Genomic DNA, 51,656 nt, shown 5'->3' on the forward strand with positions numbered 1-51,656 from the left:
GTCCCGCGCGTCCGCCGCACCGAGCACCGCGTGCATCAGCGCCGACCCCACCCCACGGCGTTGCCACTGCGGCAGTACGCCGAGCGGCCCGAGCCCCAGCGCCACCGGCCGCCCGGCCACCCATCCGCGGGTGCACACCACGTGTCCCACCACCCGGCCGTCCGGGTCGGTCGCCACCAGCGACAGGGCGGGCAGCCAGGCGTCGTCGGCGCGCAGCGCGTCGACCAGGGTCGCCTCCACAGGTATGGTCTCCGGACCGTCCGGCTTGGCGAAGGCGGCGGCGTGCACCGCGCGGATGGCTTCGATGTCGGCGGCGGTCTCGCGTGTGATCAGCATCGATCGACGATAGGGACCGGGACGGTCGACCGCCGCCGAATTTCGCCCCGCCCCCGGGGTGACCTCCGTCGGCCGGCGACGGGAGCCCCCATCGCGGGTGCTAGCCCATCACCCGTGCAGCTCGTGCCGGCGCTCTCTGCGGTGTCAGCGCGACGCGGCCCGCCTCGGCCACGCCGTCGCTACGCGGTGATCGAGGCGGGAGTCACCCCTGCTTCGGCATGATGTCCACCATCCACTGGATGCCGAAGCGGTCGACGCACATGCCGAACTCGTCGCCCCACATCTGCTTCTCCAGCGGCATCGCCACCGCGCCGCCCTCGCTGAGGCGCTCCCAGTAGCCGCGCAGTTCGTCGGCGTCGTCTCCGCTGAGGCTGATGCTGATGTTGTTTCCCGGCTGGTGTTCCATGCCGGGCGGCATGTCCGACACCATCAGCGTGAAGCCACGGTCGGTGTCGAGCATGGCGTGCATGATCTGGTCCTCGGTGCCCGGCGCGGCGTTGCCGAACTCGCCGAAGGTGCTCATGCGCAGCGAACCGCCGAACACCTGTCGGTAGAACTCGATGGCCTCGCGGGCGTTGCCGGGGAAGTTGAGGTACGGGTTGAGCCGAGACGCCACAGCACCCTCCTTGGTCGTGACCCGCGTCATCGTCGCAGCTCACCGGGGCCGGGACAACGAGGCGCGCCCGCGTTTCGCGGCCGGCGGGGAACGGCCGGGTCGACCGTTCCCCGCCGGACGTCGACCGGACTCAGTGGTGCCTGAACGACTGCCGGACCACGCCGCCGACGATGGCGCACCACGTGCTCACGTCCACCTTGCCGTTGCGCGGCAGTCCGTGCACGCCCTGCAGGTCCTGCACCGCCTTGCGGGTCGGGTAGTCGTACTCGCCGGTGACGGTCACCTCGGCGTACCCCTTGATGTTCAAGATGAACTGCACGGCGCTGACCGGCAGACCGGAGGCGTCCTCGCCCAGCTCGGGGACCAGGGTCTCCCAGGTCTGCGGGGTGAGTGTGGCGTCGACGTCCACCGGGATGCCGTTGCGGTACTGCCAGTCCTGCACCGCGGCCACGGTGGCGGCGTCGAAGACGCTGTTGACCGGAACGGTGTAGCCGCGGTACGCGAGCAGGTACTGCGCCACCTGCACGGCCGGCGAGCTGACGAAGCGCCACAGGTCCGGCCAGCGGCGAGCCGGCACGTCGGCGAGGTCGGTGCCGAGTTCGGCGAACACCCGGCGTCGCAGCATGGGGAACTGACGGTAGAACGCCGCACCCGGGCACTGGGTGTTGCGGAAGTCCCAGTGGCCGAAGATGTCATGTGCCTGCAGACCGTACTGCCGGCAGATCGTGACGCAGAGCTTGACCAGCGAGTCGAGCAGCGCCTGCGGCGGCGTCTCGGTGACGTACGTGCCCTCGTTCTCGATCCCGATGGCCCGTCCGTTCTCACCCGGGCAGTGTGCCGAGATCATCTGCCGGTCGCCGGCCTGGAGGCGCTCCAGGCTTCCCGTCCGGCCTTCCAGTACGTAGCCGCCCCGGCTCACCGTGAAGTGCTGCCCGGTGTCGGACCACCCGTTGCCGTCCATGTGCAGGTCCTGGCAGTCCTTCGCCAGCTTGATGGCCTGCGCCTCGGAGTAGTCGGTGACGTTCGGGAAGGCCATGTGGTGCACGATGATCTTGTTGGTCGGGGTGGCGCTGACCGACAGCGGGTCGGCCGGCGGGCGCGCCCCCCACTCGTCACAGCTGATGATCCAGTCGAGGTCCGTGCCCGTTCCCGGGGTCGCCTGGGCCGCGGCGGGGAAGGCCAGCTCGCTCCCGACGACCGCGACCGTGGCGGCGCCGAGGCCGGCCCGCAGCAGCGTACGACGGTCCAGTTCGGAATGGTTGACGTGCATGACAGCTCCTCTGCGGCCGGACCGGGGGTTGTGAAAAGTAGCTCCATTGGCCGCGCGTGATGTGGAGGATATTGCCGTGACCGGCGCTGCGCTAGGGGTCGGGCCGGGTCGGCCGGCCAGGCGGGACCCTCACTCCTCGATCGCCCCACCGACGCGCCGCAGGTGACGTCGGAACGTGTACGTCGGATCCGCCGCCCGGCGCGCCAGGTAGTCGTCGAAGTCGGTCTGCCGGCGCAGCGTCTCACCGGCACGGATCCGTGCCGCCTGCTCCCGCTCGACCCGGCGGATCCGCGCCGCAGTGGCCAGCACCTCGTCGACGTGGTCGGCCGCCACGAAGAGCACACCGTCGTCGTCGCCGAACACCACGTCGCCCCGGCCCACCTCGTGCTCACCGACGCGCGCACTGGTCAGCGCCGCCTGCTCCCGCTCGTCCACCCGGACCGGACCCGACGGGAAGCCGCCGTAGCTGAACACCGGCAGCCCGATCTCGACCAGCTCCGCCGTGTCCCGGTGCAGCCCCCACACCACCAGCCCGGCCACCCCCGTCGCGATGGCCTCCAGCACCGTCAGGTCACCGACGCACGCCTCGTCCGTCCGTCCGCCGTTGTCGACCACCAGCACGTCGCCGGTCGAAGCGTGGCCGTACGCCTCCAGGAAGACGTCCACACTTCCGTAGTGCCGTGCCGGCAGCACCCGTCCGGCCAGCCGCCGGCCGGCGAGCACCGGGCGGACGCCGGGCGGCGCGGCCCGCGGCGGCACCCCCAGGCGTACGCACGCGTCCGCCAGCAGCGGAGTGGACAGGTCGACGAAACGCTCCAGCATGACGCCCTCCAGACGGCCGGCGGGACGCCATCGTAGGGCGAGCGGCGGGCACCGGAACGAGATCCAATCCCGAGTGTGCGGCTTGCTCCGGTCGGACCCGACCCCACGAACGGGCGGTCGGCGCCCCGGGTGGCACCAGTCGCGGTTCCTGCCGCCTCGTGACGAATGGCAGGACTGACGGCTGCGACAACGGGTACGCGCGGTTGCGCAACGTCGGCGTCGGTCGGAATTCGGAGGCGGTGCCATGGAAGCCGGTGTGATCGTCGCCGTGGTCGTCGTGGTGCTGGTGGTGCTCGTGCTGGCGCTCAGCCTCCGGATGGTCCAGCAGTACCAGCGGGGCATCGTCTTCCGCTTCGGCCGGGTGCTGGAGCGGGTCCGGCAGCCCGGCCTGCACCTGATCATCCCGATCGCCGACCGGATGGTGCGGGTCAGCATGCAGACCACCGTGATCGGCGTACCGCCGCAGGGCGCGATCACCAGGGATAACGTCACGCTCACCGTCGACGCCGTCGTCTACTACCGAGTGGTCGACCCGGTCAAGGCGCTGGTCAACATACGTGACTATCCCGCGGCCGTGCTCCAGGTCGCGCAGACGGCGATGCGTTCGGTGATCGGCAAGGCCGACCTGGACACGCTGCTCGGCGACCGGGACCGGATCAACGCCGAGCTGAAGTCGGTCATCGACGCGCCGACGGAGAAGCCGTGGGGGCTGCTCATCGAACGGGTCGAGGTCAAGGACGTCTCGTTGCCGGAAGGCATGAAGCGCTCGATGTCCCGGCAGGCGGAGGCGGAGCGGGAGCGGCGCGCCCGGGTGATCGCCGCGGACGGCGAGTTCCAGGCGTCGCGCCGGCTCGCCGACGCGTCCCGGGCGATGGCGGCCACGCCCGGCGCGTACCAGCTGCGGCTGTTGCAGACGGTGGTGGACGTCGCGGCCGAGAAGAACAGCACCCTCGTGATGCCGTTTCCCGTCGAGTTGCTGCGCTTCTTCGACAAGTTCACCGGATCGCCGGGCGGGCCGGCCTCCGCCGCGCCACCGCTCGGCCCCCCGCCCGAGCGAGCGGACCTCGGGCCGCTCACCGAGAACGTGGCCGGCGCGGCCGAGGAGGACGGCCACGGCCGGCGGTCCTGACCGTGGCAGCGGTGGACCAGGCGCGGTCTCGGGACGCGGAGCCTGAGTCCCCGCCGGTCCACTTCGGGTGCCTGCCCGCGGGATCACTCGTCGTCGGATCGAAGCTTCGTGTTTGGCGCCCGGCACCCGCCGGGTAGGTCGGGGCCCAACGTCTCGACCTACCCGCGTGGAGGACCTCGGATGAGAGACAACGTCGGCGACGCGGTGGGCGACGCGCTCCGCTCGGTGATGCTGTTCGTGCCCAAGGCGGTCGCCTTCGTGGCGATCCTGGTGGTCGGCTGGTTCGTCGCCAAGGCCGCCCTGAAGATAGTGAACCGGATCCTGGAGCGGGTCGGCTTCGACCGTGCCGTGGAGCGCGGTGGTCTCCGCCGCGCGCTGAACCGCGCCCGCTACGACGCGAGCGGCATCGTCGCGAAACTCGTCCAGTACGGCCTGCTGCTGGTAACCCTCCAGCTGGCCTTCGGCATCTGGGGGCCGAACCCCGTATCGGACCTGATCGCCGGGGTGATCGCCTGGCTGCCGCGTGCCTTCGTGGCCATCGTCATCGTGGTGGTCGCCGCCGCGATCGCCAGCGCCGTCAAGGACGTCGTCGGCGGTGCCCTCGGTGGTCTCTCGTACGGCCGGGCACTGGGCACGATCGCGTACGTCTTCGTCCTCGGCCTGGGCGTCGTCGCGGCGCTCAACCAGATCGGTGTGGCCACCACGGTCACCACCCCGGTGCTCATCACCGTGCTGGCCACCGTCGGCGGGATCCTGGTCGTGGGCGTCGGTGGCGGCCTGGTCCGGCCGATGCAGAGCCGCTGGGAGACGTGGCTGACCCGCGCGGAGCAGGAATCCCACTCGATCGCGACGCACGCGCGCGCCTACCGGGCCGACCGACGCGACGCCGCGGCACAGGAGCGGCGCCGCTCCGACGCCGCAGCCGCTCCGGCGAGCCCGGTCGCCGACCCGGACGCCACCCAGGCCACCCGCCCCGCCGATCCGGAGGAGACGCAGGTGGTCACCCGGCCGGCGGATTCGGACGCCACGCAGGTGGTGGCCCGGCCGGACGACCCGGACGCCACGCAGGCGACCCCGTCCGGCGTGCCACTTCCCGCCCAGCGGACCGCGGACGACAGCGAGGCCACCGTGGTCATTCCGCCGCTGGAACCACGGCCGGACCACCGCTGAACACTCGATCGGGTGGGGTGGGACCTTGTCCCGCCCCACCCGCATGCGCGAACCCGACGGTGGCGCGAGTTCGTCTTCCGCGCGCCGCCCGCCCCCACGCCGCCGGCCCGCGCGCCACGAACGCTGGTCTCCCCGCGGCCGGGCCGACTAGCATCGCGGACATGACCTGGCGACATTGATGCATTGCTGACGGCCGCAGCCGTGGGCCGCCGCGGACGCCGTACCTCAGGCGTCCGCTCCGCTCCCACGGGAAGGCCTCATGACCGTCACCGCCACGCGCGTGCCCGACCACGCGGTCCGCCGTCTGACGGCGACCCTCTACGGGTACGCGTTCCTCACCGACCTCGTCCTGCTCTACCCGCTGTACGCGCTGCTCTTCGCCGACAGCGGGCTGTCGGTCGGGCAGATCTCCTCGCTCTTCGTCATCTGGTCGACCAGCGCCATCCTGCTGGAGGTGCCCTCGGGCGCCTGGGCCGATGCCGTCTCCCGCCGGCTGCTGCTCTGCCTCGCCCCGCTGGTCACCGCCGGCGGCTACGCCCTCTGGGTGCTGCTGCCCTCGTACCCGGCGCTCGCGCTCGGTTTCCTGCTCTGGGGTGCCGGCGGGGCGCTCAGCTCCGGCGCGCTGGAGGCGCTGGTCTTCACCGAGCTGGACCGGTGTGGCGCGGCCGGCCGGTACGCCCGGATCACCGGCCGCGCCAAGACCGCCGGGGTGCTCGGCGCGCTCGCCTCGAGCCTGCTGGCCGGCCCGGTGCTGCTCGCCGGCGGATACCCGGCGGTCGGCGCGGCCAGCGTCCTCGCGTGCCTGCTCGCCGCGGCCGCCGCCACCCGATTCCCCGAGCACCGCGGCCGTGCCGACCCGGACGACGCGCAGCCGGTCCGGACCGGGAGGGACGACCGGATCCCGGCCGATCCGCACGAGGACCTCGGGTGGGTGGCGAGCCTGCGCGCCGGGCTGGCCGAGACACGCGCGGTCCCCCCGGTGCGGAGCGCGCTGCTACTGGTGGCCGCGGTGGCCGCGGTGTGGGGCGCGCTGGACGAGTACACCCCGCTGCTGGCCCGGGACACCGGCGTGGACGTCTCGGCGGTGCCGTTCCTGCTCCTGCTGATCTGGGTCGGGATGACCGTCGGCGGGCTGCTCGCGCCGGCCGGGGAACGGCTCACCAACCGCGGGTACGCCGCCCTGCTGGGCGTCGCCGCGCTGGCCCTGGCCGGTGGCGCGCTGATCAACCATCCGGCCGGGTTCGTCCTGGTCGCGGGCGCCTTCGGCGCATGCCAACTCGCCACCGTGCTGGCCGACGCCCGACTGCAGGCCCGGATCTCCGGCCCGAGCCGGGCCACCGTCACCTCGCTCGCCGGTATGGCCACCGACGTCACGGTCATCGCCGTCTACGCCGGGTACGGTCTCGTCGCCATGGCGGCCGGCAACGCGGTCGCGTTCGCGGCGGCCGCGTCGCCCTACCTGGCGCTGGCGGTGCTGTCGGTCACGGCGGGCCGCCCCGGGAGCCGGTCGGCCGGGCAGCCGCCGAACCAGCCGGCCTGACCGGACGGACTGTGCCGTGAGCCGGGCGGACGTCGAACCGGGACCGGACGCCAGGGCGGGGCGCCGGCCCGGACCGGGCCGCGCGGTCAGCCCGCCTGGTGCACGAACGACCACTGATGGCCGTCGAGGTCGCGGAAGCCGCGCATGTAGAGCCCGCCGACGTCCTGACCCGGGCCGACGGCGTTGCCGCCCGCCGCGACGGCCCGGTCGACCAGCTCGTCGACCCGCTCCCGGCTCCCGGCGGCGAGCCCGACGATCACCTCCCGGCTCGCCTCGGTGTCGGTGATCGCCACCTGGGTGTACTCGGCGAAGGCGGAGTCGATGTGCAGGATCAGCTGGGTCGTGTCGTTGAGGTTCAGCATGAGGCTGGTGCGGTCGGGGGAGGGCTGGGCACCGGCGAAGCCGATCGAACGGAAGAACTCGGCGGCGCTGGCCAGGTCGCGCACCGGCAGGTTGATGAAAGTCGTGATGGTCACGGTCGTCTCCGTCCGCTCCGCCGAGCCGGTGGCGCCGACAACCGCGATGACCGCGAGACGCGGGAGCGCCGCGCTCAGCCTACCGGGGCACGGGCCGTGCGTCGGGCGATCGGCTGGTCATTCCTGCTCGGCGTCGAGGTAGACCCAGCGGCCGTCCGCGCGTACGAAGCGGCTGCGCTCGGACTGCATCCCGGTGTGCCCGCCGGTGCGGTGGTACGCGCGGAACTCGACCGTGCCGGTGCTGTCGAGCAGGCCACCCCGCTCGGTGTCGACGATCTCCAGCCGTAGCCACCGCCGGCCGGGGTCGAGGTCGAGCCGGGACGGCCGGGTGCGCTCGTGCCAGCTGCGCAGGAGGTAGCCGGTGTCGCCGACGGCAAAGGCGCTGAACCGGGAGCGCATCAGCGCCTCGGCGGTCGGGGCGTCGGCCTCGCCCCGGTGCAGCGGGCCGCAGCACCGCGGGTACGACCGGCCGGACCCGCAGGGGCAGGACAGCTCTCGATCCTCCGCCGCGTGCCGGCGGGTCCCACGCTTCGCCATCCGACCATCCTGCCCTACCCGGTACCGGCACCGGTCGGTGCCGGTAACCGCGCGCACCGGTCTCGGCTCAGCGGGGGGTGCCGGGCGGCCGGAGCTCAGTCCAGGTCGACCGGCAGCGGCACCGGGCGCTTGGCCACCCGGCCCTCGCCCGACGAACTGCCGCGCAGGTGCCGGGCCAACCAGGGCAGCAGGTGCCGGCGCGTCCAGGCCAGCTCGGCGCGGATCACCTCCTGCCGCGGGCGCCGCCGGGCGGTGGCCAGCGGACGCGACCACGAGTCGTCGCTGCCCGGCAACCCGGCGGTGTGCGCCAGCGCCGCCGCGATCCGTTCGTGGCCGGCGCTGTTGGCGTGCAACCGGTCGTCGCTCCACAGCCGTGGGTCGGAGGCGACCGGATGGGCGCCGAGGTCCAGCATGGTGGCCCCGGTCGATGCCGTGACCTTCCTCAGCGCCTCGTTCAGGGCACTCACCCGGCCGCGCAGCGGCCGGGCGGCCGGCATCACCGGCGCCGGGTCGGGCAGGGTGAAGGTGAGCACCGTGGCGCCCTGCTCGACCAGCGCCTGCTGCATGGCGCCGACGTCGTCGGCGACCCGGTCGACGTCGAACGACGGGCGGAGAACGTCGTTCATCCCGGCCACCACGGTCGCCAGGTCCGGGGCGAGTTCGAGCGCCACCGGCAGCTGCTCGGCCCGGATCCGCGCCGTGGTCCGCCCCCGGATCGCCAGGTTGGCGTACTCCAACCCGCCCTGCGAACGGGCCACCGCGAGGGCGAACCGGTCGGCCCAGCCCCGATAGCCGCCCGAGCCGTCCGGGTCGTCCAGACCTTCGGTCGTGCTGTCGCCGATCGCGACGTACCGGTGCCACATCACACCGGCGAGGGTAGCGGCGGTGACGCACGGCGGCACGCCGCCGTCCTCGCGGGCCGCGTTGACGGCGTCTCCTAGGCTCGCGCGCATGGCCCAACCTCCCGCGGTTCCGCTGGCCCCCGGCCTGTGGCGCATTCCCACGGCCGGTCGTGCGCTGGTCAACTCGTACGCGCTGGTCGACGACGACGGCAGCGTGACGCTCGTCGACTGCGGGGTGAAGCGGGCGCCGGCCCGGATCGTGCGAGGCCTGGCGGCGATCGGCAAGTCACCGGCCGACGTCACCCGGATCGTGCTCACCCACGCGCACCCGGACCACGCCGGCGGCGCGGCCGAGGTGGCCCGCCGCACCGGTGCTCCGGTCGTGCTGCACGCCGCCGACGTCGAGTACGCGCAGGCGGGCCATGCGCCGCCGCGGGATCCCTCGGTCACCGGGGGCCGCCTCTTCTCCCGGCTCGGCGGGGGCAGGTTCCCGGCCGTGGACGTGGCCGAGCCCCTCGCCGACGGTGACGTGCTGCCGGTCGGCGGCGGCCTGCGCGTCGTACACACCCCGGGTCACTCCCCGGGTCACGTCTCGCTGCTGCACGAGCCCACCCGGGTGCTGATCACCGGCGACGCGCTGTTCAACGTGGTCGGCATCCGCTGGCCGATCAAGGTCCTCTGCACCGACTTCCGGATGACGCAGGAGACCGCGCACGTCCTCGCCGAACTGGAGTACGACGTGGCGGCCTTCACCCACGGCGCGGAGCTCACCGACAACGCGCGCGAGCGGATCCGCGCCTTCCTGCGGCGGCGGTGAGGCCCGCCGCTCACAGCCAGCCGGAGCGACGGAACAGGCGATCCAGGGCCAGCGCGGCGAGCGCCATGGCGTCGAGAACGGCCCAGTACCTGTAGCGCCATCCCGGTGGCTCGGCGTCAGCCGGTCCGGCTCGCGAACACGATGATGTTGTCGACGTACTCGCCGGCCCGCTCGTCGAACCGGCCGCCGCAGGTGAGCAGGCGTAGCCCGGCGGAGTCGGCCGGGCCGTAGACCAGGTCGCTGGGGAAGGCGTCCTTCGGGTACGTGTCGACCCGGTCGACGGTGAACGTGGCCACGCGCGTGTCGGCTCGGCTGACCCGGACGGTGTCGCCGGGGCGTAACCGACCGAGGTGGAAGAACACGGCGGGCCCGGTGGGGGAGTCGACGTGGCCGACGAGCACCGCGTTGCCGGTCTCGCCGGGGCTGACTCCGTGGCGGTACCAGCCGGCCAGGCCGGGCCGGTCCAGGGGCGGCACCTCCAGCACGCCGGCGGCGTCCGCACCGATCGGGACGATCTCGGCGCGTACACCGATCGCGGGGATCCGTATCAGCGTGGGCGCGGCGTGCGGCAGCGGTGGCAGGGCGCGCGCGGGACGGCTGGCCGCGGGCACGGCCGGCGCGGCCCCCGGCACGGCGACGCTCGGCGCCGGCGGCCGGGGCGGCGGGGCGGTCAGCCCGGCGGTGACCAGTCCGACGCCGGTGACGCCGAGCAGGGACACGACTGCCGCAGTGGACACGGTGGACAGGCCGGGCCGGCCGCGACGCTCACGCGGTCCGGTCGGCGTGGTGGATGCGACAGTCTTTCCGGGCGTGCCTCGACGCCGCACGGGATCACCTCCGTACCCGGAAAACCTGGGGACCCGCACCGGCTCGTCGCCGACACGGGCCCCGCAACAGGGATGGTTCGCCAGTTCAGGCCAGAGTGGATGCGGAGCGCCGGCGGCGCAGCAGCAGAACGGCGCCGGTCGCGGCCGCGCCGAGCAGCGTGCCACCGGCGGCGAGCGCCCCGGTGCCGTCGCCGCGTCCGCCGGAGCCGGCCGGCGCGCCGCCGATCGGGGTGACGGTGAACTGCGTGCTGCTCTGCACGGTGCCGTCGCCGCAGGTGGCGGTCACCGTGTAGGTGCCGAGGGTGAACCCGGCGGTGAACAGCTCGGCGCTGAGACCGCCGCCCGGCGCGACGGTGGTCGAGCGGACGTTCTCGTCGCGGTTGGGGCCGGTGACGCGGAAGAGCGCGTCACCCGAGTTCGGATCGCAGGTCGTCGCGGTGAGGACAACGGTGCCACCCACCGGTGTGGTGGCCGGCGAGACGACAGTCTCCGCGAGCGCGGCGCCCGGCACGAGCAGTACGCCGAGACCCACGCCGACGGCCGCCGACAGGATGACTCTCTTCGGTTTCATACGCGTCTTCCCTCACTCTTCGTCCGCTGAGCACGTGGCGGGACGCCGTTCGGGTGGCCAACTCCGCGACTAGCACCGGTGTGCCCAACACTAGGGCGGTTGGCCCCCCGATCCGGTGAAAATGAGAAATCTTCGTTGCCGTCACATGTCCACCCGAGAACGGAGGGAGCTGCGGAAACGTCGGGCGCGCCCGGCTGGGACCCGGTCGTTCCGCCTGGGCCGAAGGCGAGGTCCCGCCGCAGGCCACGGTGACGTCCGGGCGATGCTGCCTCGCGCCGCCGGTCGCCGCGCCCGCCGCCGACCCGATGTGGCAGCGTGGTCGGATGCACTCCGCACCGGTCGACGTGGACCTCGCCCTGCTCGGCGGCGGTGGCGCGGCCTCGCTAGTGCTCGCCGCGCTGGACCGGCACGGCGTGCGGGGCCTGCGGGTGACCGTCATCGACCCGGTGCACCGGCGCGGCCAGGACCGGACGTGGGCGTTCTGGGACCGGCCGGGCGGCGACCTGGACCCGCTGCTGAGCGCGAGCTGGCAGCGGGTCGAGGTGGTCACGCCCGCGGCGCGCCGGGTGCTCGACCTCGCCCCGCTGCGGTACGCGATGCTCCGCTCCGCCGCCGTCTACGAGCGGGCCGCCGCCGCGGAGCGCCGCCTCGGCGTGACCCGGATGCTCGCCGCGGTGGACAGCGTGCACGACGACGGCGAGCGGGTGCTGGTCCGCACCGCCGGCGACGCGCCGACCGTACGCGCCGGTTGGGTCCTCGACTCCCGCCCGCGCCCGCCCGCGCGCCCCGGCCGCACGACCTGGCTCCAGCACTTCCGGGGCTGGTGGTTGGCGGCGGAGCGTCCGCTCTTCGATCCCGGCCGGGCGGTGCTCATGGATTTCCGCACGCCGCAGCCCGCCCGGGGCGTCTCCTTCGGCTACCTGCTGCCGGTCAGCGACCGGTACGCCCTCGTCGAGTACACCGAGTTCTCGCCCACCCTGCTCACCGGCGCCGGGTACGACGCCGCGCTGGCCGGATACCGGGACCTGCTCGGCCTCGACTCGGCCCGGTTGACGGTGCGGGAGGTGGAGAACGGGGTGATCCCGATGACCGACGCTCCGTTCGACGCGCACCCGTCGCCCCGGGTCGTGCGCCTCGGCACCGCCGGGGGCGCCACCCGACCCTCCACCGGGTTCACCTTCTCCGCGATGCGCCGCCAGGCGGACCAGGTGGCCCGCGCCCTCGCCGAGGGCCGGCCGCCGGTGCCGCCGCCCGCGTACCCCCGCCGGCACCGCTGGATGGACGCGGTCGCGCTGCGCGCCCTGGACCGGGGGACGGTCGGCGGTCCGGAGTTCTTCGCCCGGCTCTTCGAGCGCAATGCGCCCGAGCGGGTGCTGCGGTTCCTCGACGGCACCACCGCCCCGGCCGAGGAACTGGCCGTGATGAGCTCCACCCGGCTCCGGCCGATGGTCACCGCCACCGTGGGGGACGTCGCCCACCGGCTACGCGACCGGCTCCGACCGCCCCGACCCGTTCCGGCCGTACCGCCCCCGGTACGCGAGAGCATGATCCGACCCGAGGTCTGAGCACCGCGGCGGGGACGCGGGCCGGCTCCGCCGTCGCTATTCTCGGCCGCATGCCCCTCGATGATCTTCCACGCGCCCAGTTCGCCTTCCCCGGTCCGCTGCGGGACCGGTTGGTGGCGGCGATCCTCGCCGGGGTCAAGACCTCGACCACCGCCCTTCTCCTCGGCTACGAGCGCGAGGGCGAGCCGCTGCCCCGCGCCGGTCAACGGTCAGCGGTGGTCGACTCGGCGGAGCGGCCGGTCGCGGTGATCGAGCTGACCGACGTCCGGGTGGTCCGGCTCGCGGACGTGGAACTGCGACACGCACTCGACGAAGGTGAGGGGGACGAGTCGGTGGCGCAGTGGCGAGCCGGCCATGAGGAGTTCTGGCACAGCCCGCAGGTACGCGCCGAACTCGGCGACCCGAACTTCACCGTCGACGACGACACCCTCGTGGTGACCCAACGCTTCCGGCTGGTGAGCCTCGTCGACCCCGCCTCCGGCGCCGAGACACCCGTCGACCTCTGACGCCCCTATGCCGGGCGCGAGCAGGGGCAGACGGTAGGTTGCCGGCATGGTGGAAACCGGCGGAGTGGTGCAGATCTGGACCGACGGCGCGTGCAGCGGTAACCCGGGACCGGGTGGCTGGGGCGCGGTGCTGCGCTACGGCGAGCACGAGCGGGAACTCTGTGGCGGCGAGGCGACCCCCACCACCAACAACCGGATGGAGTTGATGGCCGCCATCCAGGCGTTGGAGAGCCTGACCCGGCCGGTCGCGGTCGAACTGCACACCGACAGCACGTACGTGCGTAACGGGATCACCAGCTGGCTCGCCTCGTGGAAGCGCAACGGATGGAAGACCGCGGCGAAGCAGCCGGTCAAGAACGCCGACCTGTGGCAGCGGCTGGAGGCGGCCTGCGCCCGGCACCAGATCACCTGGCTGTGGGTGAAGGGGCACAACGGTCACCCGGAGAACGAGCGCGCCGACGCGCTGGCCAACCGGGGCATGACCGAGGCTCGCGCGGCAGTACCGGCCCGGTGAGCCGGCGCTCCTCACCGAGTTCAGGAGTGGGCTGACGCGTCGAACTGCGGCCGGTCAGCGAGTCGCGTCCGGGTGCCCGGGCATGCTCGATCCGCCGCCGCTGCTGCCGGAGGCACCACCGGCCACGCCCGATCCGTCGTCCTCGGTGACCAGGTCGGGTCGTACGTCGGTGTCGTCCGGGGCCGGGACCTCGGTGTCCGCCTCGACCTGGACCAGTCGGGCCTGACCGGCCTCGTCCTCGGCGTGCTCCGGATCGACCGGCTGCTCACCCTGCCGCGTTCTGAAGCCCACGGTCGCCTCCCATCGAAGCCATCTCCGATCAGCCGTGGCTACCCGGCAGAAAACGGGCGAAACGTCCGCCCGCCGGGCGAGGCAACCGTCGTCCGGCTGATCTCAGCGGCGGCCGCGCCGCGCGGCTCGCGCGGGTCGGGGCGTACGCGGCACCGGAGTGAGCGGCACGGCCGTCCAGTGCGCCGGTCGGGTCAACCCTGCCGGCAACCGGGTACGAACATCACCGCGGGCGGCGTTCAGCTGCGACTGGTGCAGGAAGATGCTGCCGGAGAGATCGGCCCCGCGCAGGTCCGTGCCCCGCAGGTCCGCCCCCGTCAGATCGGCCAACTGCAGGTCCACCCCGCGCAGGTCGGCGCCGATCAGCAGCGCGCCCCGCAGGTTGGCGCGCCGCAGGTCGACACCGCGCAGGTCGCCCCCGAACAGTTGGGCACCCCGCCGGTCGGCGCCGGGACGCCCACCCCGGGACCGGGCAGCGTCGCCGGCGCGGGACAACAACACGTTGACGCGGTCGCGGTGCGCTCCGACGTCCAGGGCCAGCAGCTCCTGCGGGCTGCCCTCGGCGAGCCGGACGGTCTGCACACGGGCCTGGTCGAGTTCCTCGCGCAGCCCCGCCGGCGGGCGCAGCGCCAGCGCCTCGGTCAGGTACCAGAGCAGCTCGTGCAACGGCCGCATCGCCGTGAACGTGTCGAACATGACCTGCGCGGTCTCCGGCTCGGCCCGCCAGTCCCGCCCGCCGAAGGTCACCTGGGCGACCTGTTGCCCGGCGCCGAAGCAGTCGAAGACCGTGCAGCCGGGAAAGCCGCGGCCCCGCAGGTCGGCGTGGATACCGCAGCGGTGGTCCGGGCGCAGATTGGGGCAGGGCTGCCCGGCCGGCTTGTCAATCGCGAAGTCGGCGGACGCGGCGAAGGCCGGGACGACGCAGCAGAGGCCGAAGCAGCGCGTGCAATCGGCACGCAGGGCGTCCCGCTCCGGCCCCGCCGGCCGGGAGTTCTCCGACACGTTGACCGCTCTCCTACCGTCTCGACGGGTCCGTCACCGGCGCTGGCCGCGCGGGCGCGTCGCCATTGTCCCGCCGGCCGCGGCTCGGTTGCCGCTGGGGGCCACCGCGCGTGCCGTCCGGCCACCCTCGTCCCGGGGCGCTGCTGCTGGCGGCGACATCTGTGGGGGTACAGCGGGCGGGGGAGCGGAAGGCCGGGCGGCTACCTGGGTGTGAGGCGCAGGATGGCGCGCTCACCGCGCGCCGGGCCGTACTTCTCGTCGAAGCGCCGGGCCACCGGGTCGCGTTCCTCGTCAGTCGGCTCGATCAGCGTGAACACCCGTGGCGTCGACCCGGGTGTACGAGGCAGCGGCGCCCGCGCGGTGAGTGACAGGTTCGGTCGTGACCGCTCGCAATCGATGTAGTGCTCGCCGTCGACCTCCACATACGCCATCTCCGCCCGGAGGTAGTCGGAGTTCTCGGTGCCCAGCGTCACCGCCAGCCGGTCGTACCGCTCCAGCGGCACGGTGGCCTGGTCGTGGTCCCACAACTCCTCGAACCGGGCGTGCACGAAACCGCCCAACGGGCTGCCCATGTCGACCTCGAGTTGGGGAACGTTGAATGACAGCTTGCCGACGGGGAAGAACGAGATGAGGGAACGCCCGTCCCATTGGTAGAGCTGGATCGACGGTGACGCGTCGTAGACGCGCACCTCGAACCGCTCGTTCTCACCGATCTTCTTCCGGAGGGCCATCAGGTGTCGCAGATTCGCCCGGATGTGGCCGGGAACGTCGACGCCCTGCCGCTCCAGCTCCTCGGAGCGCTGCTGGGCCGCCGTGCAGTCCGGGTCGAGCAGGAGCAGCTGCACCTCCGCGCCGTTGCGCAGTGCCGCCTCGATCGCGTCCAGGGTCGCCCGCCGGTGCTGGTCGTCCAGCAGGATCGTCCAGGTGTCGAGGACACGCACCCGCCGGCACCTGCCCAGCCGCGCAACGAACGCTTCCTGGTCGAAGCTCAGGTGTTCCTGCACTCGGGCCTTGCGGGACTCCTCGAACAGCGGATCGAAGATGACGTACGAGATCGCCGCGAGCACCACGCTGGCCCCGAGATTGAGCAGCAGGTCGCTGAGGAAACCGCCGCTACGCCAAGCGGCCAGCAGCATGACCACGGCAGTTGCCAGCAGCCCGCCGCCGACCACGAAAGCGCGCCGCTGCCGGGGCGTACGACCTGACCGCCAGCCGCCCGTCCGCCGCATCCGGCCTCCCTTCCGGGCCGGCCGCCGCCGTGGCGCCCGGCGATCATTCGGATGACGGCAGGATACGGGTCCGAGCGGTCGCTGTCCCCATCGGAACCACCGCATTCGCCGATGAGCACCGTCCCGGAACTCATATCGTGACGGTGCCCGTATCGATCACGGACGGTTGGGTGCCATGAACGACAGTGAACGCGAACAGGCCCTGCTCACCGCCCTCACCACCGAACACTTCGTGCTGCAGACCTCCCGCAGCGCGACGGTCACCGAGTCGGTTGGCCGGGCCACGATCTTCCTGTCGCTGCTCTCCGCCGCGCTGATCGGACTCGGTTTCGTCTCCGGCACCGGCGCGCTGGTCCGTCCCTACCTCGGGGCGGTGCTGCCCACCTTGGTGGTCACCGGTGTGCTCACGTTCCTGCGGCTCGTGCAGAACATGGTGGAGAACGAGGTGGATCTGGAACGGATGCAGCGCATCCGGGCCTACTACCACGAGCGGTTCGCCGCCGGGCAGGAGTTCTTCATCGACGCGGTGTCGGGTGCCGGCACCGCGCAGGCCACCTGGTCCGCCGTCGGTAGCCGGCCGGGTCGCGCCCAGTTGCTGCTCACCACGGCGTTGATGGTGGGGGCGGTGAACGCGCTGCTGTTCGGGCTCGGGGTGACGCTGCTGACCGCGCTCGCGGGCCTGCCCACCGGGCCTGCCATCGGTGTCGGCTCCGCAGTGGCGCTGCTGGCCTTCGCCGCGCAGTTCGCCTATGTCGCCCGGGCGTCGACGGCGTAGGTCTAGCGCGCCCGGCACGCTGCCCGCCCCAACGTCGCCCCGACCGCGCCCCGGCCCAGCTGCGAGCGCGTCGCCTGAGCTCAGGCGGGTTCCACCCGTCGCCAGTCGTTCGAGGTGAGCGCGGCGGCCTGCGGGCCCATCATCAGCATCCCGCCGTCCACCGGCCAGGAGGCGCCGGTGACGTACGCGGCCGCGGGGGAGGCGAGCAGCGCGACCACCGCGGCGACCTCCCGGGCGTCGCCCGGGCGGCCCACCGGCACGCCCGGCCGCTCCTGGGTGGCGGGGTCGACGTCCTCCTGCCCGGTCATCGGGGTGGAGATCTCGCCCGGCGCGACCGCGTTGACGGTGATCCCGTCGGCGGCCAACTCCTGCGCCATCACCTTGGTGAGTAGTCCCAACCCGCCCTTCGCCGCGCAGTACGCTGCCGAGCCGACCCGGGGCGCGTGCTCGTGCACGCTGGTGATGTTGATGATCCGGCCCCCGGCGCCCGCCGCGAGCATCCGTCGGGCGGCCCGCTGGCCGCAGAGGAACGGCCCGTCCAGGTCGACCGAGAGCACTTCCCGCCACCGTTCCCAGCCGGTGTCGACGAACGGTGCGCTCGCCCCGGTGCCGGCGTTGTTGACCAGCACCCCGAGGCCGCCGAGCCGGTCGGCCAGCTCGTCGACGACGCCGGCCGAGTCCGGCAGACGCGTCAGGTCCATCTCCGCGACCTCGCAGGCCCGCCCGGTGCCGCGTACCTCGGCGGCGGTCCGCCGGGCGCCGTCGGGGTCGCCGTACCAGGTGATGCCGATGTCGAACCCGGCCTGGGCGAGAGCCACCGCGCAGGCCTTGCCGATGCCGGAGTCCGCGCCGGTGACGCTGTGCGGGGGTAGTCCTCGAAACGTGCGGGCATTGCGCCTCACTACCCAGCCGCTGCGCGCGCAACCAGACTCGGGCCACCCGCTTGCCGGCGTCGGCTCGCGTGAGCGGGTGCCACGTGTAGCGCAGGCGACCGTGGGTAGCCGCGGAGGATGCAGTTGGTGGAGGAGTCGCCGTACCGGTTCCGGATCGACCAGCACGACCCGATGCGGGTGCCGGGCGTGGTCTTCGCGACCCGATCGCTGCTGCCCGACTCCGGAGCGGACAAGTCACTCGAACAGGTGGCGAACGTGGCGACCCTGCCCGGCATCGTCGACGCCTCGTACGCCATGCCGGACGTGCACTGGGGCTACGGGTTCCCGATCGGCGGTGTGGCCGCCACCGACGTCGAGCACGGCGGCGTGGTGTCGCCCGGCGGCGTCGGTTTCGACATCTCCTGCGGCGTACGGCTGCTCGCCGCCGACCTCGACCGCACGGAACTCGGACCGCGTCTGGAGGCACTCATGGACGGGCTGTCCGCGTCGACGCCGCGGGGCATGGGAAAGGGGGCGGTCTGGCACCTCACGGACCGGTCGGAGCTCGACGGTGTGCTGCGCGGCGGGTCCCGGTACGCGGTCGAGCGCGGCTTCGGCGTCGAACGCGATCTGACGCGCTGCGAGGAGTACGGCGCCGTCGACGACGCGAACCCGCACGAGGTCAGCGAGCGGGCGGTCGAGCGGGGCGCCCGGCAGGTCGGCAGCCTCGGCTCCGGCAACCACTTCCTCGAGGTGCAGGCGGTCGAGGAGGTGTACGACGACCGGGTGGCCACCGCCTTCGGCCTGCACCGCGGGCAGCTCTGCGTGATGATCCACTGCGGATCGCGGGGGCTGGGCCACCAGATCTGCACCGACTACGTCCGGGGCATGGAGAAGGTGATGTCCCGGTACGGCATCCAGGTGCCGGACCGGCAGTTGGCGTGCGCGCCGGTCTCGTCGCACGAGGGGCACGCCTACCTGGGGGCGATGGCGGCCGCGGCCAACTACGCCCGCGCCAACCGGCAGTTGCTGACGGATGCCGCCCGAAAGGTCTTCGCCCAGCAGACCGGCCGGAACCTGGACCTCGTCTACGACATCTCGCACAACCTGGCGAAGATCGAGAATCATGAGGTCGGCGGGGTGCGGCGCAGCCTCTGCGTACACCGCAAGGGCGCGACCCGGGCGCTGCCGCCCGGCCACGAGGATCTCCCCGCCGATCTGCGTGACGTCGGTCAGCCGGTGCTGATCCCCGGTTCGATGGGCACCGGCTCGTACGTGCTGACCGGCGTTCCCGGCTCGCCGGCGTTCGCCTCCACCTGCCACGGGGCGGGCCGCGTGCAGAGCCGCAAACAGGCGGTCAAGGCCGAGCGGGGATCGGACCCGCGCCGGCAGTTGGAGGCGCAGGACATCGCCGTACGCGGTGCCTCCCGTCGCGGACTGGCCGAGGAGATGCCGGCGGCGTACAAGGACATCACGGCCGTGATCGAGTCCGCCGAGGGTGCGGGGCTGTGCCGGAAGGTCGCCCGGCTGGTGCCGATCGGTGTGGTCAAGGGCTGAGCGCCCCGACGGTCACACGTCGAGGGTCACCGCGCAGGACCAGCCCGCCCCGTCGCGGCCGAACCGCAGCTCGTGCAGGGAGACCGCCTTCGGGACCGCGCCGATGAGCTCGACCGCCTCGGTGCCCGTCACCCGCCAGCGCACCCGCAGGCCGCCGCGACCGTCGTCGGTCACCTCGGTGGTCAGCGGCAACTCGTCCGCCGTGTCCATCCGGAAGATCACCTCGTCGAGGACGTTCACCAGGAGGTCCTCGTCGGTGCCGGGCGGCGTGGCGTGCTCCCGGGTGGGACCGGCCTGTGCCCCGGCGCTGTCGGTGAAGGTCTCGACCAGCGCGGTGACCGCCTCGGACACGCACTCCTCGCGGGTCGGCGCCCACGCCTCGATCCGGACGTCGGCGGTGTGCGGCACGCACCGGTGCCCTCGCTGCCCCATGCCCCGATCATCCGTCACCCGCCGACCGTCGGCCGGTCGACCGCGCGACAGGTCCACCCGCGCGACATGTCGCGGTGTCCCGTCGACCAGCTACCGTCACCGGATGCTGATCACCAAGTACACCCACTCCTGCGTGCGGCTGGAGCACGACGGCGGGGTGCTGGTCATCGATCCCGGTACCTGGAGCGAACCGCGCGCTCTGGCCGGCGCGCACGCCGTCCTCGTGACGCACGAGCACACCGACCACGTCGACGTGCTCCGCCTGGCCGGCCTCGGTGTGCCGGTGTACGCCCCGGAGGGCGCTCGCCTGCCCGAGCTGGTCCCGCTGCCCGTGATCCCGGTTCGGGCCGGGCAGCGGTTCACCGCCGCCGGGTTCCCGGTGACCGCGGTCGGTGGCCGGCACGCGCTGATCCACGACGGGCAGCCGGACTGCGTCAACCTCGGCTACCTGGTCGGCGACGACCTCTACCACCCGGGCGACTCGTTGCACGTGCCGGACGAGCCCGTGCGGACCCTGCTGATCCCAGGGCAGGCGTCGTGGATGCGGCTGGGCGAGGCGATCGAGTTCGCCCAGGCTGTCGGCGCGCGGCGTGCGCACACCATCCACGACGCGCAGCTCAACGAGCGCGGTCTGGGCAGCGTCACCGGCTGGTTCGGCGAGACTGTCCCCGGCTACCGTCACCTCGCGCCGGGCGAGACCGCCTGACCCGGGCCGGGTCGGCCGGCATCCGAATCCGGCCGGCTCGTCGGGCCCGCTGACGGCTCCTCGGGGACCTCGAACGCTGGCGCGGAGCCGGTCAGCACCGCGCGGGCGGTCGGCACCGCCCCGACCGCGGTCAGCTCTGCCCCCAGCGTGTCGACCAGCCGGGCCACGTCCTCGGCGGCCGTCGCGTGCAGTCCCTCAGCCACGATCAGCACGTGCGACGTCTCCGCACGTACCGCCGACCAGCCGCTCTGCCGGTTGGTCCAGCGGCGCGCGTGGGCACGTCCCGCCTCGTCGGCGTACGTCACCTCGCCTGGGTCCGGCCGCTCGACGCCGCCGCCGAACGTCACGTACTCCTCGTCGCCGTCGGCGTGCCGCACCGTCAGGTCTCCGCTGATCCGGTCGGTGTCCAGCACGGCCACCGGGAGGGCGTACGCGACTGAGATCGCGTTGCAGAGGTCGACCAGCGGATGCAGTCGCGGGAACTCGCCGTCGAGCCGCAGCCGCCGCAGCAGCGCCTCGGCGGCGCACCGGTACTGCGTCGGTCTCAGGCCCGTCGCCGCGAACGCCCGCCGCCACGCCCGGATCTCCGGGAAGCCCGCCTCCGGGCCCGTCGCCAGGCGGGCCCGTGCCTGGCCGGTGAACCGGTCGACGCGGGGGGCCACAGCGAGTTCCGTGGTGACGCCGGTGGCGACCAGGACGCCGGCCACGAGGTCGGGGAAGGCCGCGCGGAGCGCCGGGGAGTGCTGGAAACGCACGGGAAGTCTCCTATCGATCGGTGAGGAGGAGCGAGACGCCGAGCGCGACGAACGTGCCGGCGACGGTACGGCGCAGCCAGGTGGTGACCCGGGGACGGGCGAGCACCCGGTCCCGCACCGCGGCGGCGGCCACCCCGTAGCCGCTGAAGACCACCAGAGTGAGCAGCATGAAGACTCCACCGGCCACGAGCATCCCCCGGGTGGCGCCGGCTCCGGCCGGATCGACGAACTGCGGCAGGAACGCGACGAAGAACAGCGTCGGCTTGGGGTTGAGCAGGTTCACCAGCACCGCGGTGACGATCACCCCTACCGCCGAGCGGGGCGTCGGGTCCGCGTCCGGGGTGAACGCGCTGCGATCCCGCGACGTCGACCAGGCGACGTAGAGCAGGTACGCCACGCCCGCGTACTTCACCGCGTGGAACGCCGTGGCGCTCGCCGACAGCAGGGTGGCCAGTCCCGTCACCGCCGCGAGCAGGTGCGGCACCGTGCCCAGTGTGCAGCCGACCGCGGCGACCAGGCCCGCCCGGGCACCCCGGGAGAGTCCGGCCGACAACGTGTAGATCACTCCGGTGCCCGGGGTGACGACCACGACGAGCGTGGTGACCAGGAACGCGATGCTCACGACGGTCCTTTCGATGCGGTGACGGCGACACCTGCCGCCCCACCCACTCTGCTGACAGGATGGTCCGATGAGCAGGGTCAAAGTGCGCTCGCCCGGAAGGTCCATAACGGAGGTGGCGAGTCCGGCCCTCCGCACCGCCGGATCCGACTTCCTGCACCTGGACATCGCCGAGGCACCGCCCGGTGGTCGAGCCGCGTGGCTCGCCGAACGGCTGCGTGGCGCGATCGCCGACGGGCGCATCGCCGTGGGCGCTCGATTGCCGGCGACCCGGTTGCTCGCCGCGGACCTCGGCGTCTCCCGGGGAGTGGTCACCGAGGCGTACCAGCGGCTGGCGGAGGAGGGCCGGATCGCCGGGCGTGGCCGGGCCGGCACCGTGGTCGTCGCCGCGCTGCCGCGGCCGCCCGTATCGCCGGCCGTCCCGGCCACCTCACCGTCGGCGGCCGCGCTCTTCCCGTCCGTGCCGGGCAGCGACATCTTCGACGCCGTACGTACCGCGCCGGCGCGGATCGATCTGACCCCGGGCGTACCCGACCTGGCCGCCTTCCCGCGTGCGGACTGGCTGCGCGCCGAGCGGACCGTGCTGCGGCGGCTCGCCGCGGCCGACTTCGGCTACGGCGACCCGTGCGGCGCCCCGGCGCTGCGTGCCGCCGTCGCCGCCTGGCTGGCCCGTAACCGGGGCATCGCCGCACACCCGGGCGACGTGATCGTCACCGCGGGTGTCTCGCAGGCGCTCGGTCTGTTGGCCCAGGCGCTGCTCGGCGACGGGATCGACCGGATCGCGGTGGAGGAGCCGGGTTCGCTCGGCGTGCGGCAGCATCTGAACAACTGGGGCGTGGCCACCCTGCCGGTCACCGTGGACGCGGCCGGGCTGCGGGTCGACGAACTGGTCGCCACCGGCGCCCGCGCGGTGATGCTCACCCCGGCGCACCAGTTCCCGACCGGCGTGGTGCTCGACGGGCGCCGCCGGCGCCAGCTCGTCGACTGGGCCAGCGACGGCGGGTTGATCGTCGAGGACGACTACGACGCCGAACACCGTTACGACCGTCCACCCGTGCCGGCGCTGCGGGCCATGCTGCCGGAGCACGTCTGCTACGCGGGAAGCGTCTCCAAGCTGCTCGCCCCCGCGCTGCGGGTCGGCTGGTTGCTCGCCCCGCCGCGTTATCGGGACGCGGTGGTCGCCGCCAAGCGCAACGCCGACCTCGGCACCTCGATGTTGCCGCAACTGGTGCTCGCCGAGCTGATGACCACCGGCGCCCTGGAGCGGCAGCTGCGGCTGCTGCGCCGCCGGCACGTACGCCGCCGGGACGCGATGGTCACCGCGCTCGCGCGGCACCTGCCCGGCGCGACGGTGCACGGTGCGGCGGCCGGTCTGCACCTGATGGTCACGCTGGACGACACCGTGGCGGACACCGAACTGGCGGCAGCGACGCTGGAACGCGGCGTGAAGGTGCAGCCCCTGTCCTGGCACTGCCAGCGGGCGCATCCGCCGGGGCTGGTGCTCGGGTACGCCGCCAACACGGCGACCGACATCGAGCAGGGCGTGGCCACGATCGCCGCCGCATTGCGTCGAGCGCGTACCTCGTGAAGCTGCGGCGCCGGCCGGTCCCGGATGTCGGACCGGGGGTTTGCGCGGGGGAGGGGCACCGGTGCCGGGAGCTGGGCCGATGTGCGGATAGGACGGTCGGATGCCCCACCCACAACTCGTAATTTACGAATTAATATTGACACGCGCTCGTAACCGGATGCAGGATCCGTGGAAACACGGGCGTCACGGGCCGGCGGCCCATCGCGGGGGCGTACCCCGAGTCCGGCCGACGTGCGGGCGCGCCCCGACGCGGTCAGCCGAGAGGCGGAGGGAAGGGCTGTGCGGGCTCGTCGGCTCGTCGTGACGTCCGGCGTCCGTGTTCCGGCACCCCCGGCAGCAAAGGAATCCAATGTGAAACGACAAGGCCTAGCGGCAGTGCTGGCCCTCGCGACCGGCCTGCTGGTCGTACCCGCACCCGCCCACGCCGCCCCGGCGGCCGGCGTCGCCCCCGAGCCGGCGTCCGAGGTGTTGAGCCCGACGCCGTACGCGGGCTGGAACACCTACTTCGGCCTCGGTGGCAACTTCTCCGAGCAGTCCGTACGCGAGGTCGCCGACGCTCTCGTCTCCCGCGGCCTGGCCGAGGCCGGCTACGACATCGTCTGGCTCGACGGTGGGTGGCAGGACCCGGAGCCGCGTACCGCCGCCGGTGACCTCCAGGCCGACCGGACCCGCTTCCCGAACGGTCTGAAGCCCCTGGTCGACTACATCCACGCCAAGGGCCTGAAGGCGGGCATCTACACCGACGCCGGGCCGTACATCCCGGGCAAGTGCGGGCTCGGCAGCGGCGGCGGCAACTACCAGCGTGACGCCGACCAGTTCGCCGCCTGGGAGTTCGACGCGGTCAAGGTGGACTTCCTCTGCGGCATCGCCGCCGACCTGGACCCGAAGACCGCCTACACCGAGTTCGCGCGGGCGCTGCGCGACAACGCCAGCGGCCGGCAGATCATCTTCAACCTCTGCAACCCGGTCACCTCGCCCGACTGGGGCAACTACCCGGAGGAGCAGCAGTCCACCTACTCGTGGACGTACGCGCCGGAGATCGCGCAGTCCTGGCGTACGTACACCGACGTGGGCTTCGTCGGGGACATCAAGTTCAAGGACGTGCTGCGCAACTACGACGCGAACGCGCGGCATCCCGAGGCCGCCGGGCCGGGCCACTTCAACGACCCGGACTACCTCGCCCCCGAGCTCGGGATGAGCGACGAGGAGTTCCGCACCCAGGTGTCGCTCTGGTCGATGGCCGCCGCGCCGCTGATCGTCGGAAGTGACATCCGGAAGCTCAGCCAGACCAGCGTCGACATCCTCACCGACGCCGACGCGCTGGCCATCAACCAGGACCCGGCCGTCGTCCAGGCCGTCCGCGTCGGCCCCGCCGGCACCACCGAGACGTGGGTGAAGCGCCTCGCCAACGGCGACCGGGCCGTGCTGCTGCTCAACCGCGGTGAGACCCCGAAGACCCTCACCGCGAGCGCCTCCGCCGCCGGCCTGAGCGGAGACCGGTTCACGCTCCGGAACGCCTGGACCGACCAGGTCACCGAGAGCGCCGGCACCATCAGCGCGGCCGTCCCCGCGCACGGCGCGGCGCTGTTCCGCGTCGCGGCGGCGCGCGGCCTGCCGGGCGTCCCGCACGTGACCGCCGGGCTTCCGCAGGTGACGCAGGTCGGCGGCGACCCGCTGCCCGAGGGCACCGCCCCGGTCCTCGCCGGCGGCGACGAGGCGAAGGTCGAGATCGCCGTACGCAACGACGGCGCTCAGCCGGTCTTCACCCCGCAGGTCGCGCTGAGCACGCCGGACGGTTGGCAGGTCCGGCCGCTCGACCGCGCGCCGAAGCTGCTGGAGCCCGCGGCCGGTGCCACGCTCACCTTCGCCGTGACCCTGCCGGCCTCGGCGGCGCCCGGTGGCGCCACGCTGACCGCCACCACCTCGTACGACGTGCTCGGCCACGGCCGCCAGCAGCAGCGCACCGCTTCGACCCTGGTGGTCGCGCCGGTGCCGCCGGACGGCGAGGCGGTGCTGTCGCACCACACGTGGATCAGCGCCACCAGCGGCTGGATGAACCCGACAGTCGACCAGAGCGTCGGTGGCGGATCGCCGATCAAGATGCTCGGCCAGGTCTACCCGACCGGCATCGGGGTCGCTTCGCCGTCCACGGTCCGCTACTACGTCGGCGACCAGTGCAGCCGGCTGGCCGCCGTCGTCGGCATCGACGACGCGGTGAACAACGTAGGCCCGGACGGTGGCACGTCCACCTTCCAGGTCGTCGGTGACGGCCGGGTGCTGTACGACAGCGGTGTGGTGACGCGGGAAGCCGTGCACCAGGTCGACGTCGACCTGACCGGCGTCCGGGTGCTCGACCTGGTGGTCGGTGACGCCGGCGACGGTGGCTACAACGACCGCGCCGACTGGGCCGGCCTGACCGCCACCTGCTGACGCGGAACTGTCGCACCCGGGTGAGCCCGTCACCCGGGTGCGACAGTCGTCATCGGCCCGGTCGCGCAGACCGTTCGCGATCAGCGGCCGGCCGGACCGCCGGTGCCGACCCCGGTGATGATCCGGGCGAGCTCGGCCGGCTTGGCCAGGTGCGGGAAGTGACCGCCGCCCGGCAGGACGTCGATCGTCACGTCGGGCAGCATCGACTCCAACCACCGCCGGTACGGCGGCGGGGGCTCACTGCCCGCCGCGTAGTGGTACGGGATGCCCAGCAACCGGATCCGCTCCAGCTCCCGCACCCGCTGCTCGGTGAACGCCTCGTCGGCGGTCACCAGGATCTCGTTCCAGTACCCGAGGAGCAGGTCCTGCCGCGGGGTGGTGGCCGTACGGACCACCTCCTGCGCGGCCGCCGGCAGCTGGTCGATCCCCATTCCGGCCAGCAGCGAGTTCCAGAGCTGCAGGTAGTCGCTGCTGCGCAGCACCGGCTCGTTGCGGCGCAGCAGTTCACCGAACGGGCCCAGCAGCAGCGGCTGATCCACGTTCACCACGGCCCGGGTCGGGTGGCGGGACGCGTACACCGTCGCCAACGCGCCACCGAGCGAGTGACCGACCACCACCGGACGGTCGAACCCGGCGTCCGTCACCGCCTCGTGCAGGACGTCCGCGACGTCACCCGTGGCGTACGAGTCGCCCGCCGGTGACCCGCCGTGGCCGGGCAGGTCGAGTGCGAGCACCCGCCGGCCCGGTTCGAGGCTGTCCAGTGCGCGCAGGGTCGGTGCCCACTGACTCCGGTCGTACGTCAGGCCGTGCAGCAGGACCACCGGCGGGCGGTCGTCGTCCGTCCCCTGGCGGTCGGCGGCCAGGCCGCCGAAGTGCCGCTGCTGTGCGCCGCCCGTCTCATCTCCCTTACGCCGCCGGTGCCGCCCGGCCCCGCCACGCCGGCCTGGCAAACCTAGCCGGATCGGCGCCCGGACGGGTCGAGAGGGGTCAGACCTCGTGGACGGCGGTGTTCAGGCGGGCGTCCGCCGCCGACTGGCCGGGGCCGTCGCCGACCGCCTCGCAGATCGCCGCCGCGTCGACCCAGTGCCGGCGGGCCTCGTCGGGGTCGTCCAGGGCCGCCGCCGCGTCACCCAGGTAGAGCAGGGTACGGCCCAGCCCGGCGGTCGGCCGGCCGCCCTCACGCAGCCGGCGGCTCTCGGCCAGCCAGTCGTACGCCTGACGGGCCTGACCCGGACTGGCCGCGAGCAGGGCGGCGCCGGCGTTGAGCAGCACGGCGGCCCGGCCGTTCGGGTCGTTGACCGAGTCGTACTCCCGCAGGGCCGCCCGCCACGCCTGCGCCGCGTCCAGGTGCTCGCCGAGGCCGGTGTGCACCAGCACCAGGTTGGTCAGCGCGGCCGCGTAGCCGCGAGCGTCGCCGAGCGCGCTGAACGTGTTCGCCGCCCGGACCAGGTGGCGGTGGGCGCTGTCCAGCTCACCGCGGGCCAGCCGGGCCGCACCCAGCGCCAGGTCGGTCAGCGCGAGCCCGGCGCGGTCCGCGCCGGAGCGGTGCCGCCGGGACCAGGCCAGGTGATCCACGGCGTCGTCGACCTGTCCGAGGTCGAGCAGGGCGAGGCCGAGGTTCATCCGGGCCTGGGCGGTGGCCCGCCGGCCGCGTTCGATGACCGCCAGGTTCAGTACGGTGGCCGCCCGGTGCGGCTCGTGCCGGCGCCGGTAGAGCGCGCCCAGCTCGTTGTGCGCCCAACCGGCGACCTCGGGGCGGTCCTCGGCGGTGGGGGTGGCGAGCACGGTGCGGCACACCTGCTCCCACTCGTCCAGCCGCTCGGCGTGTGCCAGCCAGCCGCAGAGCGCCACGGCCAGCCGGAACCACCAGCGGCGTACCCGGCGGGGCAGCGTCTCGGCCGCGCCGGCCGGCACCCGCACCACCGCCAGCAGCAACTCCTGGTGCAGGTCGAACCAGCCGTACGGGTCGTCGTCCAGTGGCAGCGTCCACTCCCGGTCCGGCGGCGACCCGAGCGCGGCGAGGCCGGCGGCGTGCCGCTCGGCGTGCTTCGCCAGGTACCGGGTGAGCCGGGCCTGCGCGGCGACACGCCGGCGGACCGGGTCGACAGCACGCAGGTGCAGCCGGGCGTACCCGGCCAGTGGCGGGCGGATCTCGTAGCGGTCGCCGTCCCGGCCTCGCACGAACGCCGTGGCGGTCAGCTCGTCCAGGAGCGCGGACACCTGCTCGGGACGCCGGGCGGCCAGCGCCGCGATGGTCGCCCGATCCACCGGGGCGGGACTGAGCGACATCAGCCGGTACAGCCGGCGCGCCTCGGCGGACAACGCCCGGTACGCGGTGTCGGCCTCGGTGAGCAGCCGGGCCGCCGGGGCGAGACCGGTCCGCTGGTGCGGCGGCGTCCGCACCGCCCGTTGCAGCGCATCCAGCACGTCCGCGTGCCGCCAGCTGTGCTGCGCCGTGCGGTAGCCAAGCGCGCGTACCGCCCGTGGCTGTCGCCCGCAGATCTCCACGATGTCCCGCACGAGCGGGTCGACGCGCGGGTCGGCCCGGCGGGTGCGGGCGGCGGGCGCGGCCTTCCCCGCCGCCGCGAAGATCTCGACCGCGTCGTCGATGTCGGGCTCGTCGATCCAGCGCTCCGCGACGCCCCGCAGGCCGATCAGCGCGGGGCCGCCGGCGAGCAGCAGCCGGCAGGTGCGGGTGGTCGGCGGCAACAGTGGACGCACCTGCTCGGGGCGGTCCACATTGTCGAGCACCACCAGGATCCGCCGGCCGTCGAGGTGCCGGCGCAGCGCGTCAGCCGCTTCGGCGAGCGCCTGCGGGCGAGCGGAGACGGGCGGGGGCGTGCCCAGGATGCGGGCCAGTGCGGTCAGCACCTGCCGAGCCGACCGGGGCCGACCACCCGGGCGCAGGTCGAGGTAGTACTGCCCGTCGGGGAAGTCGTCGCGGCACCGGTTGGCGGCCTGGATCGCGCACGCCGACGTGCCGACCGCCCGCCGCCCCCGTACGGCGACCGCCTGCTCGCGCCCGAGCAGGTCCGCGACGTCGTTCACCGCCGCGTCCCAGCCGGGCATACGCCCCGGCGACGGCCAGCCGCTCATCCGGTCCGGCGGAAGGGTCGGCGCGCCGCTCGGCGTGGCCACGCCGTCCGCGAACCCGGAACCGTCGGGCCGACCGGCCCGTCGGCGGCGTACGTCGAACACCACCCAGCCGAGCGCGCCACTGATCACCAGCGCGAAGCTCGCCGGCCCGAGGATGCCGGCGGCCAGCTCGGAGAGCAGGTTGCTGGCCAGGTTGACGAGCACGCCGCCGATCACCGTGGTGACCGCCACGAGGAACGGCCAGCGGGGTGGCCGTCCGCCGCCCTCGCGGCCGCTCGGGGCGGTCACCGGACACCGCCGGAGACGAGACCCGCGACGAGATGCCGCCGGGCCAGCACGACCAGCAGCGCCGGCAACATCGAGGCGATCACCGAGCCGGCCGCCAGCGCCCCGCTGTTGGCCACGAAGCCGCGGGTCTGCCCGGCCAGGAACAACCCGAGCGGCGCCGAGTCCGGCCCGCTGAACAACAGCCCGACCACCAGGTCGTTCCACACCTGCACGAACTCGAGCACCGACACCGCGACGATCGCCGGACGGCAGTGCCGGGCCAGCCGGCGCAGTGTGCCCCACCAGTGCCGACCACCGAGCCGGGCGGCCCGCAGCCGATCGGTCGGCAGGTCGGCGAACGCGTTGCGCAGCACCAGCACCGCGAACGGCACACCCAGCGCCACGTGCACCAGGACCAGGCCACGAGCGGTGCCGGAGGAGAGCGCCACCCCGAGCACCTCGTTGACCGGCCCGGCGATCACCTGCACCGGCACGACGACAGCGATCATCAGCAGCAGCCCGGTCGCCTGGGCGGCCGGTCCGGTCAACCCGGCCAGCGGGTACGCGGCGAGCAGCGCGACGACCAGCACCGTGGCGGTGACGCCGGCGGCCAGCAGCAGCGTGAACCCCAGCGATCGCCACAGCTCGGAACCGGTGAGCACCTCGTGGTAGGAGGCTAGGCTGGGCCGCGTCGACCACCACCCCCGCGCCGCGGCGTCCACCGGCCCGTGCAGCGACGTCGCCACCAGGACCGCCAGCGGAACCAACCAGGCCATGGCGGCGACCGCGGCGAGCAGCCGGAACGGTCGCGGTGGTGGGGCCGCCACCGGATCCGGCTCGGCGGCCCGCGGCGGCGGCCACGCCTGCCGGACGAACAGCGCCGCCACCAGCATGCCGGCGGCGACCGCCACCAGCCAGATCACGCCGAGCGCCGCGCCCTCGCCGGTGGTGGTGCCGCCGGAGGTCTGCCAGACCCGCAGGGCCAGCACCGCCGCCTCGTCGCGCACCGACCCGGGCGCCATCACCAGGATCAGGTCGAAGGTGCGGCTGGTGCCGAGCGCCACCAGGGCGAACACCACCGCCACCGTACGCAGCAGCAGTGGGCGCCACTGCGCGTCCCAGAGCACGTGCCGGCGGGTGCCGCCGTACGCGCGCACCGCGTCGGCGAGGCTCGACGGCAGCCGGTCCAGGGCGGCCCGGAACACCAGCACCGCCAACCCCACCCACGCCCAGACGAACGCCGACATCAACGCCACGGTGACCAGGCCCGGACCGAGCATCTGCGGCACGTCCTCGCCGGTGCGCCCGGTCAACCGGGCGGCGACGAGGGTGGCCAGTCCCCGGGACGGGTCCGGGTCGTACATCAGGCGGAACGTCACGCCGGTGACGACCAGCGGCAGCGCGGTCGGCACCACGAGGATCAGCCGGACGAGCTTGCCCTCCTGCGAGCGGCGGGAGGCGACGGCGAGCAGGTAGCCGAGGCCGGTGACCACGGCGGGCACGAGCAGCGCCCACAGCACCGTACGGCCGACCACCGCGCCGGTGCCGGGGGCGGCCAGCGCGGCCCGGAAGTGCGTGACGCCGACCCAGTGGCCGCCGGTGGTCACGCTGGCGTGCACGGTCCGCAGCACCGGCCAGAGCACCAGGGCACCGAGGAGCAGCGCGGCGGGCAGCACCAGGGCGGCGGACGCGCCGACCGCCGGGTACGCCCGACCCCGCCGGGGCGGCCCCACGTCGTCGAGCACGACCGGCTCGCCGAGCACGGGCAGTCTGCTCATCGGCCACCACCGGCGTCGCGGGCCGCGGCGGCGAGCTGCTTCGTGGTGCGGCGGATCGCCTCGGCGGCCGGTACGCCGTCGGTCACGTCGGCGAAGAAGTCCTGCATGATCGGCCAGATGCCGACCCCGTCGGAGCCGGTGAACGGGCCGGGCAGGCGGTCGGAGAGGTCGAAGCGCACGGTGCCGGCGGTACGCATCTCCCTGGCCAGTCGCTGGCGGAGCGGGTCGGCGTAGCCGTCGGGCTCGACGGTTACGTCCGGCGACAGGTAGCCGCCCGCGCGCAGCCAGGGCCGGAACGCGGCGGCGTCGGTGAGCCAGCGGACCAGGTCGACGCCGGCGCGGGAGCCGGCGAAGGCGACGGCCGCGTCGCCGCCCACGATGAGCGGGCCGTCGCCGGGCCGGACGCCGGGAAACCGGAACGTCGCCGGCTCCTCCGGCCCCCGCCGGAAGCTACGGGCCACCCCGTCGGCGAAGTCGCCCTCGAAGACGGTCACCGCCCGGCGGGTGTGCACCACCTGGATGACCGACTCCTCGTACTGCGTGAGCAGGGCCCGGCGACCGCCGCCGGGGAAGGCGCCGTCGATGCTCCAGATCTCGGCGAGCCGGTCGAGGGCCTCGCGCACCGGCCGGCCCTGCCAGTCGGCGGCCGGCTCCGCGAGTGCGTCGTACCCGTCCGGTGCCACGTCGGCCAGCACGTTCTCGAACCAGTCGGTGAGCACCCAGCCGTCGGCGGCGCCGATCGCCAGTGGGGCCGGACCGTCGTCGCGGCGGGCCCGCGCGGCGAGGCGGCGGGTGAGCAGCACCAGTTCGTCCCAGGTGGCCGGCGGCTGCGGGAGCATCGACGGCAGGTGCCAGAACAGCGACTTGTGTGCCGCTTTCACCCAGACGCCGTAGCGTTGCCCGTCGTCGCCGCGGAGCAGCCCGGCGAGGCTGCCGGGAACACCGTGGCCGGGGGCCGGGTTCAGCGGGCTGAGCCAGCCCCGCCGGGCGTACTCGAGGACCAGGCCCGGGCGGGGCAGGATCGCCACGTCGGGGCTGGTCCCGGCGAGCTGCCGCGCCCGCAGGAACGCGTCGATGTCGTTGCCGGCGCTGACCACGTGCACCGGAGCGCCGTAGCCGGCCACCACGGCGCGGAACGGAACGAGCTCCCCACCGCTCCAGACCACCGCCACCTGCACGGCCCGCCCGCCGTCGGAGCAACCGGTCGCGATCGTCGCGGTGCCGGCCGCGGCGGCCGCCAGCAGCGTACGACGGCTCACCCGCCCCGGCGCCGTCACCGCCGCACCGCCTCGATGGAGAGCTCCACCCGGGCCGGGATCTGCGCCAACGTGGCCGGGTCGGCCGTGCAGACGAGTACGGCCACCCCCGGTGCGTCCGCCGGGGAGAGCCGGGGCGTCAGGTCGTCGAGCCGACCGCCGTCGGCCATCCCGCCCGGCAGGTCGACCACCAGCACCTCGGGCAGGCAGGCGGCGGCGCGGGCCAGGGCCACGCGGAACCGCTGGGCGTCGGTGAGCACGTGCGGCAGCAGGGCGAGCGTGGGCGCCAACTCCAGCCGCTCGACGACGGTGGCCGTCCAGTCCTCGGCCATCTCCCGCACCCGCTCCCGCTTGCGTTGGCCGTACTCGATGTTCCGGCGGACGGTCAGCTGCGGCAGCAGCGCCCCGCCGGCCGGCACGTAGCCGATCTGCCGGCGCGGCGGCGGCAGATCCGTGACGTCCCGCTCGCCGACCAGGATCCGCCCGTCCACCGGCGGGGCCAGCCCGACGAGGACCCGGGCGACCGCGGTGCCGACCCGGGACGGCGCGACCAGCGCGACCGTGCGGCCGGCCGGTACGTCGAGGGAGACCGGCCCGGTGCCGGGCACAGGGGTCAGCGCGCGCAGCCGTAGCGTGACTCTCACCTCCGGTGACGTCCTCGTCCCCGTACCAGGGTGGCACATCGTGCCGGCGATCGATGCCCCGCGCCACGCTCCACGGTGGATCGGCGGTCAGCGCTCGTGGTACAGCCGGGCCAGCTCCGCGGCCGTCGCGGCCAACCGGTCGCGTAGCTGCGCCGGCGCGAGCACCTCGACGTCGGCGCCGAGGCGCAGCAGCTCACCGTGCGCGTGGGTGAGTGACTCGATCGGCAGTACGGCGGTCGTCCAGCCGTTCGCGTCCGGTGGCCCCGCGCTGGCGTCCACCGCCGCGACCACGACGTCGTTGGCGATCTCCCGCAGTCGGTCCCGGCCGCCGGGGGAGAGCCGCACGGTCGCCTCGTCCTGGTGCAGGCGCGCCCGGAACTCCCGTACGTGCGCGCGCCACCAGGCCGGCAGGTCGAAGTCGGCGGGCCGGTCGAACCCCTCGTCGAGCGGGGTGAGCGCGAGGATCTGGTTGACCCGGTACGTGGCCGGTTCGACCCGCCCCGGCCGAGCGGCGACCACATACCAGCGGCCGCCCTTGAGCACCAGCCCGTACGGTTCGAGTACCCGGGTCACCTCGCCGGTCCAGCTGCGGTAGCGAACCTCGACGCGCCGCTGCCGCCAGACCGCGTCCGCAGTGGACGCCAGGTGCGGTGACGGGTCACCGTCGGCGTACCAGTTGGGAGTGTCGAGGTGGAAGCGCTGCTGGAGCAGGGTGGCGCGCTCACGCAGCGGGGGCGGCAACGCGGCGTGCAGCTTGAGTTGGAGCGCGGCCACCACCGCGCCGTCGCCCAGCTCGTCGGCCGGTCCGGGCAGCCCGGTCAGGAAGAGCCGGTCCGCTTCCTCGGCGGTCAGCCCGGTCAACCGGGTCCGCCAGCCGTCGATCAGCTGGTAGCCGCCGGCGTGCCCGGCCTCGCCGTAGAGCGGGATGCCGGCGGCGTGCAGCGACTCCACGTCCCGGTAGATGGTCCGGGTGGAGACCTCCAGCCGCTCGGCGAGCTGCGTGGCGGTCATCCGGCCGTGCGCCTGCAGGAGCAGCAGGACGGAGAGGAGTCGACTGGCCCGCATTCCACTGACAGTAGATGTCAGTGAAGCGTCCGTACCGTCCCGGCATGGCATTTCGCGACAAGGACCTGCGGGTGCCGGGACCGATCACGGTCGCCGGCCGGCAGTTCAAGCGCTACCACATCGACCAGCCCGAGCGACCCATCGAACCGGAGGTGGAGAAGGCCGCGTACGAGGTGCTGCCGAGCCTCGTCCCGGACCCCGACGGCACCCCACCCGCCGGCTGGGTCGTGCTGCACCGGGGCGCGGACACCGGAGCCTACCTGCTGGCGTACTGCTGGACGTGGGACAACGTGATCGAGGTACGTATCGCCGTGGCCGGGCAGCCGGTGCTGGGCTGCCCGGACGAGGACCCGAGCCACTTCGTGGCGCTGAACCGGCCCGGGGTGGGCTGCGTCTGGGAGCTGGGCGTGCTGGAACACGAGCGGGCCGCGTGGATCCGGCACGTGCTCGCGCCGGAGTCGCCGGACGTCAAGGCGTACCTGGCGGACACGCGCGCCGAGGGGCCGGTGGGCGTCTGATGGGCGACTTCGACTTCTTCATCGGTAGCTGGGACGTGGCGAACCGGCGGCTGACCAAGCGACACGTCGGCAGCGGCGACTGGGACGAGTTCCCTGGGTTCAGCGTCGCCGGGACGTTCTTCGGCGGCGCCGGCAGCTTCGACGAGATCACCTTTCCGACGAAGGGCTTCTCCGGGGCCACCGTGCGGATCTTCGACCCGGCGGCCGGCACCTGGGCGATCTACTGGATGAACAGCGGACGCGGAGTGCTGGAACTGCCGCCGGTGGTCGGCCGCTTCGTAGCCGGGGTGGGCACCTTCTACGCCGACGACCTCGACGAGGGGCGTCCGGTCCGCTGCCGGTTCATCTGGTCCGGGATCACCGCCACCTCGTGCCGCTGGGAGCAGGCGTTCTCCACCGACGGCGAGCGCACCTGGGAGACCAACTGGATCATGGATTTCACCCGAGCGTCGGCCGGGTCGAGGTAGCTCAATCCGCTGGGGGAGTGGTGTCGCGGTAGATCGTGGACAGCCACACGTCGAGCAGTACGTCCACCACGTCGGGCTCGGCCACGGCAGGTCCGTCGCCGGCGAGGGTGGCATGCATGACCCGCTCGTTCATCGAGTTCAACGCGATCGCCAGGTCCCGGGCGGGCAACCCGTCCGGGGCCGCGCCGCGCCGCCGCTCGGCCTCGATGGCCGTCTGCGTGCACCGCACCCAGCGTTCCAGCACCGCCGCCCACAGTTCGCGTACCTCGGCGTTGGCGCCGCGCGCCTGGGCGCACGCCAGCACCACGGCCTTGTGCGCGCGGAACGTGTCGTGGAACCGGCCGATCAGGTCGCGCCAGCGGGACCGCGGGTCGTCGGCCATCCGGTCGAGCGTGTCGCCGGCCGCCGCGTCGGCCTCGGCGGTGACCCGGTCCAGCAGGGTCAGCAGCACCGCGTCCTTGGACGGGAAGTAGAAGTAGAAGGCGGGACGGGAGATACCCGCTCCGCGGGCCAGGTCGTCGATGGAGATCTCGGCGAACGGCCGCTCGGTCATCAGCCGTTCCGCGGTGGCGAGTATCGCCAGCTCACGCTGGTCGCCGGAGCGGCGGCCGGCGCGCCGACCGCGCGTGGCGGTGTTCCCGGCGGCGGCGCGGGCGGTCGTCATGGTCGTCGATGCTATCGCGTTTCGACAGGGTGTCGAGATTGTTGACAGAGTGTTGACCGGCGTCGACGATGGTGGATAGGGACCGGTCCACCGCCACCCGGGGAGCTGCCTTGGCCCGCGATCACGTCGACGTGCTCATCGTCGGCGCCGGGCTGTCCGGCGTCGGTGCCGCCTGCCACCTGCGACGCAACTGTCCGGACAAGACGTACGCGTTGCTGGAGTCCCGTGACGCCATCGGCGGCACCTGGGACCTGTTCCGGTACCCGGGCGTCCGGTCCGACTCGGACATGTTCACGCTCGGCTACTCCTTCAAACCCTGGACGAACCCGAAGTCGATAGCCGACGGCGACTCCATCCGCGAGTACGTCCGCGACACCGCCCGCGAGTACGACGTCGAGCGGCACATCCGTTTCCGGCACCGGGTGGTCAGCGCCGAGTGGGACAGCGTCACGGCGCGCTGGACCGTACGGGCCCACCGCGACGACACCGGCGAGACCGTCGAGTTGACCTGCGGGTTCCTGCACGTCTGCGCCGGCTACTACCGCTACGACGCCGGCTACACGCCGCGGCTGCCTGGCGTCGAGCGGTACACCGGGCGACTCGTCCATCCGCAACAGTGGCCGGCCGACCTCGACCACGCCGGCCGACGGGTCGTCGTGATCGGTAGCGGCGCCACCGCAGTCACCCTCATACCGGCGATGGCCGACCGGGCCGAGCACGTGACGATGCTCCAGCGCTCACCGACGTACATCCTCGCGCTGCCCTCGCGTGACGCGCTCGCCGACGCGCTGCGGCGGTGGCTGCCGGCGAAGGCCGTCCACCCGGTGGTCCGCTGGAAGAACGTCCTGCTCGCCACCGCCAACTTCCAGCTCAGCCGACGGGCCCCCGGCCTGATGAAGCGGGTGTTGCGGCGGTCCGCGCGGAGTCACCTGCCGGCCGGGTACGACGTCGAGCGGCACTTCTCACCCCGCTACGACCCGTGGGACCAGCGGCTGTGCATCGTGCCCGACGGCGACTTCTTCGCCGCCGTCCGAGCCGGCCGCGCCTCGGTGGTCACCGGCACCATCGACACGTTCACCGAACACGGGATCCGGCTGGCCTCCGGGGAGGAGCTGCCCGCCGACATCGTGGTCACGGCCACCGGGCTGAACCTGCTCGCCCTCGGCGGCATGACGGTGCGGGTGGACGGCGTGCAGGTCGACCTCGCGCGAACCGTCGCCTACAAGGGCATGATGCTCTCCGCGGTGCCGAACCTCGCCATGACCATCGGCTACACCAACGCCTCCTGGACCCTGAAGGCCGATCTGGTGGCCACCTACGTCTGCCGGCTGCTGAGGCACCTGGACCGCACCGGCCAGCAGATCGTCACGCCGCAACCGCCGCCGGACGACGACCGGGTGCCGCTGATCGACCTGCGCTCCGGGTACGTGCTGCGTAGCCTGGACGCGTTGCCCAAGCAGGGCCGATCCGCGCCCTGGCGGCTGCACCAGAACTATCCCCGCGACGTGCTGCTGCTGCGGCACGGCCGGCTCGCCGACGAAGGCGTGCGGTTCTCCCGCGCGGGCAGTCCGGAGAGGAGCGCGACGCGTGCGTAGCTTCGACTTCACAGCGGGCACGGCCGTGCTCACCGGCGCGGCGAGCGGTATCGGTGCGGCGCTGGCCCACGGGCTGGCCCGGCGCGGCAGCCATCTCGTCCTGCTGGACCGGGACGCCGCACGCCTCGACGGCGTGGTCGCCGCCCTGGGCGCCGCCCACCCCGACCTGCCGATCGACACCCACGTGGTCGACCTGGCCGACGGCGCGGCCACCGCCCGGACCGCCGCCGAGATCCGGGAACGGCACCCCCGGATCCGGCTGCTGATCAACAACGCCGGGGTCGCCCTCGGCGGCCGGTTCGACCAGGTGACCCTGGAGGAGTTCAGCTGGGTCGTCGACATCAACTTCCGGGCCGTGGTGCAGCTGACCCACCAGCTGCTGCCCGCGCTCAAGGCCGAACCCGGCGCGCACCTGGTGAACGTCTCCAGCCTCTTCGGCCTGATCGCTCCCGCCGGGCAGGCGGCGTACTCGGCGAGCAAGTTCGCCGTCCGCGGGTTCACCGAGGCGCTGCGCCACGAGCTCGCCGACGACGGCATCGGCGTCACCTGCGTCCACCCCGGCGGGATCAACACCCGCATCGCCGCCAACGCCCGCGTCGGCAGCGGCGTGGCCATCCAGGAGTACGAACAGGGCCGGCGCCGGTTCGAGAAGCTGCTCACCATCCCGCCAGCCACCGCCGCCGAGGTGATCCTGCGTGCCGTGGCCCGCCGTCGCGGCCGGGTGCTGATCGGCTGGTCCGCGAAGCTGCCGGACCTGCTGGCCCGGGTCACGCCCGCCTCGTACGGCCGGATCCTCGCCCTCGGCGTCAACCACGGCGGCGCGTCGGCTCGGCCGAGCGCGTCACCGTCCCCCACGTCACCGGCGTCTGGTGTGCCCGCCCAGCGCCGCGCTGAGCAGTCTGCGGGCGAGAACGTGAGGGAGGCGACATGACCTCGGCAGAGCGGCCGCGGCACGTCACCGTCGCCGGTCGGCGGGTACGGCACCGCATCGACGGTGCCGGCGAGCCGGTGGTGCTGCTGCACGGCATCGGCCGCAGCATGCGCGACTTCGCCGAGCAGCACGAGTTGCTCGCCGAGCGGTTCCGGGTGCACAGCGTCGACCTTCCCGGCCACGGCGGATCACTACCGATGGTGGACCCGTGCAACCTGCCGTCGCTGGCCCGGTTCGTCGGCCGGTACCTCGACGCGGTGGGCGTGCACCGGCCGGCGCACCTCGTCGGCAACTCCCTCGGCGGCGCGATCGCCATGCAGCTCGCCGTCACCGAACGGCACCGGGTCGCGAGCCTCGCGCTGGCCGGCAGCGCCGGCTTCGGCCGGGAGGTGACCCTCGCGCTGCGGTTGCTCACGGTGCGCCCGCTCGGCCGGCTGTTGCTGCTCCCGAGCCGGGCGGCCGTCCGACGGACGGAGCTGGCGCTCTTCCACGACCCGGCCTTCGCGACCGCGGAACGGATCGCGCACGCCCTGGCGATCGCCCGCCTGCCGTACACCGGGCGGGTGATGATCGAGATCGCCCGCAACCTCGGCAAGTTCCAGGGCGTCCGCGCTCAGTGGCGGGAGCAACTGCTCGCCAGGATGGCCGACCTGGACGTGCCGACGCTGGTGGTCTGGGGTGAGCGTGACCTCATCCTGCCGGCGACCCATCTCGAGGCCGCCCGCGCCGCCCTGCCGAAGGCCCGTACCCACCTCTTCCGTGACTGCGGGCACCTGCCGCAGGTCGAGCGGGCCGACGAGTTCCACCGGCTCCTGCTCAGCTTCTGGGGAGTGCCCGTGCCCGCCGGCGGACGGTGACCGCCGCCGGGTCCGCCGCCGGGTCCGCCGCCGCGCCGACCCCGGGCCGCTGAACGGTCAGAGGGTTGCAGTGGGGCACGCCCATCTCGAGCACCCTCTCAGGGCGCGGTGCTGCCCCGCTTCTCCTCCTGGGCCAGCACCGCGTCACGGTGCTCCGGCTCGTCGCGGCGGATCAACTCCGCGGCGAGCCGCGGGTCGTCGACCAGCCGACCCCGGTTGTGGTGCAGGAACATCTCGAACCCGCCGGTGTACGGGCAGGCCAGGTCGCCGAGCGCCTGCTCCGGCGCGTACCGGCAGCCGGCACAGTAGTCACTGATTTCATCGATGTACGTGCCGTCAACCGCGTACGGGCGGGTCTCCACCGGGGACGGATCCGCGTAGTGGCTCATGCCGAGCACCGTCGCGTTCATCACCCAGTCCGTGCCGTCGACGAACGAACGCTGGAACCAGTCGACCAGTTCGGCCGGCCGCCACCCGCGTTGCAGCGCGTAGTTGCCGAGCACCAGCAGCCGGGGACCATGATGGGTGAACCCGGCGTCGCGTACCGTGGCCAGCACGTCGGCGAGGCAGCGCGCCTCGACCGCGTCCGCGTCCAGCTCGGCGAACCACTGCGGAAGGGGCTCGGCGCCGGACAGCGCGCCGGCGCCCGGAAACCTGGGCTCGGCGTACCAGTAGAGCTGCCAGAGGAACTCGCGCCAGCCGAGCAGCCCGCGGATGAAGAGTTCCGCGGCGGCCCGTGGCGCCAACCCGTCGCGCCAGGCCCGTTCCGCCGCCTGTACCGCCGGCCGCGGGTCCAGCAGGCCGAGGTTGAACGACGAGGAGAGCCCACTGTGCGTCAGCAGCGGGTCGTGCGCGCTCATCACCTCGGCGTACCTGTCGTATTCCGGCAGCCGGTGGCGGAGGAAGTGCGCGAGCCTGGTGCGCGCCTCGGTGTGCGTGGCGGGGAAGCGGCGGGGGCCGTCGCGGCCCACGAACCGCACCCCGTCGGCCGCCCACCGGTCCAGGTCGTGGCGCACCTGCGCGTCGATGTCATCCTCGACGACCGGCGGTGGCGGCGGTACGGGCTGGGTGGCGTCGGCCGAGCGGGGCGGACGGTGGGCCGGCGCGCTCCCGGCCGGGGCGCGGAGCAGCCCGTGGCGGTCGAGGGCGTGCCGGTAGAAGTCGTCCATCCGCAGCGGGCCGTGCTGTTGCTCGGCCCAGGCCGCGAAGTCCGCCGGGCTCGTGATGAACCCGCGGGCCGGCAGCACCGCCAGGCCGGGTACGGAACGCGCGAAGCGCATCGCCGCCCGCGAGTGTGGATGACAGACCTCGACCGGCTCGGCGAGCCGGTCGAACGCCTCCCGGAACGTGCCGGCCCGCAGCAGCAGCGCGCGGTCGCCGAGTTCAGCGGCGCGGTGCCGCAGGCTGGAGAGGATTAGGTGCGCCTTCTGCCGGTGCATCGGTCGTCGCCGGAACAGTTCCCGCGCCTCGATGAGCAACACCGGTTGGTCGGAGTCGTCGAGGAAGTGGGGCCCGAGCTGGTCGGCGAGCAGCCATCGACGGCAAGACATGACGCAATTCTGCCCACTTGAGCGCGCCGTGTCCCATACCGGATGTGTACGGGTCGTCGCGTTCAGTGGATCGGCCGCTCACTCCGCCTCGACCGGACCGCCGCCGTCGCTCGCGGTGGGGCCCGGGTCGGTGGCGTCCGGCGAGGTGCTCAGCCTCCGCGCCAGCACGGTGACCGCCACCAGGCAGAACAGCAGGACCGCCACGAGGTGTACCGGCGCCGGCCCGAGCGGGACGAGCAGCACCAACGCCGCCGTGCCAAGGCACGCCGCGGTCAGCCACCGGTGCTGTCGGCGACGCACGTGCAGCGCCCAGAGGGTGACCACGTACACCGCCACCGGCACGGCCACCGCGTAACCGGCGGTCAGACCGGAGACATGGCTGTCGTCGCGTTCGTGGTCCACCTCCACCGCCAGGCCGGCGCCCACCGCGCCGATCGAGGCGAAGATCAGGTAGTGGCCGTATCCCCAGAACAGTGCGTGCCGCAGCCGGTTCGAGACCGCCGCCGGCCGGTCGAAGTAGAGCCACCAGAGCGCGAACACGATCACCGTGCCGGCGGCGGCGAGGGACCAGAGGTGACGGTCGCCCGCGTCCAACCCGGTTTGGATCGCCAGCGACGTCACCAGCACCACCTCGCCGAGCACGATCAGCGTGAACAGGCCGTACCGTTCGACGATGTGCCGCGGATGCCAGGGGGTCATCCCGGGCCGCTCCGCCACCGCCGGCACGAGTACCTCGGCGAGCGCCAGCACCAGGAAGGAGGCCGCCAACCAGCTGTCCGGCAGGGTGAGCCGAAGCAGCCAGCCGACCTGCACCACGAACACCCCGCCGGCGTACCGGAGTGCGGCGCGCCGGTGGTCCGGATCGCCGGCCGCGGCTCGTACCCACTGCACGATCGTGGCCAGGCGCATCACCACGTACCCGAACGTGATCGTGGCGAAGTCGCCCTCGGTGAACGCGCGCGGTACCCCCGAGGCCAGGATCAGCGCGCCGGCGATCTCCACGAACGTCGTGATCCGGTAGACGTCGTCGTCGGTGTCGTACGCGGAGGCGAACCAGGTGAAGTTCATCCAGGCCCACCAGATGGCGAAGAAGACCATGAGGTAGCGCCCGACCGCGAGGTCGAGGTGCCCCTCCGACAACGCGTGGTGCAGGCTGTCGGCGGCCTGCGCCACGGCCACCACGAAGCAGAGGTCGAAGAAGAGCTCCAGCGGGGTCGCGGTGCGGTGCGGTTCGTCGCGTCGCCGTCCGGTCATCCGCCGGTACCACGGGCGTGCCGAGCGGGTCTGGGTCACACACGCTCCTCGGGCCGGCCGTCGCCCAAACGATAGCGAGCAGGCCCGCCCGGGTGGGTCGAGTTCGCGTCCGACCGTGCCGGCGCGCGCCGGGTGGAATGGTGGGCGAATGGCTGACGACACCATCCGCCTGTTTCTCGGCGGCGACGTGATGACCGGCCGTGGCGTGGACGCGATACTGCCGCACCCGGGCCCGCCCGACCTGCGGGAGGAACTGGTCCACGACGCGCGTGAGTACGTGCGGCTGGCCGAGCGGACGAACGGTCCACTGCCGCGCCCCGTACCGGTGAGCTGGCCGTGGGGCGCGGCGCTGGAGCTGCTCGACCAGCTGCGCCCGCACGCGCGGATCGTGAACCTGGAGACGGCGGTGACCGGGCGGGGCGTGCATGAGCCGGGCAAGGCTGTGCACTACCGGATGCACCCGGGCAACGCGTCCTGCCTCGCCGCGGCCCGGCTCGACGTCTGCGCGCTGGCGAACAACCACGTCCTCGACTTCGGCCCGGATGGGCTCAGCGACACGCTCGACGCAATGGACGGCGTCGGCGTCGCGACGGCCGGCGCCGGCCGGGACGCCGACTCGGCCTGGCGGCCGGCCCCGGTGGATCTCGCCGGTGGCCGCCGGCTGCTGGTCTTCGGCGTGGCCGCCGGGTCGAGCGGGGTGTCACCGCACTGGGCGGCCACGGCGGACCGGCCTGGCGTGGCGTACCTTCCCGAGGTTTCGGGGGCCGCCGCGGACGCGTTGGCCGAGCGGATCGCGGCGCAGGCCGGACCGGCCGACCGGGTGCTGGTCTCCGTGCACTGGGGCTCCAACTGGGGGTACGACGTGACGCGGGAGCAGGTCACGTTCGCCCATCGCCTGCTCGACGCGGGAGTCGACGTGGTGCACGGCCACTCGTCGCACCATCCTCGCCCGGTGCAGGTCCACCGGGGACGGCTGATCCTCTACGGCTGCGGCGACCTCGTGGACGACTACGAGGGAATCGGTGGTCACGAGGCGTACCGGCCACACCTGCGGCTGCTCTGGCTGCCCACCCTCGACGCCGCGACCGGTGAGCTGCGGGACCTGCGCGCGGCCCCGATGCGGGTGCGCCGGATGCGGCTGGAACGGGCCGCGCCGGACGAGGCCGCCTGGCTCGCCGACCTGCTCGGCCGGATCGGCGAACGGTTCGAGGTGGACCCCGACGGGCTGCTTCGCCGTGCCGAACGGTCCGAGTCGGACTGATTTCGTGCGGTTGATGGTCATCGACGGGAACGCCGACCATCCCTAGCATGGGGGTGAATGGATCTTCGGAATCCACCCCTTGGCCGTACCCGGCCATCAGTCCGATCGAAGGAGACGCGAGTGCGTCGATCTCCCCATTTAGCACTGCTCGGCGTCGGCGTGTCCGGCGCGCTGCTGCTGAGCGCCGCCCCCGCGAGCGCCGCGGCGTCGCCCGCCGCCGCGCCGCAGCCGGGCATCGTGGTCAGTGACGGCATGACCCAGCCGGTGTTCTCGCTCGCCGACGCGATCGAGGAACGGGTGTACGTGCAGACCCCGGTCGACACCGACCACGACGGCCGCCCCGACCGGGTGGCCATCGACATCTCCCGCCCGCGGGAGACCGCCACGCAGGGCCTCAAGGTGCCGGTCATCTTCGAGCACAGCCCCTACCGCAAGGACACCTGGGGCGACGTGCCCTACCCGAGCGTGCTGGTCGACGACCTGCCGCAGAACGGCCAGACCGGCCACTCCGGGCTGAGGGCGCTCGACATGGGCGTGCAGCGCGCGGAGGCGAAGGCGAACCTGCCCGGCTCGCTCGACGACTACTACGTGCCGCGCGGCTACGCCGTGGTGCTCGGCCAGAGCGTCGGCACCGCCGACTCCGACGGCTGCCCCACCAGCGGCGACCAGGCCGAGACGCTCGGCACGAAGGCGGTCATCGACTGGCTGAACGGGCGGGCGAAGGGCTACGACGCCGGCGGCGCCCCGGTCACCGCCGGCTGGACCACCGGCGCGGTCGGTATGACCGGTGTCTCCTACAACGGCACCCTGCCCAACCAGGTCGCCACGACCGGCGTCGAGGGTCTCAAGACCATCGTGCCGGTCTCCGCGATCAGCAGCTGGTACGACTACTACCGGGCCAACGGCCTGGTCGTCGCACCCGGCACCTACCAGGGTGAGGACACCGACATCCTCGCCCAGTTCACCGCCGGGCAGACCCGCGCCGAGGGCCCCTGCGCCGACGAGATCGCGAAGCTCACCGAGGAGCAGGACCGGGTCACCGGCGACTACACGAAGTTCTGGGCGGACCGCGACTACCTCGACGCGCGGAACGTGCACGCGAGCGTCTTCGTCGTACACGGCCTCAACGACTGGAACGTGAAGACCGAGCACTTCGCCGGCTGGTGGGACCAGCTCGCCAAGCGCGACGTCCCGCGCAAGATCTGGCTGCACCAGGGCGGGCACGGCGGCCCCGGCAACAACGCGTCGGTGACCCTGCCGGACGGCCGCACCTGGACGTACAAGCAGACCGAGAACCGCTGGTTCGACTACTGGCTGTGGAACGTGCCGAACGGGATCATGGACGAGCCGACCGCCGTGCTGCAGCGGGAGGACCGGGCCTACACCACGTACGCCAACTGGCCGGACCCGGGGGCACGCGAGGTCGCGGTGAAGCTGGCCGCCACCAACGCCACCCAGCCCGGCACGCTCACCACCGGCAAGCGGCCGAAGGGCAAGGTCGAGCAGAGCTTCGTCGACGAGGGCCGCACCATCGGACCGGACGCCCTGGTGGCCGGCCCGGACGCGGCGAGCCCGAACCGACTCGCCTACCTCTCCCCGGCGCTCGAGCAGGATGTCCGCATCTCCGGGCGGCCGGAGATGCGGCTGCGGATGGCGATCGACAACAAGCCGGACGCGAACCTGACCACCTACCTGGTCGACTACGGCCCGGCCGGCTCGACCGCCGCGCCGACCGTGGTGACCCGGGGCTGGATGGACCCGCAGAACCGCAAGAGCGCGGCCCGCACGGAGCAGCTCAAGCAGGGCAAGTTGTACGACTTCCGGTGGACCCTCGAGCCGAAGGACTACATCTTCCCGGCCGGCCACCGGATCGGCGTGGTCGTCTTCTCCAGCGACCAGGAGTACACCTTGCTGCCGAACGGCGGCACGGAGCTGCGCGTCGCGCCGGACCACAGCGAACTGCGGCTGCCCGTGGTCGGGGGACAGGGCGTGCTCGGCTTCTGAGCCGACCCACGAGCCGTCCGAGCCGTCCGAGTACGGCCGACCGAAGGCACTGATCGAGATGGGGCAGTCCCGCAGCGGGACTGCCCCATCCGCGTGTCCGGGCTGGTCACGCCACGCCGGCGCGACGGCCCGGTCGGGAGCGTGGGCCGGTGGTCCACGCCACGTTGCCGGTGACCGGCCCCGAGCCGATCCGACGTCCGGCCGAGGATGGACGTATGACGGCTACCGCGGACACCGCGGTGAGCGCCGCCGCTCCCGCACGCCGCCGAGCCGTACTGGTCTGGGGCGTGGCACTCGCCGCGTACGTGGCCGCGGTCTTCCACCGCAGCTCGCTCGGCGTCACCGGGGTCGACGCCACCCACCGCTTCGACATCAACGCCTCCGCGTTGGCCACCTTCTCCGTGGCCCAGCTCGCCGTGTACGCGGCGATGCAGGTTCCGGTCGGGGTGCTGCTCGACCGCTTCGGCTCGCGCCGGCTGCTCATCACCGGCGGCGCGTTGATGGTCGCCGGGCAGCTCTGCTTCGCCCTCGCCACCGACGTGCGTCTCGCCGTGGTGGCCCGGATCCTCGTCGGGCTCGGCGACGCGATGACGTTCATCAGCGTGCTACGCATCGTGACCTTCTGGTTCCCAGGTCGGGCCAACCCGCTCATCGTGCAGCTCACCGGCACGCTCGGGCAGCTCGGCGCCGTCCTCGGCGCGGTGCCCCTGGTGGCGCTGCTGCACCACTTCGGCTGGACACCGGCGTTCCTCGTCGCCGCGGCACTCGGCACGACAGTCGTGCTCCTGGTCCTCGTCGCGGTACGCGACACCCCGTACCGGGAGACCCTCGCCGGCCCGCCGCCCCGGCCCGGTGCCGTCCGCCGGGAGCTGGCCGCCGCCTGGGCCCAGCCCGGCACCCGGCTGGGCCTCTGGACGCACTTCGTCACCCAGTTCTCCGGCTCGGTCTTCGCGCTGCTCTGGGGCTACCCGTTCCTGGTTCAGGGGCAGGGCCTCACGCCCACCACGGCGGCGTCCCTGCTCACCCTGATGACGGTGGCCGGCCTGCTGGTCGGACCGGTGCTGGCTCACCTCTGCGCCCGGCACCCGTACCGTCGCTCGGTGCTCGTCTTCACGGTCGTGGCGGCCACCGCGGCGGTCTGGGCCGTGGTGCTCGCCTGGCCCGGGCCCGCGCCGCACTGGCTGCTGGTGGCACTGGTGCTGGTGCTCGCCGTCAACGGACCCGCCTCGATCATCGGCTTCGACTACGCGCGCACCTTCAACCCGGCCAGCCGCATCGGCAGCGCCACCGGCATCGTCAACGTGGGCGGTTTCGTAGCCTCCATCGTGCTGGTGCTCGCCGTCGGCGTCGTGCTCGACTCGGCGACCCCGGCGGGGCGGCAGACCCCCGACCTCGACGCGTTCCGTTGGGCCTTCGCGCTGCAGTACGTGCTCTGGTCGCTCGGCGCGGTGCAGGTGTTCCGGCACCGCAACGCGACCCGCCGCCGGCTCGCTGCCGAGTCGTCCAGGCGTGTCGAGCCCGCGGTGGCGGTCACGACGGGGCGGCGCTGACGCCGCGCGGGGCAGGTCAGCGGCGCAGCCGCCGCGCAGGTCAGCGGCGCAGCCGCCGCGGAATGAGGCCGTCCAGCACCAGGGTCAGCCCGGCGCCGACCAGCCAGACGTCCTTGGCGAGCCCGGAACCCGCCTCGGTGGGGCGTACGCTGCCCGGTTGGCGCAGCCCCGGCGTCTTCAGGTAGAGCTGCACGAGCCCGGCGCCGAAGGCGGTGAGCCCGAGCCCGACCAGCGCCGACGGCACCAGCGGGACGAGCAGGGCGGCGCCCAGCGCCAACTCGCTGTACGACAGCACCTTGGCGAACCGGTCGGGGGGAACCTGCCGTAGTTGCGGGATCGCCCCGACTGCCATGCTGTGGGTCGCCTGGGCCGCCTCGCCCTCCAGGTTTCGCTTGGTCAGCCCGGAGTTGAGCATGTACGCGCCGATGGAAGCGCGCAGCGGCACATGTGCAATTCTCATGACCACTCCCGCGGTGAGGCCGGATCGTGCCCCCGCCTACCCCTCGATCGGGCCGGTTAACCCGCCACGACGCGGCCTTGTCGTCGGCGTGTGCGTCGGACCCGGGTGGCGCTCAGCCGCCCGGCCCTAGGCCGGATGGACGGTTTCCGATAGGTTCACCTCGGGTCGATCATCGAAGCCCGCGGGCACCCGGTCGTCGTCGGGGTCCGCGGTGCCCGGCAGCCGCACCGGCCCCGGCGGCCGATCCGCCACCACCGCTCGACCAGGAGGGAAAAGCGTGAGCCAGGAGGTCCGGGGAGTCATCTCCCGCAGCAAGGGCGCGCCGGTCGAGATCACCACGATCGTGGTGCCGGACCCGGGGCCCGGTGAGGCGATCGTCCGGATCCAGTCGTGCGGGGTCTGCCACACCGACCTGCACTACCGCGAGGGCGGCATCAACGACGACTACCCGTTCCTGCTCGGGCACGAGGCGGCCGGGATCGTCGAGGAGATCGGCGAGGGGGTCACCGAGGTCGACCCGGGTGACTTCGTGATCCTGAACTGGCGCGCGGTCTGCGGCGTCTGCCGAGCCTGTCGGCGCGGCCGCCCCTGGTACTGCTTCGCCACCCACAACGCCGCCCGGAAGATGACCCTCACCGACGGCACCGAACTGACCCCTGCCCTGGGCATCGGCGCCTTCGCCGAGAAGACGCTGGTGCACGCCGGGCAGTGCACCAAGGTCGACCCGGCCGCTCGACCGGCCGCGGTGGGGCTGCTCGGCTGCGGGGTCATGGCGGGCCTGGGCGCGGCCATGAACACCGGCGGGGTCAGCCGGGGCGACTCGGTGGCGGTGATCGGTTGCGGTGGTGTCGGTGACGCCGCGGTCGCCGGGGCGGCGCTGGCCGGCGCGACGACGATCATCGCGATCGACACCGACGCCCGCAAGCTCGACTGGGCGCGCAAGTTCGGTGCCACGCACACGGTCGACGCCACGGCTGCGGACCCGGTCGAGGCGATCCGCGCGGCCACCGGCGGGTTCGGCGCCGACGTGGTGATCGACGCGGTGGGCCGACCGGAGACGTGGAAGCAGGCGTTCTACGCTCGTGATCTCGCCGGCACGGTGGTGCTGGTCGGCGTACCGACCCCGGAGATGACCGTCGAAGTGCCGCTGCTCGACGTGTTCGGCCGCGGCGGTGCACTCAAGTCCAGCTGGTACGGCGACTGCCTGCCCAGCCGCGACTTCCCCATGCTGACCGAGCTCTACCTGCAGGGCCGCCTCGACCTCGACGCGTTCGTCACCGAGGAGATCGCGCTGGACCAGGTGGAGCAGGCGTTCGAGCGGATGCACCACGGCGACGTGCTGCGCTCGGTGGTGGTACTTCCGTGACCGCTCGGATCGACCACGCGGTCACCACCGGCACGTTCTCGCTGGACGGGCAGACGTTCGACGTGGACAACAACGTGTGGGTGATCGGGGACGACACCGAGTGTGTCGTGCTGGACGCACCGCACGACGTGGACGCGATCCTGCACGTGGTGGGGGAGCGCCGGGTCCGGGCGATCCTCGCCACCCACGCCCACGACGACCATGTCCGGGTAGCTCCGGCGCTGGCCCGGGCCACCGGCGCTCCGGTGCTGCTGCACCCCGACGACCGGATCCTCTGGGACCTGACCCACCCGGACGTCGCGCCCGGCGGCGCGCTGCGCGACGGGGAGAACCTCGAGGTGGCCGGCATCGTGCTGACGGTGCTGCACACTCCCGGGCACAGCCCCGGCGCGTGCAGTTTCCACGCGCCCGCGCTGGGCGCCGTGTTCACCGGCGACACCCTCTTCGCCGGCGGCCCGGGCGCCACCGGCCGGTCCTACAGCGACTTCGGCCTCATCATCGAGTCGATCCGGGACCGGCTGCTCACCCTGCCCCCGGACACGGTGGTGCACACCGGCCACGGCGACGACACCACGATCGGCGCTGAGGCGCCGCACCTGGACGAGTGGATCGCCCGGGGCCACTGACCGTTCCGCCGGTACGTGGTCGGCCGTTCCGGCTCGGCCACGTACCGGTCCGTGGGCTTCGCCCGTCCGGGCCACATCATCCGCCGCGCCGGCCGATGTGGTGGCTCACCGTTCGGTGGGGTCGCCGAGCACCGGCTTGACGTCCAGCACCGGCGTACCGTCGAGCGCCTCCAGGTCGGCGACGCGCACCCGCAGACCGTCGATCGCCAGCAGGCGTACCCGGTGCAGGCCGATCGGATTGGGCCGGTGCGGCGACCGGGTGGAGAAGACCCCCGTCTCCGGTCGCGACGTGTCACCGCGCGGATGCACCGTCAGCACATCCCGCCGGGCCCGGTCGAGCCAGGTCATCACCAGCGCCTCGGTGCCGGGCCGCAGGTCGTGTAGCGCCGGGGCGACCTCCGGTGCGAACACCAACCAGGATTCCGGCGCGCCCTCGTCCCCCTGTTTCGGAGCGGTCGCGGGATCGGTCAGCGGTGACTCGACCCGGCCGACCGGCCGCAGCCTGTACTCCGCAGTGCTCATCGGGTGGCCTCTCGTCGGGCGGGGCACGCCGAGCGGCGCACGGTCCGCTGCGGGGGTCGGCACGCGCGGTTGCCCGGCGCGCTTGGGTCCGGTGCCGTCGACGACCGGGCAGCGGAGCGCGGATCACGTCGTCGCCTCCCGGTCGGCGCTTCTCGACCCTATCCCGCCGGGGTGGGCTCTTTGCGCCGCGCCGTACGCCGGGTCCTTGCTTCCTCCGCCACCGCACGGTGTGGGGCGGTGCGGGCCCAGAACACGCATCCGAGGAGCGGTCGTCACGAAGGTGAGCTGATGTCTGGTGTTGCGCGGGTTCGCTGATGTCTGGTGTCGCGCGGTGCCAGGCCAGGTGTCCCTGTTCCGCGGTGTGACCAGCGCCGCAGCCGCCCGCAGCGGGGTCATATCCGGAATGACCGACACGCCAACCTGGTTGTGTCCCCCGTACCGCCCGAGCCCAAACCCATTTCCGGTGCGGACATCCCCCGAGGAGTGCTCATCCCGGAGCGCTTCGCATGATCGAAAGGGCAACCATCGTGAAGTTCGACTTCACTCGATGGCTCCCGGCCATCGCGAAGGACTCTTACCAGAAGACCGCACTGAGCGTGGTGGGCGTGGCCGCCATCGGCGGCCTCGCGTTCGGGCCGACCGCGGTGGCGGCTCCCGTCACCATCGGACCGCACGACGCGGCCATCGCCGCCATCGACTTCGCCACCAGCAACGGTGGGCACGACAAGCAGGGCGCCACGGACGATTCCGGTATGACCACCGGTGCCCGCGACGGCAAGCGGGGTGGCGGCCAGCCGAGCCGGGAGCAGCTGGTCCCGTTCGGCGTTCAGGGCGCTCAGTCGCGCATCCCGCTGGACGACGCGCAGCGGGACAACGCCAAGGCGATCATCAAGGCCGCCAAGAAGACGGGCGTGGGTGATCGTGGCGCGGTGATCGGTGTCGCGACGTCGCTGCAGGAGTCGAAGCTCTACAACCTCGGTAACCTCGGCGCGTCCAACGACCACGACTCGGAGGGCCTGTTCCAGCAGCGCCCGTCGTCCGGTTGGGGCACCCCTGAGCAGATCACCGACCCCGACTACGCAGCCACCGCCTTCTTCACGGCGCTGAAGAACGTGGACGGGTGGCAGAACATGCCGCTGTCGCAGGCCGCCCAGACCGTCCAGGTCTCGGCCTTCCCGTTCGCCTACGCGCAGTGGGAGGACCAGGCGGCGGACATCGTCCAGCAGCTCTGGTGAGGTGTGGAACTCGTGAACCGGCCGGTCCCTTCTGGGGCCGGCCGGTTTCGTCTGGGACCGGCCGGTTTAGTCTGCGGCTTGATTGACTCGGGTTCCTTGATGTCGGGGTGTCCGGGTCGCGTGGATGCCCCGACTTCATGGAGGTCGAGTCGATCATCAGGCGCGCCTGGGGTGAATGGCGTGTGGTGTCCGGTTCGTGCCCGGGGCGGGATGGCCCGATCCGCCCCGTTGGGTGGCCTGGGCGGTTCTGGGGTGTGACCGGTGGCATCCTCGGGCCGGAATCGTGGCCGGGTCGCCGGCGTTGGACACCCCCTGACGGCCGAGGTAGCAGCCTGCCCGGTGGTGCATCCGCTGGGTATGGCAAGGCCCTCGGGAATGACGGTGGCCCGCCGGTCGTTGAACACGGTTCGCGCCGCACGACCCCCCCGGCCCCGTGTCACAGCGGAGCCCGCCCGGGCAAGCCCCCCGGGAATGACGGCAGGCGGCCGGTCGTTGAACACGGTCCCGGCGCGGTGAAGCCCCCCGCCCTTACCCCGGGACACCCGGCCCCGTGGACACCCCCCGGTGTTTCACGGAGTGCCCTCAGACTTTCCCCCTTTTTGCTTTTCGAAGCGCCGGTTCGTGGCGCTGACCCACACCCCCCTTGGTGGGTCATCACCCCCTGAAGGAGCTTTGATCATGAACACGATCATGCGGAAGAGCATTCTCGGTATCGCTGGTCTCGCGTTCGCCGGTGGCATCGCCGGCGGTCCGATCGCCGCCCACGCCGCCACCCCGGCGGTGGACGCCAAGCCCGTCGCGGTCGTGCAGTCGGACAAGAAGCCGGCCGTGGACACCGCGAAGCTGATCCCCCACGGCACCCAGGGCGCCCAGTCGCACATCGCCGTGGACGACGAGCA

The 51,656-nt window shown here is 73.2% G+C and carries 50 protein-coding genes and 1 pseudogene (1 of these 51 cut by a window edge); 24 read left to right on the top strand and 27 right to left on the bottom strand.

Going from position 1 to position 51,656, the window contains the following annotated elements:
* From BXA10_RS18410 to BXA10_RS18425, 4 genes are all read right to left on the bottom strand, one after another.
* Nucleotides 1-336, bottom strand: the 5' portion of a protein-coding gene (locus BXA10_RS18410) for a GNAT family N-acetyltransferase (protein WP_076471620.1). It extends 192 nt beyond the left edge of the window; 336 of the gene's 528 nt are visible here — the first part of the coding sequence; its start codon is at nt 334-336; its stop codon lies off the left edge, out of view.
* A 202-nt stretch (nt 337-538) separates the two neighbouring features.
* A complete protein-coding gene (locus BXA10_RS18415; RefSeq protein WP_076471621.1) occupies nt 539-952 on the bottom strand; it encodes a VOC family protein in 414 nt (137 codons plus the stop codon).
* Nucleotides 953-1,082: 130 nt separating this feature from the next.
* A complete protein-coding gene (locus tag BXA10_RS18420) occupies nt 1,083-2,222 on the bottom strand; it encodes a peptidoglycan recognition protein family protein (protein WP_076471622.1) in 1,140 nt (379 codons plus the stop codon).
* 129 nt (nt 2,223-2,351) lie between these two features.
* Entirely contained in the window at nt 2,352-3,044 is a 693-nt protein-coding gene (locus BXA10_RS18425) for an RraA family protein (RefSeq protein ID WP_076471623.1), read from the bottom strand.
* A 244-nt stretch (nt 3,045-3,288) separates the two neighbouring features.
* Between BXA10_RS18425 and BXA10_RS18430 the strand changes: the two genes are divergently transcribed.
* The 3 genes from BXA10_RS18430 to BXA10_RS18440 all read left to right on the top strand — a co-directional run bounded on the left by BXA10_RS18430 (nt 3,289) and on the right by BXA10_RS18440 (nt 6,883).
* On the top strand, nt 3,289-4,173 hold the full coding sequence (locus BXA10_RS18430) for a slipin family protein (protein WP_084752975.1): 885 nt from the start codon (nt 3,289-3,291) through the stop codon (nt 4,171-4,173).
* 180 nt (nt 4,174-4,353) lie between these two features.
* Nucleotides 4,354-5,343, top strand: coding sequence for a mechanosensitive ion channel family protein (locus BXA10_RS18435; RefSeq protein ID WP_076471624.1), 990 nt, complete (start codon nt 4,354-4,356; stop codon nt 5,341-5,343).
* 259 nt (nt 5,344-5,602) lie between these two features.
* Nucleotides 5,603-6,883: an MFS transporter gene (locus tag BXA10_RS18440; RefSeq protein ID WP_076471625.1), complete on the top strand. Its 1,281-nt coding sequence runs from the start codon at nt 5,603-5,605 to the stop codon at nt 6,881-6,883.
* Nucleotides 6,884-6,969: 86 nt separating this feature from the next.
* On the opposite strand, the gene BXA10_RS18445 is transcribed toward BXA10_RS18440, so the two are convergent.
* The 3 genes from BXA10_RS18445 to BXA10_RS18455 all read right to left on the bottom strand — a co-directional run bounded on the left by BXA10_RS18445 (nt 6,970) and on the right by BXA10_RS18455 (nt 8,849).
* Nucleotides 6,970-7,359, bottom strand: coding sequence for a VOC family protein (locus tag BXA10_RS18445; RefSeq protein ID WP_076471626.1), 390 nt, complete (start codon nt 7,357-7,359; stop codon nt 6,970-6,972).
* A 117-nt stretch (nt 7,360-7,476) separates the two neighbouring features.
* On the bottom strand, nt 7,477-7,896 hold the full coding sequence (locus tag BXA10_RS18450; RefSeq protein ID WP_076471627.1) for a YchJ family protein: 420 nt from the start codon (nt 7,894-7,896) through the stop codon (nt 7,477-7,479).
* Nucleotides 7,897-7,991: 95 nt separating this feature from the next.
* Nucleotides 7,992-8,849, bottom strand: coding sequence for an SGNH/GDSL hydrolase family protein (locus BXA10_RS18455; protein WP_245828303.1), 858 nt, complete (start codon nt 8,847-8,849; stop codon nt 7,992-7,994).
* On the opposite strand from BXA10_RS18455, the gene BXA10_RS18460 reads away from it, so the two are divergent.
* On the top strand, nt 8,848-9,555 hold the full coding sequence (locus tag BXA10_RS18460; RefSeq protein WP_076471628.1) for an MBL fold metallo-hydrolase: 708 nt from the start codon (nt 8,848-8,850) through the stop codon (nt 9,553-9,555). The two genes, BXA10_RS18455 and BXA10_RS18460, sit on opposite strands and share 2 nt — an antisense overlap.
* Nucleotides 9,556-9,671: 116 nt before the next feature.
* Here the strand turns inward: BXA10_RS18460 and BXA10_RS18465 are convergent, their stop codons facing one another.
* The gene (locus BXA10_RS18465) at nt 9,672-10,292 is read right to left on the bottom strand and encodes a class F sortase (protein ID WP_245828304.1); all 621 of its coding nucleotides are present in this window, start codon (nt 10,290-10,292) and stop codon (nt 9,672-9,674) included.
* Between the two features lie 175 nt (nt 10,293-10,467).
* Nucleotides 10,468-10,953 carry a hypothetical protein gene (locus tag BXA10_RS18470; RefSeq protein WP_076471629.1) on the bottom strand — a complete coding sequence of 162 codons (486 nt, stop codon included), beginning with the start codon at nt 10,951-10,953 and terminating at the stop codon, nt 10,468-10,470.
* 305 nt (nt 10,954-11,258) lie between these two features.
* Between BXA10_RS18470 and BXA10_RS18475 the strand changes: the two genes are divergently transcribed.
* From BXA10_RS18475 to rnhA, 3 genes are read left to right on the top strand one after another with little or no spacing between them, the layout of a single operon-like run.
* The gene (locus tag BXA10_RS18475; protein WP_425436088.1) at nt 11,259-12,518 is read left to right on the top strand and encodes a lycopene cyclase family protein; all 1,260 of its coding nucleotides are present in this window, start codon (nt 11,259-11,261) and stop codon (nt 12,516-12,518) included.
* Nucleotides 12,519-12,568: 50 nt separating this feature from the next.
* Nucleotides 12,569-13,024 carry an ASCH domain-containing protein gene (locus tag BXA10_RS18480; protein ID WP_076471630.1) on the top strand — a complete coding sequence of 152 codons (456 nt, stop codon included), beginning with the start codon at nt 12,569-12,571 and terminating at the stop codon, nt 13,022-13,024.
* A 46-nt stretch (nt 13,025-13,070) separates the two neighbouring features.
* On the top strand, nt 13,071-13,538 hold the full coding sequence (rnhA, locus tag BXA10_RS18485) for a ribonuclease HI (RefSeq protein ID WP_076471631.1): 468 nt from the start codon (nt 13,071-13,073) through the stop codon (nt 13,536-13,538).
* 54 nt (nt 13,539-13,592) lie between these two features.
* Here rnhA and BXA10_RS18490 read toward each other — a convergent pair whose 3' ends face one another.
* From BXA10_RS18490 to BXA10_RS18500, 3 genes are all read right to left on the bottom strand, one after another.
* Nucleotides 13,593-13,829 (bottom strand): preprotein translocase YidC, encoded by a 237-nt coding sequence (locus tag BXA10_RS18490; protein ID WP_076471632.1) that lies wholly within the window; start codon nt 13,827-13,829, stop codon nt 13,593-13,595.
* Between the two features lie 102 nt (nt 13,830-13,931).
* The gene (locus tag BXA10_RS18495; protein ID WP_076471633.1) at nt 13,932-14,828 is read right to left on the bottom strand and encodes a pentapeptide repeat-containing protein; all 897 of its coding nucleotides are present in this window, start codon (nt 14,826-14,828) and stop codon (nt 13,932-13,934) included.
* A gap of 200 nt (nt 14,829-15,028) precedes the next feature.
* Nucleotides 15,029-16,057 (bottom strand): DUF5919 domain-containing protein, encoded by a 1,029-nt coding sequence (locus BXA10_RS18500; RefSeq protein WP_139338041.1) that lies wholly within the window; start codon nt 16,055-16,057, stop codon nt 15,029-15,031.
* Nucleotides 16,058-16,232: 175 nt separating this feature from the next.
* Here BXA10_RS18500 and BXA10_RS18505 point away from each other — a divergent pair, with 175 nt between their 5' ends.
* Nucleotides 16,233-16,832 carry a hypothetical protein gene (locus BXA10_RS18505; RefSeq protein WP_076471635.1) on the top strand — a complete coding sequence of 200 codons (600 nt, stop codon included), beginning with the start codon at nt 16,233-16,235 and terminating at the stop codon, nt 16,830-16,832.
* A gap of 80 nt (nt 16,833-16,912) precedes the next feature.
* Here BXA10_RS18505 and BXA10_RS18510 read toward each other — a convergent pair whose 3' ends face one another.
* Nucleotides 16,913-17,734, bottom strand: coding sequence for an SDR family oxidoreductase (locus BXA10_RS18510; RefSeq protein ID WP_076471636.1), 822 nt, complete (start codon nt 17,732-17,734; stop codon nt 16,913-16,915).
* A 108-nt stretch (nt 17,735-17,842) separates the two neighbouring features.
* Between BXA10_RS18510 and BXA10_RS18515 the strand changes: the two genes are divergently transcribed.
* A complete protein-coding gene (locus BXA10_RS18515) occupies nt 17,843-19,261 on the top strand; it encodes an RtcB family protein (protein ID WP_076471637.1) in 1,419 nt (472 codons plus the stop codon).
* 12 nt (nt 19,262-19,273) lie between these two features.
* Here the strand turns inward: BXA10_RS18515 and BXA10_RS18520 are convergent, their stop codons facing one another.
* Complete coding sequence (locus BXA10_RS18520) at nt 19,274-19,693, bottom strand: archease (RefSeq protein ID WP_076471638.1); 420 nt, start codon at nt 19,691-19,693, stop codon at nt 19,274-19,276.
* Between the two features lie 103 nt (nt 19,694-19,796).
* Between BXA10_RS18520 and BXA10_RS18525 the strand changes: the two genes are divergently transcribed.
* On the top strand, nt 19,797-20,399 hold the full coding sequence (locus BXA10_RS18525) for an MBL fold metallo-hydrolase (protein WP_076471639.1): 603 nt from the start codon (nt 19,797-19,799) through the stop codon (nt 20,397-20,399).
* Here the strand turns inward: BXA10_RS18525 and BXA10_RS18530 are convergent.
* Together BXA10_RS18530 and BXA10_RS18535 are read right to left on the bottom strand one after the other, a co-directional pair.
* Entirely contained in the window at nt 20,372-21,154 is a 783-nt protein-coding gene (locus BXA10_RS18530; RefSeq protein ID WP_076471640.1) for a B3/B4 domain-containing protein, read from the bottom strand. The two genes, BXA10_RS18525 and BXA10_RS18530, sit on opposite strands and share 28 nt — an antisense overlap.
* 10 nt (nt 21,155-21,164) lie before the next feature.
* Complete coding sequence (locus tag BXA10_RS18535; protein ID WP_076471641.1) at nt 21,165-21,776, bottom strand: LysE family translocator; 612 nt, start codon at nt 21,774-21,776, stop codon at nt 21,165-21,167.
* Between the two features lie 112 nt (nt 21,777-21,888).
* On the opposite strand from BXA10_RS18535, the gene pdxR reads away from it, so the two are divergent.
* Entirely contained in the window at nt 21,889-23,361 is a 1,473-nt protein-coding gene (gene pdxR, locus BXA10_RS18540) for a MocR-like pyridoxine biosynthesis transcription factor PdxR (RefSeq protein WP_076471642.1), read from the top strand.
* A gap of 351 nt (nt 23,362-23,712) precedes the next feature.
* On the top strand, nt 23,713-25,791 hold the full coding sequence (locus BXA10_RS18545; protein WP_076471643.1) for an NPCBM/NEW2 domain-containing protein: 2,079 nt from the start codon (nt 23,713-23,715) through the stop codon (nt 25,789-25,791).
* Between the two features lie 80 nt (nt 25,792-25,871).
* Here BXA10_RS18545 and BXA10_RS18550 read toward each other — a convergent pair whose 3' ends face one another.
* The 6 genes from BXA10_RS18550 to BXA10_RS18575 form a co-directional block, all read right to left on the bottom strand.
* Complete coding sequence (locus tag BXA10_RS18550; RefSeq protein WP_245828305.1) at nt 25,872-26,741, bottom strand: alpha/beta fold hydrolase; 870 nt, start codon at nt 26,739-26,741, stop codon at nt 25,872-25,874.
* A 37-nt stretch (nt 26,742-26,778) separates the two neighbouring features.
* A complete protein-coding gene (locus BXA10_RS18555) occupies nt 26,779-29,175 on the bottom strand; it encodes a tetratricopeptide repeat protein (protein ID WP_076471644.1) in 2,397 nt (798 codons plus the stop codon).
* Nucleotides 29,172-30,932 (bottom strand): ABC transporter permease subunit, encoded by a 1,761-nt coding sequence (locus tag BXA10_RS18560; RefSeq protein ID WP_084752981.1) that lies wholly within the window; start codon nt 30,930-30,932, stop codon nt 29,172-29,174. The genes BXA10_RS18555 and BXA10_RS18560 overlap by 4 nt, the downstream gene beginning before the upstream one ends.
* Nucleotides 30,929-32,209, bottom strand: coding sequence for a type 2 periplasmic-binding domain-containing protein (locus BXA10_RS18565; protein ID WP_076471646.1), 1,281 nt, complete (start codon nt 32,207-32,209; stop codon nt 30,929-30,931). Before BXA10_RS18565 ends, BXA10_RS18560 begins: the two co-directional genes overlap by 4 nt.
* Nucleotides 32,206-32,832, bottom strand: a complete 627-nt coding sequence (locus BXA10_RS18570) for an ATP-binding cassette domain-containing protein (RefSeq protein ID WP_175649240.1) — start codon at nt 32,830-32,832, stop codon at nt 32,206-32,208. Before BXA10_RS18570 ends, BXA10_RS18565 begins: the two co-directional genes overlap by 4 nt.
* A gap of 87 nt (nt 32,833-32,919) precedes the next feature.
* The gene (locus BXA10_RS18575) at nt 32,920-33,897 is read right to left on the bottom strand and encodes a helix-turn-helix transcriptional regulator (protein WP_076471648.1); all 978 of its coding nucleotides are present in this window, start codon (nt 33,895-33,897) and stop codon (nt 32,920-32,922) included.
* 44 nt (nt 33,898-33,941) lie between these two features.
* On the opposite strand from BXA10_RS18575, the gene BXA10_RS18580 reads away from it, so the two are divergent.
* Both BXA10_RS18580 and BXA10_RS18585 read left to right on the top strand, forming a co-directional pair.
* Nucleotides 33,942-34,415 (top strand): hypothetical protein, encoded by a 474-nt coding sequence (locus BXA10_RS18580; protein ID WP_076471685.1) that lies wholly within the window; start codon nt 33,942-33,944, stop codon nt 34,413-34,415.
* Nucleotides 34,415-34,882: a hypothetical protein gene (locus BXA10_RS18585; RefSeq protein WP_076471649.1), complete on the top strand. Its 468-nt coding sequence runs from the start codon at nt 34,415-34,417 to the stop codon at nt 34,880-34,882. The genes BXA10_RS18580 and BXA10_RS18585 overlap by 1 nt, the downstream gene beginning before the upstream one ends.
* A 1-nt stretch (nt 34,883) precedes the next feature.
* On the opposite strand, the gene BXA10_RS18590 is transcribed toward BXA10_RS18585, so the two are convergent.
* Nucleotides 34,884-35,546, bottom strand: a complete 663-nt coding sequence (locus tag BXA10_RS18590; RefSeq protein WP_076471650.1) for a TetR/AcrR family transcriptional regulator — start codon at nt 35,544-35,546, stop codon at nt 34,884-34,886.
* A 68-nt stretch (nt 35,547-35,614) separates the two neighbouring features.
* On the opposite strand from BXA10_RS18590, the gene BXA10_RS18595 reads away from it, so the two are divergent.
* The 3 genes from BXA10_RS18595 to BXA10_RS18605 are packed head-to-tail and all read left to right on the top strand — an operon-like array spanning nt 35,615 to nt 38,929.
* Nucleotides 35,615-37,141, top strand: coding sequence for a flavin-containing monooxygenase (locus BXA10_RS18595; RefSeq protein WP_076471651.1), 1,527 nt, complete (start codon nt 35,615-35,617; stop codon nt 37,139-37,141).
* Nucleotides 37,134-38,072 (top strand): SDR family NAD(P)-dependent oxidoreductase, encoded by a 939-nt coding sequence (locus BXA10_RS18600; protein WP_076471652.1) that lies wholly within the window; start codon nt 37,134-37,136, stop codon nt 38,070-38,072. The genes BXA10_RS18595 and BXA10_RS18600 overlap by 8 nt, the downstream gene beginning before the upstream one ends.
* Nucleotides 38,069-38,929 carry an alpha/beta fold hydrolase gene (locus tag BXA10_RS18605; protein ID WP_076471653.1) on the top strand — a complete coding sequence of 287 codons (861 nt, stop codon included), beginning with the start codon at nt 38,069-38,071 and terminating at the stop codon, nt 38,927-38,929. Before BXA10_RS18600 ends, BXA10_RS18605 begins: the two co-directional genes overlap by 4 nt.
* Nucleotides 38,930-39,027: 98 nt before the next feature.
* Here BXA10_RS18605 and BXA10_RS18610 read toward each other — a convergent pair whose 3' ends face one another.
* Together BXA10_RS18610 and BXA10_RS18615 are read right to left on the bottom strand one after the other, a co-directional pair.
* Nucleotides 39,028-40,479: a cryptochrome/photolyase family protein gene (locus BXA10_RS18610; RefSeq protein WP_076471654.1), complete on the bottom strand. Its 1,452-nt coding sequence runs from the start codon at nt 40,477-40,479 to the stop codon at nt 39,028-39,030.
* A gap of 78 nt (nt 40,480-40,557) precedes the next feature.
* The gene (locus tag BXA10_RS18615; protein ID WP_217696796.1) at nt 40,558-41,772 is read right to left on the bottom strand and encodes a low temperature requirement protein A; all 1,215 of its coding nucleotides are present in this window, start codon (nt 41,770-41,772) and stop codon (nt 40,558-40,560) included.
* 109 nt (nt 41,773-41,881) lie between these two features.
* Between BXA10_RS18615 and BXA10_RS18620 the strand changes: the two genes are divergently transcribed.
* The 3 genes from BXA10_RS18620 to BXA10_RS18630 all read left to right on the top strand — a co-directional run bounded on the left by BXA10_RS18620 (nt 41,882) and on the right by BXA10_RS18630 (nt 46,548).
* The gene (locus BXA10_RS18620; RefSeq protein WP_076471655.1) at nt 41,882-42,994 is read left to right on the top strand and encodes a CapA family protein; all 1,113 of its coding nucleotides are present in this window, start codon (nt 41,882-41,884) and stop codon (nt 42,992-42,994) included.
* Between the two features lie 120 nt (nt 42,995-43,114).
* Nucleotides 43,115-44,998 (top strand): Xaa-Pro dipeptidyl-peptidase, encoded by a 1,884-nt coding sequence (locus BXA10_RS18625; RefSeq protein WP_076471656.1) that lies wholly within the window; start codon nt 43,115-43,117, stop codon nt 44,996-44,998.
* 215 nt (nt 44,999-45,213) lie between these two features.
* On the top strand, nt 45,214-46,548 hold the full coding sequence (locus tag BXA10_RS18630) for an MFS transporter (protein WP_076471657.1): 1,335 nt from the start codon (nt 45,214-45,216) through the stop codon (nt 46,546-46,548).
* 40 nt (nt 46,549-46,588) lie between these two features.
* Here BXA10_RS18630 and BXA10_RS18635 read toward each other — a convergent pair whose 3' ends face one another.
* Nucleotides 46,589-47,008: a hypothetical protein gene (locus tag BXA10_RS18635; RefSeq protein WP_076471687.1), complete on the bottom strand. Its 420-nt coding sequence runs from the start codon at nt 47,006-47,008 to the stop codon at nt 46,589-46,591.
* A 277-nt stretch (nt 47,009-47,285) separates the two neighbouring features.
* On the opposite strand from BXA10_RS18635, the gene BXA10_RS18640 reads away from it, so the two are divergent.
* Both BXA10_RS18640 and BXA10_RS18645 read left to right on the top strand, forming a co-directional pair.
* Nucleotides 47,286-48,374 (top strand): S-(hydroxymethyl)mycothiol dehydrogenase, encoded by a 1,089-nt coding sequence (locus BXA10_RS18640; protein WP_076471658.1) that lies wholly within the window; start codon nt 47,286-47,288, stop codon nt 48,372-48,374.
* Complete coding sequence (locus BXA10_RS18645; RefSeq protein WP_076471659.1) at nt 48,371-49,000, top strand: MBL fold metallo-hydrolase; 630 nt, start codon at nt 48,371-48,373, stop codon at nt 48,998-49,000. The genes BXA10_RS18640 and BXA10_RS18645 overlap by 4 nt, the downstream gene beginning before the upstream one ends.
* Before the next feature lie 105 nt (nt 49,001-49,105).
* On the opposite strand, the gene tsaA is transcribed toward BXA10_RS18645, so the two are convergent.
* A complete protein-coding gene (gene tsaA / locus BXA10_RS18650) occupies nt 49,106-49,522 on the bottom strand; it encodes a tRNA (N6-threonylcarbamoyladenosine(37)-N6)-methyltransferase TrmO (RefSeq protein WP_139338042.1) in 417 nt (138 codons plus the stop codon).
* A gap of 527 nt (nt 49,523-50,049) precedes the next feature.
* Here tsaA and BXA10_RS18655 point away from each other — a divergent pair.
* On the top strand, nt 50,050-50,757 hold the full coding sequence (locus tag BXA10_RS18655) for a hypothetical protein (protein ID WP_076471689.1): 708 nt from the start codon (nt 50,050-50,052) through the stop codon (nt 50,755-50,757).
* 678 nt (nt 50,758-51,435) lie between these two features.
* A pseudogene (locus BXA10_RS18660) lies at nt 51,436-51,656 on the top strand (hypothetical protein); the annotation flags it as partial.

Origin of the sequence: Micromonospora avicenniae, assembly GCF_900156065.1 — a bacterium.
Classification (GTDB): Bacteria; Actinomycetota; Actinomycetes; order Mycobacteriales; family Micromonosporaceae; genus Micromonospora; species Micromonospora avicenniae.

Excerpts from the sequence above, each read along its gene's own strand:
- BXA10_RS18420 (WP_076471622.1), bottom strand. The coding sequence starts at position 2,222 with ATGCACGTCAACCATTCCGAACTGGACCGTCGTACGCTGCTGCGGGCC.
- BXA10_RS18425 (WP_076471623.1), bottom strand. The coding sequence starts at position 3,044 with ATGCTGGAGCGTTTCGTCGACCTGTCCACTCCGCTGCTGGCGGACGCG.
- BXA10_RS18430 (WP_084752975.1), top strand. The coding sequence starts at position 3,289 with ATGGAAGCCGGTGTGATCGTCGCCGTGGTCGTCGTGGTGCTGGTGGTG.
- BXA10_RS18435 (WP_076471624.1), top strand. The coding sequence starts at position 4,354 with ATGAGAGACAACGTCGGCGACGCGGTGGGCGACGCGCTCCGCTCGGTG.
- BXA10_RS18440 (WP_076471625.1), top strand. The coding sequence starts at position 5,603 with ATGACCGTCACCGCCACGCGCGTGCCCGACCACGCGGTCCGCCGTCTG.
- BXA10_RS18450 (WP_076471627.1), bottom strand. The coding sequence starts at position 7,896 with ATGGCGAAGCGTGGGACCCGCCGGCACGCGGCGGAGGATCGAGAGCTG.
- BXA10_RS18460 (WP_076471628.1), top strand. The coding sequence starts at position 8,848 with ATGGCCCAACCTCCCGCGGTTCCGCTGGCCCCCGGCCTGTGGCGCATT.
- BXA10_RS18455 (WP_245828303.1), bottom strand. The coding sequence starts at position 8,849 with ATGCGCGCGAGCCTAGGAGACGCCGTCAACGCGGCCCGCGAGGACGGC.
- BXA10_RS18470 (WP_076471629.1), bottom strand. The coding sequence starts at position 10,953 with ATGAAACCGAAGAGAGTCATCCTGTCGGCGGCCGTCGGCGTGGGTCTC.
- BXA10_RS18475 (WP_425436088.1), top strand. The coding sequence starts at position 11,259 with ATGTGGCAGCGTGGTCGGATGCACTCCGCACCGGTCGACGTGGACCTC.
- BXA10_RS18480 (WP_076471630.1), top strand. The coding sequence starts at position 12,569 with ATGCCCCTCGATGATCTTCCACGCGCCCAGTTCGCCTTCCCCGGTCCG.
- rnhA (WP_076471631.1), top strand. The coding sequence starts at position 13,071 with ATGGTGGAAACCGGCGGAGTGGTGCAGATCTGGACCGACGGCGCGTGC.
- BXA10_RS18500 (WP_139338041.1), bottom strand. The coding sequence starts at position 16,057 with ATGCGGCGGACGGGCGGCTGGCGGTCAGGTCGTACGCCCCGGCAGCGG.
- BXA10_RS18505 (WP_076471635.1), top strand. The coding sequence starts at position 16,233 with ATGAACGACAGTGAACGCGAACAGGCCCTGCTCACCGCCCTCACCACC.
- BXA10_RS18515 (WP_076471637.1), top strand. The coding sequence starts at position 17,843 with ATGCAGTTGGTGGAGGAGTCGCCGTACCGGTTCCGGATCGACCAGCAC.
- BXA10_RS18520 (WP_076471638.1), bottom strand. The coding sequence starts at position 19,693 with ATGGGGCAGCGAGGGCACCGGTGCGTGCCGCACACCGCCGACGTCCGG.
- BXA10_RS18525 (WP_076471639.1), top strand. The coding sequence starts at position 19,797 with ATGCTGATCACCAAGTACACCCACTCCTGCGTGCGGCTGGAGCACGAC.
- BXA10_RS18560 (WP_084752981.1), bottom strand. The coding sequence starts at position 30,932 with ATGAGCAGACTGCCCGTGCTCGGCGAGCCGGTCGTGCTCGACGACGTG.
- BXA10_RS18575 (WP_076471648.1), bottom strand. The coding sequence starts at position 33,897 with ATGCGGGCCAGTCGACTCCTCTCCGTCCTGCTGCTCCTGCAGGCGCAC.
- BXA10_RS18580 (WP_076471685.1), top strand. The coding sequence starts at position 33,942 with ATGGCATTTCGCGACAAGGACCTGCGGGTGCCGGGACCGATCACGGTC.
- BXA10_RS18585 (WP_076471649.1), top strand. The coding sequence starts at position 34,415 with ATGGGCGACTTCGACTTCTTCATCGGTAGCTGGGACGTGGCGAACCGG.
- BXA10_RS18590 (WP_076471650.1), bottom strand. The coding sequence starts at position 35,546 with ATGACGACCGCCCGCGCCGCCGCCGGGAACACCGCCACGCGCGGTCGG.
- BXA10_RS18595 (WP_076471651.1), top strand. The coding sequence starts at position 35,615 with ATGGTGGATAGGGACCGGTCCACCGCCACCCGGGGAGCTGCCTTGGCC.
- BXA10_RS18605 (WP_076471653.1), top strand. The coding sequence starts at position 38,069 with ATGACCTCGGCAGAGCGGCCGCGGCACGTCACCGTCGCCGGTCGGCGG.
- BXA10_RS18610 (WP_076471654.1), bottom strand. The coding sequence starts at position 40,479 with ATGTCTTGCCGTCGATGGCTGCTCGCCGACCAGCTCGGGCCCCACTTC.
- BXA10_RS18620 (WP_076471655.1), top strand. The coding sequence starts at position 41,882 with ATGGCTGACGACACCATCCGCCTGTTTCTCGGCGGCGACGTGATGACC.
- BXA10_RS18630 (WP_076471657.1), top strand. The coding sequence starts at position 45,214 with ATGACGGCTACCGCGGACACCGCGGTGAGCGCCGCCGCTCCCGCACGC.
- BXA10_RS18635 (WP_076471687.1), bottom strand. The coding sequence starts at position 47,008 with ATGAGAATTGCACATGTGCCGCTGCGCGCTTCCATCGGCGCGTACATG.
- tsaA (WP_139338042.1), bottom strand. The coding sequence starts at position 49,522 with ATGAGCACTGCGGAGTACAGGCTGCGGCCGGTCGGCCGGGTCGAGTCA.